We start from the raw sequence: 57,193 nt of genomic DNA on the forward strand, positions 1-57,193 counted from the left end.
CTCGCCGCCGGGGTGCGGGTGGTGGCGGTGGGTTCGGCGCTGTCCGACCCCCGGCAGATCGACCGGCTCGCCGAGCTGGCGACGACCCCCGCCTGAGCCGGTGCCGACCCCGCCCACCCACCCGCCGTGCTGCCGGCCCGGTGCGGGCGGATCAGGCCGGGGCGGGGCCGAGGCTGTCCCGGACGACCAGGGTGGCCGGCAGCACCTCGACCCGGGACCGGTCGGCGGCCGGGCCCAGCGCCAGGGTCATCGCCCGTGCGCCCAGCTCCACCAGGGGCAGCCGGACGGTGGTCAGCGCCGGGGTGACGTCGGCGGCGACCGGCATGTCGTCGAAGCCGACCACCGACACCTGCCCGGGGACCGGCACGCCCCGGGCGCGCAGCAGGGTCAGCGCGCCGACGGCCATCGAGTCGTTCAACGCCACCAGCGCGGTCAGTCCGGGAAAGGCGTCGAGCAGTTCACCGGCGGCGCGGGCACCCCCGTCGCGGTCGAAGTCGGCGTACCTGACGCGTTCGGCGGGCAGCGGGTGGCCGCCCTCGGCGAGCGCGGCGCGCAGCCCGTCGAGCCGGTCGGTGATGGTGGTCAGCACCTGCGGGCCGGCGACCACCCCGATCCGGGTGTGCCCCCGGCGCAGCAGTTCCGCGCCGAGCAGCCGGCCGCCGTCGGTGTTGGCCGGCATCACCGCGTCGCCGGGGTGTTCGTGCCGGCCGACCACCGCCACCCGGCCGCCGGTCGCCTCGTAGGCGGCCAGCTTCTCGGCGAGCCGGGCGGTGAAGGTGGCGTCGTGGTAGCCGGAGCCGGCCAGCACGATCGCGGCGACCTGCTGGGCGCGCAGCAGCTCCACGTATTCCAGTTCGCGTTCCGGGTCGCGGTAGCTGTTGCAGATGATGACCAGCCGGCCGTGGTCGGTGGCGACCCGTTGCAGCCCCCGGGTCAGCTCGGCGAAGTACGGGTCGGAGACGTCGTGCACCACCACGCCGACCACGCTGCGTTGCGGCCGGGCCAGCAGCTGGGCGTGCGCGTTGGGCACGTACCGCAGGTCGGCGACGGCCCGCAGCACCCGTTCGCGCAGCTCGTCGGCGACCGGCTTGCTGCTGCCGTTGATCACCCGGGAGGCGGTGGCGGGGGAGACCCCGGCGCGGCGGGCGACATCGGCCAGCGTCGCCATGGGCACCCCCGAAAGTGTCCGGGCCCGGTCGGGGCCGCACGGTAGCGGACAGGTTACCGCAACGGGCGACGGCGGCCTCTTGCCCGTGGTGGGGCTGCCACCTAGGCTGCTAGGAAAGCGCTTACCTATGCGATGTGCAAAGGGGAAGGACGACCATGACCCGAAGGTCGATCGGCATCATCGTCAACGGCGTCACCGGTCGGATGGGCTACCGCCAGCACCTGGTCCGCTCCCTGCTCGCCCTGCGTGAGCAGGGTGGCCTGGCGCTGGACGACGGCACCCGGATCTGGCCCGAGCCGATCCTGGTGGGCCGGGACGAGACCCGGCTGCGGGCGGTCGCGGAACGGCACGGCCTCACCGACTGGACCACCGACCTCACCGCCGCCCTCGCCCGCGACGACGCGGAGATCTACTTCGACGCCCAGGTGACCCAGCAGCGGGAGAAGGCCATCCGGCAGGCCATCGACGCCGGCAAGCACATCTACACCGAGAAGCCGCTCGCCGAGTCCAGCGCCGGTGCGTGGGAGCTGGTCCGCGCCGCCGACGCCGCCGGCATCCGCACCGGCGTCGTGCAGGACAAACTCTTCCTCCCCGGGCTGCGCAAGCTCAAGCGGCTGATCGACGGCGGGTTCTTCGGCCGCATCCTCTCCGTCCGGGGCGAGTTCGGCTACTGGGTCTTCGAGGGCGACTGGCAGCCCGCCCAGCGTCCGTCCTGGAACTACCGCGCCGAGGACGGCGGCGGCATCGTGATGGACATGTTCCCGCACTGGCAGTACGTGCTGGAGGAGCTGTTCGCCCCGGTCCGGGCGGTCACCTGCGTCGCCGCCACGCACGTCCCGCAGCGCGTCGACGAGGCCGGCCGGCCCTACCCGGCCACCGCCGACGACGCCGCGTACGGCATCTTCGAACTCGACGGCGGGATCATCGCCGCGCTCAACTCGTCCTGGACCACCCGGGTGCACCGCGACGAACTGGTCGAGTTCCACGTCGACGGCACCGAGGGCAGCGCCGTCGCCGGGCTGCGCCGCTGCCGGGTCCAGCACCGGGCGGTCACCCCCAAACCGGTGTGGAACCCGGACCTGCCCGCCACCGAGGACTTCCGGGCGCAGTGGACCGAGGTGCCCGACAACGAGGAGTTCGACAACGGCTTCAAGGTGCAGTGGGAGGCGTTCCTGCGGCACGTCGTCACCGGCTCCCCGTTCACCTGGGACTTCCTGGCCGGCGCACGCGGCGTGCAACTGGCCGAGCTGGGGCTGCGCTCGGCCCGGGAGGGCCGCCGGGTCGAGGTGCCGGAGCTGTCCCGGTGACCGCCGTCGTCCGGCTGCCCGACGGCGGCACCCACCGGCTGCGCGGGGGCGCGGGCCACGAGCGCCCCGCCGGCCCGTCGACCACCCGGACGGCGTACGCGGCGGCGCACGTCGTCGCCGACCCGTGCGCGGAGAACGTCCCGGGCGCCCCGGCCGCCGTCGACTGGGACACCACCCTCGCCTTCCGGCGGCACCTCTGGTCGTACGGGCTGGGGGTGGCCGAGGCGATGGACACCGCCCAGCGCGGCGCGGGCCTGGACTACCCGGCCACCCGGGAACTGGTCCGGCGCAGCGCCGCCGAGGCCCGCGCGGTCGGCGGCCGGATCGTCGCCGGGGTCGCCACCGACCAGCTCCCACCCGGCCCGGCCACGGTGCCCGAGGTGACCCGGGCGTATGCCGAACAGCTCGCCGACGTCACCGCCGCCGGCGCCCGCCCGGTGCTGATGTGCAGCCGGCACCTGGCCGCCGCCGCCACCGGCCCCGACGACTACCTGCGGGTGTACGACGAACTGCTCACCGCCGCCGACCAGCCGGTGGTGCTGCACTGGCTCGGTGACATGTTCGACCCGGCGCTGGCCGGCTACTGGGGCTCGACCGACCTCGACGAGGCCACCGAGACGGTGCTGCACCTGATCAAACAGCACCAGCACAGGATCGACGGGATCAAGGTGTCGCTGCTCGACGCCGACCGGGAGATCGCGTTGCGCCGCCGCCTGCCCGCCGGGGTACGCCTCTACACCGGCGACGACTTCCACTACCCGGAACTGATCCGGGGCGACGGACAGGGCCACTCCGACGCCCTGCTCGGCGTCTTCGCGGCCATCGCGCCGGCCGCCGCCGCCGCGCTGTCCGCCCTCGACGCCGGTGATCTGGACCGTTACGACGCGGTGTTCGCCCCGACCCTGCCGCTGGCCCGGCACCTGTTCGCCGCGCCCACCTGGTTCTACAAGACCGGCATCGTGTTCCTCGCCTGGCTGGCCGGGCACCAGGAGCACTTCACCATGCTGGCCGGGCAGCAGTCCGGCCGTTCCCCGGCCCACCTGGCCCGGCTGCTCGTCCTCGCCGACGCCGCCGGTCTGCTGCCCGACGCGGAGCTGGCCGCCGCGCGGGCCCGGGCGTACCTCACCGTGGCCGGGGTGGCCCAGTGACCGGGGTGGTGCCGGCACCGGGGCTGGAACGGTTCTCGTTCAACCAGGCCACCGCCCAGCACTGGCCGCTTCAGGCGGCCGTCGCCGGCTGCGCTGCGGCCGGGGTGCCCGGCATCGGCCTGTGGCGGGAACCCGTCCAGGAGTACGGCCTCGACCGGGCGGCCCGGCTGGTCCGCGCCGCCGGGCTGACCGTCACCTCACTGTGCCGGGGCGGGTTCTTCACCACCCCCGACTGGTGGGACGAGAACCGGCGGGCCCTCGAGGAGGCGGCCACCCTCGGCACCCGGGAACTGGTGCTGGTCTCCGGTGGACTCCCACCGGGCAGCCGCGACGTCGACGGGGCCCGCCGTCAGGTCGCCGACGCCGTCGCCGCGCTCGCCGACGAGGCCACGGCCGCCGGGGTACGCCTCGCCATCGAACCGCTGCACCCGATGTTCAGCGCCGACCGGTGCGTGATCGCCACCCTCGGCCAGGCGCTCGACATCGCCGAACGGTTCGACCCCGCCGTGGTCGGCGTGGTGGTGGACACCTACCACGTCTGGTGGGACGACACGGTGTATGCGCAGATCGCCCGCGCCGGCGACCGGATCGCCGCGTTCCAGGCGGCGGACTGGGTGACCCCGCTCCCGGAGGGGGCGCTGCTCGGCCGGGCGCTGCCGGGTGAGGGCTGTGTGGAGCTGCGCCGGCTGCGCGAGGCGGTCGACGCCGCCGGGTACACCGGGCCGGTCGAGGTCGAGGTGTTCCAGGCGGCGCTCTGGTCCCGCCCCGGCCCGGACATCCTCGCCGCCACCATCGACGCCTACCGGGGGCACGTGTCCTGAGCCTGGTGGGTACAGGCACGGCGGTACCGGGTGGACCGGTATGCCTGTCCGTCATGAACATGACGGACAGGCATACCGGTCGGTGGCACATCGTCTCCCACCCCGCCGCACCCCAGCGGTGCGACCAGCCACCCCGCCGCCCGCCACCGTGCCGCCCGCTGGTCCGGCGAACCGTGCCGGCGGCCGGGCGGCCGGCGGAGTCACCGGACGGTGGCGGTGGCGCGGACGGCCTTGACGATGGCGGGGACGGAGCCGACCAGCAGGACCAGGCCCCAGACGAGGGCCACGACGGCGAAGACCAGCGCGCCGACGTCGTCGAGGATGCTGACCAGGATCACCGGGACCAGCCGGTGCAGGAACTCCAGCACCACCGTGCAGACCAGGGTGGTCAGCGCCAGCAGGACGAGCCCCTTGTTCTGCAGGAACCGGGGCTGGGCGAGCAGCAGCAGCCCGGCCCAGACCAGCTTCAACGCCAGCACCAGGCCGAGCAGCAGGCTGGCCTCGCCGACCGGGAAGAAACCCCACAGCGCCAGGTAGGCCAGCGTGCCGAAGGGCACGGCGAGGAAGAGCGACACCATCACCGTCAGTTCGACGAAGACGGTCACCAGCAGCACCAGCGACGCCAGGATCAGCAGGACGGCGAAGACCAGGGTGGCCACCCCCTGCACCCGGCCCTGCACCCGCTCGGAGAGCAGCAGGCTCAGGCAGAACAGGCCGGTGCTCCAGAGCGCCACCACGTCGACCAGCGCCAGGTAACCGGTGCCCCGACCGGACGGCTCGCTGATCCGTCCCACCTCGCCGACGTCCACGCCCAGGTCCCGGGCCCCGGCCAGCAGCGCCCCGCCCGCGTCGCCACCGCCGGTCAGCAGCGACGAGCCCAGTTCCAGCGCCACCACCAGCGCCACCGCCAGCAGCGCCAACAGCAGGAACGGCTTGCGCAGCTCACCCATGCCGGGTCACCTCCCGGACCGGTGTCACCGCGACCCGGGGCACCGACCGACGCCCGGTCACGAGGTGGCGATGGTGACGGTGCACCCGACACCTCCCGGGCAGCCCAGGCCGACCTCGGTGGCCCGGTCGACGGCGATCGTCGCGACGGCGTCGCCCCCGTCGGCGGGTGTGACGTCGTCGCGTACGGTCAGGTCGGCGTCGCCGGGTGCGGGGGCGGTGACCGCGAAGGCCACCCGGCTGCGCAGCACCAGGGTGCGCAGCCCGCCGGGATCGTCCACCCGCAGCACGCAGCCGCCGACGAAGGAGAGCACGTCCCCGGTACGGTCGCAGTCCGCCCGCACCGTCGCCGGGTCCACGGCGGTGCCGTCGCCACCGAGCCGGCCCAGCCACCCCAGCGCGCCGGCGTCGGCCGGGTCACCGCGACCGGCGCGGCCCATCCCGAGCGCGCCGACGAACGCGGCGACCAGCAGCACGGCGACCGCCACCAGCAGCAGCTTCCGCCGGCCGCTCACGGCCGGCCCGTCGACGCGGGCAGCTCGGTGAACCGGACCAGGTCCACCCCGGCGAAGTACCGCTCGGTGCCCTGGGTCCGGCCGACCGTGACCAGGGTGAGGGTGTGCGCGCCCCGACCGAGCCGTACCGTGCCGACGTCCTCGACGTCACGCAGCGCCGGCTGCTTCGAGAAGCCGAGGAAGGTGCCGCCCACCTGCACCCCGTCGACCTGCCAGATGGTGTTGGCGTAGTCCGGCGCGGTGGTGCGGGACGCGGCGAACGACCAGGTGGCGTCCGCCGGCAGGGTGACGGTGAGGCTGACCCGGTCACCCACCGCCAGCCCCTGCAGGAACAGTTGCCGGCCACCGGAGAAGGCCAGCCCGCAGCAGTCCGGCTGTTCCACCACCTTCACCGCGGCACCCGCCGGTGACTCCGTCCTCGCCCCGGTGAGCAGGGACTCCGCCTCCACCGTGACCACCCGGGCGGCGGCCGGTGGCGGGGCGGCGTCGGGGCGGCTGAGCAGGTAACCGACCACCGCGCCGACCAGCACCACCAGCGCCACCGCCGCCGCGATCCACGGCCACGGGGCCCGCCGGGGCGGGGCGACCCCGGTGACCTCGTACGTCACCCGGCCGCTGGCGCGGGAACTCTCCTCCGGCGCGGTGTTCGCCGAGTAGGCGAAGCCGGTCATGTCGTACCGCCGGGGTGGGGTGCCGGCCGGCACCGCCAGCCGGACCAGGAACGACACGGAGTTCTGCCCCGGCACCACCCGCTGCGGCTCGGCCACCGTGAACCAGGCCCGTTGGCTGCCCTCGCCCGGCGCGACGTCGAAGACCACGGTGTCCGGCGCGCCGCCGGGGTTGGAGACGGTGAAGGTCAGCTCGCCCCGGTTGGCCGGGTCGAGGGTGAACTGTTCGGCGGCGGCGACGACGGCCCATTCGGTGGTCATGACGGCTCCTCAGGCGATGGTCCGGGCGGGGGAGGAGGGCCCGGGGCGGGCACGGTGGCGCGGCCGACCGCCGGCCCGTACGACACCGGCCCACCGTCGGCGGGACGGTCCCCGGCGGGTGGGGCGTCGGCGAGGACGACCTCGGCGGTCACCGCCGCCGGTTTCTCCGCAGCGACGATCCGGGCCACCACGGTCAGCAGCCCGGCCGCCGCCGCCGGCACCCGGACGACCAGGTGGAACGGCCGGTCGGCCGGCTCGTCGAGGACGAACCCGGTGACCCCGGTGGCCAGTTCCAGCGCGGTCCGCATCCCGTACGGGGTGCCCCGCCAGCGGGCCAGCAGCGCGCCGTGCGCGACCAGGTCGCGCAGCCGGCCCACGGGCAGCGGCGGCGGGGCGTCCGGCCGGGGCGGGCCGAGCACGTGGTCCATCGCCACCCAGCGGGTCAGGTAGCCGGCGAACCCGGCCGGCGTGCGGTACGGGTCGAACAGCACGTCCACGTCGGCGAGCAGCGCCTCGTCCGGGGCGTGCAGCGTCTCCATCACGTCCAGCAGCGCGGCCAGGACGCTGCCCGGCCCGGCGGCCCGCTGGTAGGCCGCCGGCAGCAGCCGTTCAATCGCGGCCCGGCGCATCGTGGCCCACCACCTCGATGTCGTGCTCGCCGGAGCAGAGCAGCCAGGTGTCGGGGACGGTCACCACGTCGGCGGTGGCCTGGTTGGCGCTGGCCGTCCAGTCGACGGCGTCGCCGCTGCGGTACACCCCGCGTTCGCCACCGGCCAGGATCAGCCGGCCGTTCCCGCCCGTCCCGGCGATCGCGTCCACCGGCACGAACCGGGTCCGGTCCCGCAGCGGCAGGCCGCAGTTGACCACCACCGGCTGCCACTGCGGCTGCGCGGCCAGGGTGTCGAGGCGGACCACCCCGCCGCTCTGCGTGGCGGCCACCGCCAGGGTGCCGACGAAGGCGAGGTCCCGGCAGGTCCCGCCGACCCAGCCGGCCTGCACCTGCTGCCACTTCACGTCGGACTCGAACAGCCGGGTACGGTGGCAGCCCTGCCCCGGTTTCTTCGGGTCCGGTTCACCCGCGCCCGCCCAGAGCAGCGTGGCCGGGCCGTCGTACTGCACGGCGAGGACCCGGTTGTCCACGTTGGCCAGGCCGACATGGGTGAAGCTGCCGGGGCGGCCACCGGCGGTGGACAGGTACACCCCGAAACCCGCCTGCGCCGCGACCGCCACCCCCGGCGCACCGCGCTCCGAGACGAACGACCGGACGGCGTAGAAGCCCCGGTCGGCGTCGGCCGGGTCGACCAGGATCTGCAACGGCACCGCCCCGGGCAGCAGGGACACCTCGTACAGGCCGGTGTCGGTGGCCAGCAGCAGCGCGCCCGCGCCGTCCCGGTCGATCCAGGCCAGGTCGGTGATCCGCGAGTCCAGGCCGGTCAGCGCCGCCCAGGTCTCGCCGAGGTCGGTGCTCAGGTGCACCCGGGAGCCGCCCGCCGCCCGGGTGGTCACCACGGCCACCGCGCCGGGGCGGGCCAGCACGCCGGGACGCACCGGGGCCGGGGCGGGGGCGACCCGCACCACCGTCTCGTCGTCGTCGAACCGGCCCGCCGGTTCCCAGCCCACCCCCGCGTTGGACGAGCGGAACAGCACCGGGCCCCGGCCCGCGTACCAGGTGCCGGGCTGGTACTGGTCGACGGCGACGGCGCGGACCTGCGCGTCGGGGGCCTCGTCCACCACGAACCGGACCGACTCGACGTAGCGCACCCCCGGCTCGGCGTGCTCCAGCATCCGGTACACGTTGGACGCGCGCAGCGGCTCGCCGAACGCCCAGCCGGTCGGGTTCAGCGCGGTGGGCAGCGGGCTGAGCGTCTGGTGCAGCCGGTCGTGGATGCGCCGCCGGACCGCCTCGACGTCCTCCTCCGGCCGGACCACCACCCGGGCCCGGATCGACACCGCCTTGTACCGGGCCCAGCCGGCCCGGCAGCTCGTGCCCAACGCCCGCCGTCGGTCCAGGTCCGCCTCCACCCGGCGGCGGGACTCCGCCACCTCGTGCGCGCGCAGCACCGCCACCGGCAGCCGGCCACCCGGGCGGGCCTCCGGCGGCACGTACGGCACCAGCACCACCTCGACCTCGCCGGGGCGGGCGAAACTGTAGACGGCGGCCCGGGTGAACGCCCGTGCCCGGGACACCCCGCCGGAGCCGGCGGCGAGGATCTCGAAGTCCCGGGCGGTGACGGCCCGTTGCTGGGCGAAGAACTCGTACGGGCCCCGCACCAGCGCCGAGTCGAGGCTTTCCAGCTCCCGTCCGCCACCTGCCGGTTCCGGGTTCTCCGCCCGGACCCCGGGCAGCGGGTCCCGCAGGGTGGTCAGGGTGCCGGCGGCGACGTTGCCGGCCCGGCCACCGCCGGCCCGGTACCACAGCCGCACCCGGGCCCCGGCCGGCGGCACCGCCGCGACGGTGACCGGCCCGCCGCCCGCCAGCGCGCCGGCCGGTCCCACGTCGGCCGGTCCCACGCCGGCCGGTCCCGGGCCGGGCGGGTCGGCGTCGGGCGGGCGCAGGTCCAGCGCCGGGGCGAAGGTGACCAGCCCCGAGCAGCGGTCCACCAGGTAGACCTTGGCCTGCGGGCCGACCCCGGCGAAGCTGTCCACCGGCCGCCACACCTCGTACGTGGCGCCCTCGTGTTCCCGGGCCACCGCGCCCAGCTCCACCGACCCGGCCGGCACCTCCACCCCGAGCAGCAGGTCCCGTGCCTCGGCGGTACGCGCCAACGGTGCCCGGGCGGCCCGCAGCGCCTGCCCCGGCTGGCCGGTGCCGACGCCCAGCAGCTCCGCCTCGACCGGTTCACAGTGGTGCATCCGGACGGTCACCTCGTCGGCGTCCGCCGGCAGCAGCGCCGGTTCGGTGGTGACGAAGACGACGGGTCTCGGGTCGACGCCCCGGGCCGCCGCGACCCGGGTGCCCGCCGGGATCCGCACCGCCGCCCGGTCACCGCCGGTCCGGACGAACCGCACGTCGGCCCAGGCCGCCGTCGGGGCGTGCCGGGTGACCCCGAGCAGGTTCAGGAACTGCACGTACGCCTTCTCCGGCAACTGGTTCAGCCGGAAGATCATCACCTCGGTGAGGTGCGCGAACGCCTCCAGCAGGACGATGCCCGGATCGTGCGCGGACAGGTCGGTCCAGCCGGGGCAGGACTGCCGGATGCGTTCCCGGGCCTCGGTGACCAGATCGAGGAAGGTGCGGTCGTCGAGGTGCGGCACGGGCAGCGTCATGACCGGTCCCCCTCGACCCGGCCACCGGTCGACCGACCGGCGGCCCGTTGCGCGGGCGGGTCGGCGTCGGCGGGGAGCAGGTCGACGGAGAGGACCAGCTGACCGGGGGAGAGGCTGGCCCGTACCCGGTAGTCCAACCGGATCACCAGCCGCCACGGGTCGTCCGGATCGGGGCCGGCGTCCACGTCGATCACCTCGATCCGGGGCTCCCACCGGCGGATCGCCTGCCGCACGTAGTGGATGGCCAGCCCGGCGGTGGTGTCGTCGTTCGGCGCGAACACCAGCCGGTGCAGCCGGGAGCCGTACCCGGGGCGCATCAGCCGCTCACCCGGCGTGGTGGACAGCAGCAGGTACAACGCCTGGCGTACCGTCTCGTCGCCGTCGGTCACGGCGAGCCCGCCGGTCGCGGTCGTCGCCAGGCCCCCGGCGCGGCCGGCGTCGAAGCCGGCCCCGACGAACCGCAACGCCCTCATCGGTCCGCCTCCACCAGGCGCTGCCGGGCGTCGTGCACGGTGTGCCGGACCAGGTTCGGCGGGGTGCCGTCGGTGAACCCGGCCAGGTGCGACAGGACGATCCGGTGCCCGTCGACCCGCAGCCAGTCGCTGTAGCCCACCCGCACCGCGAGGGTCTTCGCGCACGGTTTGACCGTCGGCCCGTAGTTGGGGCAGGCCACGATGTCCCGCCCCACCGGGTCGTCGTCGACCAGCACCGGCGTCCCGGCGACGGTCAGCCAGCCCTGCGACGCCCGGTTGGTGACCCGGCCGTCGTGGTCGCAGGCGATCAGCGAGTCGAGGGTGATCCAGCGCATCAGGCACCTCCGGAGTGGGCGCGGGCGAGCGTGCCGGCCTGCCGGCGGGCGGTCGCCTCGTCCTCGGTCGCGTCGGCGTGCAGGAAGTCGACGCTGCGGGCCCGCACCACCAGCGCCCGGCCCGGCGCGGACAGCACCAGGTCGGTCGCGGCGTGCAGAGTGGTCAAATCGGGGGTCAGCTCCAGGAAACTGCCGGCGTCGGTGGCCAGCCGCAGCGTCCGCGCCGCGTCGTCGACCACGATGGTCTGACCGCTGCCGGTCCGCACCGACCAGCGGCCCGCGCGCCCGTCGGCCACCCCCGTGTCGTACGGGGTGACGGTGCCGAACAGCGAACCCAGCACCACCCCGGCGACCGGGTCACCGCCCGGCAGGGCCAGCAGCACGGAGTCGTCCGGGTCGGGCAGCGCCACGATGCCCTTGTCCCGGCCCGCCCCCGGGCAGAGCACCGCCAGCCAGCCGGCGTCCAGGTCGCCGTACCCGGGCAGCCGCACCCGGACCCGGCCGAGCCGCTCCGGGTCGTCGACGGCGGTGACCACCCCGAGGGTGACCACCGCCCCGCCGGCCGCGACGCGCGGCGGGGAGGGCGGCGGGGCGGTGGCGAACCGGGTGAGGTGGCCGCTGGCGTCGACGGTGTGCACCACCTCGGTGAGGACGTACACCCCGGCCAGATCCTCCGTCACCCCGGCCACCGCGACCCGGCGGCCGGGACGCAACGCCGGGTCACCCTCGGCGACGCCCTCGGCGGTGACCAGCGCGGCCACCCGGTCGTCCAGGCCGGCCTGGGCGAGCGCGGCCAACTCGTCGTCGCCGCGTCCCGGCTGGTCCAGCACGGTCCGTACGCCGTCCGCGCCGACCGCCGCCGGGTCCGGACGCAACGGCACCCGCCGGCCGCTGCGCGCGGCGTCCACCCGGTGGCCGAGCGGCTCGGCCCGCTGCGGATGCCAGCCCAGCGCGGCGCTGCCCCCGGCGGCCCGGTCCAGGTTGGCGGCCAACCGCACCGAGTGCAGCGTCCGGCCCAGGGTCAGCGGCACCGGCTCGCCGTGACCGTCCAACGTGACCAGCCGTACCCGGTCACCCTCGACGGCCAGGTGCAGGCCGGCCCGGCCGGCCACCTCCCGCAGCAGCTCCAGGTCGCTGTGCCGGTGCTGGAGCAACCGGTCCAGCCGGGGCCCGTCGACCTCGGCGTCGACGCCGAGCCCCACCGCGCCGCACAGCTCCCGGGCCAGGTCGGCGGCGGTGACCGCCTCGAAGACCCGGAGCTGCTGCCGCTTGCGCAGCCGGTGCAGCAGGTCGTAGCCGAGCCAGCGGAACAGGGCGGTGCCGTCGGCGGCGTACTCCACCTCGACGCAGGTGACCTCACCGGTGAACAGCAGGTCGTCGCCGAGCCGGACGTCGAGCGTCGCGCCGGTCGGCACCGCCGGGCCGGGACCGGGACCCCGCGCCCCCGGGCCCGGATCGGCTTCGTGCACCACCTCGCACTGGGTCGGCTGGTCGAGGCGGGCCGCCACCCGGACCGACCGGATCCGCCGGTCCGCCGCCCCGCCCAGCGGCACGCCGTCGAGGAACACCGACGGGTGGGCACTCACCGCACACCCCCGCCGGCCTGCTCCGGGCCGGTCCCGCCCACGCCTTCCACCGGCGACGCCCCGGCGGGCTGCGGCGGCACGGTGGGCGGGGGCACCGCGAGGGCGGTGCCGGCCGGCACGGCGAACGGGTCGGTGATCCGGTTGTGCTCGGCGAGCAGCCGCCAGCGCAGCGGCGAGCCGAGCGCGTCGTGGGCGAGCAGGTCGAACCGGACCCCGGAGTAGCCGGGCGTGGCCGCACCGTCCCCGGCCGCCACCACCGCCTGCCCCGGGGGCGTCCCGGGCGCGGTGGCGGCGGCCAACTCCTCGGCGAAGCCCTGCTGCGCCTCGTCGGCCGACTCGGCCACCCGCAACAGCTTCATCCGCAGCCACGAGCGGCGGGGCGAGCCGGTGCGGGTGAACACGTCGAACCGTTCGGCGACGGCCACCACCACCCCGGGCACGTTCCACGTCTTGCCCCAGACCAGCCGGACCAGCGGCGGGCGCTGCCAGCCGTGCGCCACGGCGGAGTTCTCGGCCAGCATCCACAGCGGCCGGGTGAGGGTGCGCACGTCCCCGGGCCGGTTCGGCCCCTCCACCAGGTCGGTGTCGAAGAGCAGGTCCAGCACCAGTTCGGTACGCCCGCCACCGGTGAAGGCCAGCGGGTCGTCGGCCAGCCCGATCCCGGTGAGCCGACCCTCGGCGCTGCCCCGCGGTCGTACCCCGGCGACCCGGGTGACCTGCACGGTCTGCGGATTGAGCAGGCAGTCGACGCGGACGCCGGACTCGTCGACCAGGAAGGCGACCCGTTCCATCAGTACCCCCGCTGTTCGGCGTCGAGCCGGGCGTACCGGGCGTCGTCGCGGGCGGTGCCCGTCGGCCCTCGCCACGCCCCGTCGTCGGGCAGCGCCGGCCACGGGTCGGCCCCCACCGGTCCCGACCCGTGCGGCCCTGCCGCTCCCGCCCCGGTCGGGCCGGCGTCGGGCAGCGTCGGCCACGGGTCGCCGGCCGGGGGCGGGTCGTCGTGCGGCCAGCGGATCGCGGTGGTCCGCCGGGCGTCGGTGCCGGCCGCCGACGCTGCGTCGGACGCCCTCCCTCCGGTGCGGCGACCGGCGGCCGGGCGTCGACCGGCGCTGGTGCCGGCATCCGTCAGGCCGTCCGGTGGGACCGGACGGCCGGGGGCGTGGTGGTCCGGCCAGGCCGGTGGCGGTAACTCGGACGCCCGGTACCGCGCGCCGGCCGGCGGGTGCGTGCGCGGATCCCGGCCGGCGTCGGGAGGCGGCCAGTGCCCTGCCCCGCTGCGGAGATCAGGTGCCCCTGCCCCGGATGCGGCTCCCCGCTCCGGGTCACGTCCCGTCCCCGCCCTCGGGCCGGTCTCCACCGCCTGCTCCGGGTGGCCCCCCGTCGTCGGGTCCGCACCGGTTCCCGTGACCAGTTCCGCACCGCCTTCCGTCGCGGGCTCCGGGCCGGTTCCCGTCGTCGGTGGGCGGGGTGGGGTGGTCCGTCGCCGGCCCGGTCGCAGCAGCCACCCGAGCCCGGCACCTGCCGTCCACCCCGGACCGGGACGCGCCGCCACCGGAGCAGGCGGTGCTCCCGGGCCGGGCCGGTCCGCCGTCGCCGGGCCCGGGCCGTGGGGCGTCGACTGGTCGGCACCGTGCGCCGAAGGCGGGTGCGGGTGGTGCGCCGACGCCTGGTCGGGGCCGTGTGCCGAGGGCGGGTGTGCCGTCATCGGCTCTGGGGCGTGCGCCCGTGTCGGGTGTGCGGGGTGACCGGCCGACGCGGAGGTCGCGGTGACGTCGGACGGGCCGGCGGGTCGGGGGAGGTGGGTGCCGGTCACCGGGTCCGGCACCGGCGACGATCCCCACGGCCCGGTGGGCGGGGTGGGGGCGGGCGGCGGCATTTCGACGGGTGGGGGCGCGGGATGCCGGTCGGCGGTGCGGGCACCGGGGCCGGGCGGGTAGGCCGGGGACTCGGCGGACGCCGGGGTGGACTGTCCGCGTACCCCCGGGTGGGATGCGGGCGGCGGGCCGGCTGCCGGCGGCGGGCCCGGCGGGGTGTCGGCGGCCGGCCCGACCAGGTCGTGCAGCAGGCCGGGGGCGTGCGCGGCGACCGTCCGCAGCCAGTGCTCCGGCGGCTGCCCCGGCCCGCGCGACGCCGGGACCGGCCCGGCCCACCGCGCGGCGGGGTCGGTGACCGGCGTGGCCGGGTCGGCCGGCGGGACGGCCGGGACGGGGGCCACCGCGTCGGCGGCGGCCCGCAGCCGGGTGGCCAGCCAGTCACGCGGTCGTGGACGCCGCGGCACTGCCGTCCTCCAACTCCAGCCCCTCGTACGCCAGCGTCAGCGCCACGATCGCGATCTCCTGGGACAGGGTGTGCAGGTGCGCGCCGCGCCACCGCATCGGCCACGCGTTGATCAGGTTCCAGCGCAGCACCTCGGCGGTGCCGGCGGCGTCGAGCAGCACCACCGACACGTTGCGGCGGCTCACCGTCCCGGTCGCCGCGCCGTGCACCCAGTCCCACAGCTCGCGCGACGGGGTGAGCCCGAAGTGCAGGGTCACCGGCGCGTAGTCGACCTGCCCCGGGACCGACCGCACCCGGTCGTTGCCGGCCTCCCGGTAGGCCAGCCGGCCGATCGTCATCTCCAGCCCGCTGACCTCGGTGAAGTGCCCGTTGGTGATGCCGTTGATGAGCAGCTTGAAGTGGTACGCCCGGTACGGATCGACCGGTGCGCCCGGTTGCGGGGTGGCCGGGGTCGGCATGTCAGCCTCCGATCGTCTCGGTGTCGGTGCCGCCGGCCCACTGGCTCAGCTTGAACACCACGAACTCCGCCGGCTTGACCACCGCGATGCCGATGTGCGCGACCACCATCCCGGCGTCGCGGACGTCGACCGGGTTGGTCTCCTCGTCGCACTTGACGAAGAACGCCTCCTCGGGGGTGCGCCCCAGCAGCGCCCCGTCGCGCCACACCCGGGTCAGGAACGCGCCGATGTCGCGGCGGATGGAGCGCCACAGCGAGTAGTCGTTGGGTTCGAACACCATCCACCGGGTGCCGTTGGCGATGGCCTGCTCGATGGAGATCGACAACCTGCGGACGTTGAGATAGCGCCACTCGCTGGCCTCGGCGGCCAGGGTGCGGGCCCCCCACACCCGGATGCCCTCCCCGGCGAAGTACCTGATGACGTTGACCCCCTTGGGGTTGAGCACGTCGTGTTCCGAGCGGGTGACCAGGTACTCCAGGTCGACCGCGCCGCGTACCGGCTCGTTGGCGGGGGCCTTGTGCACCCCGCGCAGCGCGTCGGTGCGGGCCCAGATGCCGGCCATGTGACCGCTCGGCGGGGTGAGCACCAGCTCGCCGGTGAGCGGGTCACGCACCCGCAGCCAGGGGAAGTAGTAGGTGGCGTAGTCGGACTGCCGGGCCCGGTGGGCGGCGCCGGTGTCGGGGTCGGCCGGCTCGCCGGCCTTGCCGTCGGCCGGTTTGCCGTCGCCGGCCTTGCCGGGGCGCGCGGGGGTGGCCACCCGGGTCAGCGTCGAGATGTCCTCGATGCCGGGCGGCGGGTCGCAGATCGCCACCATGGTGCGCAGCCGCTCGGCCATGCTCAGCAGCGCCTCGTGCGACACCGGGTCGTGGAAGCCGGGCGCGGCGAGGATGGCCACCTCGTCGATCGCCTCCACCAGTTGCAGCCCGGTGCGCCGCTGCCCGGTGCCGGTGAGCTGCCCGTCGGCACCGACGTTGACCACCCAGCAGCGGCTGCCGCCGTTGTCGAGGAAGCCGAAGACCGCCCGGGCCAGCGGGGTGCTCTCCAGGTCGTCGCCGTCGGCGTACAGCCGGAGGAACTCCGACCAGCTGGTGACGGCCAGCGCCCGGTCGACGTGGGCGGTGCGGTTCGGCGCGACCCCGACGAACGCGGCGACGGCCATCCCGACCGGCCCGATCGGCCGGGCGGCGCCGGGCACCTCCTCGACGTAGATGCCGGGGGAGAAGTAGTGGGGCATCGGTCCTCCTGTACGGCCGGTCCGGCTCAGCGGGCCGGGGGTTCGCAGACGATGACGATGTCCGCGTCGGCCGGGTCGACCTCGGCGGTGAGGGTGCGGCCCCGGCCGACCAGGCGTAGCCGGACCGGCTGGTCGGGGTGTTCCGGGTCGTGCGGGACACCGGCGAGCCGGAACCGCCCGCCCGCGTCGGTGTGGGTGGCGTACGGGGTGCCGACCAGTTCCACCCGCAGCGCCGCCAGGGGTTGCCGCTGCGGGCCGACCACCCGGCCGACGAGGTCACGCAGGTCCAGCCGGCGCAGCCGCAGCGGATGCAGCACCGGCGGCGCGACCGGCGGCGTGGACGTCACCTGGGCCGGCACGTCGACCAGCAGCGCCGGCCGGGGGGCGACGCCCAGCGTCACCCACAACGCCGGGTCACCGGCCTCCAGCACCAGTTCCGGTTCGCCGGCCGTGGCGGCGGCGGTCAGCACCCGGTCCAGCCCGGCCAGCGCGGCCGGGCCGGCTGCGGCGACCAGGTAGCGGATCGTGAACCGGTACGGCGCGGGCGTCCCGGTGCCCCGGGTCTGCCGGGCCGGCCGCAGGGCCAGCGGCCACAGGGTCAGCCCGACGCCCCCGTCGGCGGGCGGGCCGACCGGGACGTCCTCGCCGGCCGCCCCGGCCAGCCAGGCGGCCAGCTCGGCGGTGGCCGCCTCGACCGGTCCCGGCCCGTCGCCGGTCATCGCGGCGGCGTCCCCTGGATGCGGTACGCGATGGCCTCGTTCCACACGTGCGGGTAGACGCCGATCTCGAAGTACCTGGTGAACCGGTTGATCGGTGCGTTGGCGTGGTCGTGCCAGAGCAGCCACACCGGGGCGACGGTGAACAGCACGTAGTTGAGCGCCACCAGCGGCAGGTAGAGCGGGCCGAGCAGCCGGGCCTGGAGGATGTGCACGTCCTCGTGGCGTTGGATGCCGGGGCCGGCACCGGCGCAGACCGTGCCGATGGTGGTGGCGTACCGCGGGGACACCCCCTCGACCAGGCTGACCCGGCAGCTGTGCTGCGAGGTGGGCCGGTCCAGCGAGTGGCCGACGACGAGGTGCAGGGCGAGGTAGAGCGCCCCGGCGGCGGTGTTCGGCAGGCTCCAGGTGTGGTCGATCACGAACAGGGCCACGCCCCGGGCGTCCGGGCCGTACACCCGGGCGGCGGCGACCGACCAGCCGAACGGGACCCCGATCAGCAGGCCGACGACCGCGCCGACCAGCAGGCCCACCGGGCCACCGGTGGTCACCCCGAGCGCCGCCCCGCACAGCACGTGGACGGCGGCGCTGACGATTCCGTAGACCATGGCACGCCTCCTCAGACCCAGGAGCGGACGAAGCGGGGCTCGCGCCCCTGGGCGAGCTGGCCGGGGGTGGCCCGGGTGGGCTGCCGGTTGCCGGACGGTAGCTGGTTGACGCCCAGCGCGGCGGAGAAGATGACCAGCCCGTTGAAGAACGCGATCAGCCACTTCTCGCCGCCCGCGTCGGTGGCGAACGCCGCGGTGGCGTACGACAGGAGCAGCGCCACGCCCAGGGCGATCCATTTGCGGGCCTTGTCGTTGTCCGGGCCGAGCAGGCCACCGATGACGTTGGCGGTGAGCAGGGTGGCGGCGCTGGCACCGGCCACGGTGCCGAGGGCGGCCCAGGTGAAGAGATCGTTCACGGCGATCCCCCTTCGGATGGTGCGGGACGGGCGGGGGCGGCCGGGGTGGCGGCGGTGCCGCCCCGGCGGCGCAGCAGGACGGCGGTGACCCCGCCGGCCAGCAGGAGCAGGACGAGGACCGCCACGGACACCGGCAGCCACGGGAAACCACCCGGGTCGTCCGGGCCGCTCGCGGCGGCGGGGCTGGCCGACGGGGTGGGGTGCGGCGGGGCCTCGGCGATCGCCCGCAGCTCGGCCGGTTTCGGCTGGTTGGCGATGACCTTCCAGGTGACCGAGCGCCCGGTGAGCGTGCCGTTGGAATCGATCACCCGGCCGGGAAAGGTCACCGAGATCTCGAACGACATGAGCTGCAGGAACGTCTGCTGGTTCTGGGGATTCTGTTCGGCCACCTTCCCGCCGTATTTCTTGGGGTCGAGTGGCAGGCTGAACCGGTAGAGATCACCGTCACGGACGAGCTTCACGCTCTCGCTCGTGAAGTTTTTCAGCGGGGTGTGCCGATAAGTGATCTGCGCGCCGTAGAAACGCTCGTCCTCGTAGACGGTCTCCTCGCCGGCGGGCAGAGCGGGGATGTTCTCCCGCAGTTCGGCGTAGGCGACCGCGAGGTTCTTGTTGCGGCTGCTGAGCACGGACTTCTCCGCGGTGAGCAGGAGTTGACCGTCGACGGTGTCGTCGGCGTTGACGGTCAGCCCCAGGTTGAGCTGCATGCATCCGGCCAGCAGGGTCAGCAGGGCCAGACACACCGTGAGTCGGGCCATCCTGCCGCGCCCGCGTCCGGTATTCATGGGCATATTGTGTGTGATCCACTTCACACCGGGCAGTCGGCGATCGGTCAGATGGCTGTCTCCGATCTTACCGATCCGCTTATCGGTCCGGCCGGCACGGATATGGTCCGCCGGTCGATATCCTGGAGGGTCGGCATCCATTACCGACCATTGTGGATGATCGCGGAAACCCTATTTCTGCGTTCGCTAGATCTGCGTTAAATCTCGGCGGCGACGGGTGCTGAACACGCCGGCCGCAGCCTGGGGACATGCATGCCGACGCCGAACAGGCAAGCCCGACCGAACCCCGCCGTCACGACCCACGACGGCCCCCTGCCCGCCCCCTCGCCGCCGCCGTCCGCACCCCCACCCCGGGTGCGACGCCGGGCATCCTCGCCACCGGTGCCTGCCTACCCGAGCAGGTGGTGACCAACGCGTCGCTGGCCGCGGCGCTCGGCGTCGCGGCCGACTGGATCGTCGACCGGACCGGGGTCCACGAACGGCGCGCCGCCGCCCCCGGCGAGGCCACCTCCGACCTGGCCACCCACGCCGCGCGGCAGGCCCTCGACCGGGCCGGCGTCGCCCCCGCCGACGTCGGCCTGATCATCCTGGGCACCTCGACCCCGGACCTGCCGCTGCCCGCCACCGCCTGCCGGGTGCAGGCCAACCTCGGCGCGTGGGGCGCGTACGCGATGGACCTGGACGCCGTCTGCACCGGCTTCCTCTACGCCCTGGACGTCGCCCACAAGATCATGCGGTGCGACCCGGCCATCCGGTACGCCGTGGTGATCGGCGCGGACACCTACTCGCGCATCCTCGACTACACCGACCGGCGCACCTCGGTGCTCTTCGGCGACGGCGCGGGGGCGGTGGTGCTGGGCCGCTCGGCCGACGCCGCCGGCATCGCCTACACCCGGCTGGGCAGCGACGGCCGACAGCACGACCTGGTCCGGATCCCCGCCGGCGGCAGCCGCGCCCCGGCCAGCACCGCCACCGTCGCCCACGGCGGGCACTACTTCACGATGGACGGCCGGGCGGTACGCGCGTTCGCCGAACGCAAGCTGCCGGAACTCGTCGCCGACGCCACCGCCGCCTGCGGGCTGACCGTCGCCGACCTCGACCTGCTCGTCCCGCACCAGGCCAACGTGCGGCTGCTGCGCGAGGTGACCAAGGAACTCGGCTTCGTCGCCGACCAGGTGGCGATCAGCGGCACCCACTACGGCAACACCGGCGCCGCGTCCGTGCCGGTCACCCTCGACGCGGCGATCGACGCCGGCCGGGTCCGCCCCGGGGCCCGGGTCCTGCTCGCCGCCTTCGGCGGGGGGATGACCTGGGGAAGCGCCCTGATCACCTGGCCCGGCGGCACGGCCGGCCAGCCGACCCACGAGGAGCCACCGGCATGAGCATCCTGTCCGACTACGCCAAGCGCACCCCCGGCTCGAAGGAACACTTCGCCCGGGCCGGCGCGATGATCCCGGCCGGGGCGACCCGCAGCCTCAACTCCTGGCCGCCGTACCCGGTCTACCTGGACCGGGGGGTCGGCGGCACGGTCTGGGACGTCGACGGCAACGCCTACCGCGACTTCCTGGCCAACTACACCGGCCTGCCGCTGGGCTACGCCGACCCGGACGTCACCGCCGCCATCCGGGAGCAGCTGCCGCACGGCACCTCGCACTCGTTCTCCCGCACCCTGGAGGCCGAGCTGGCGGGGCTGCTGGTGGCGCGGGTGCCGAGCCTGGAACGGGTCCGGTTCACCGGCTCCGGCACCGAGGCGGTGATGTTCGCGCTGCGCCTGGCGCGGGCCCACACCGGCCGCCCGCTGGTCGCCAAGGCCGAGGGCGGCTACCACGGGACCACCGACGACGTCATGATCAGCGTACGGCCACCGGCCGACCTCGCCGGTGACGTCCGGTCGCCCGCCTCCGTGCCGGAGATGCGCGGCATCCCCGCCTCCCGCACCCGGGAGACCCTGGTGGTGCCGTTCAACGACGTCGCCGCGTCGCAGGAGATCCTGCGCGCCCACGCCGACCGGGTGGCGGCGCTGGTGCTCGAACCGGTGCTCGGCGTCGGCGGGATGATCCCGGCCACCGCCGCGTACCTGACCGCGATGCGGGCCACCTGCGACGAGCTGGGCATCCTGCTGGTCTTCGACGAGGTGATCACGCTGCGGCTGGCGTACGGCGGCGCGCAGCAGGCGTACGGCGTCACCCCCGACCTGACCACCATGGGCAAGATCATCGGTGGTGGCCTGCCGATCGGCGCGTACGGCGGCCGGGCCGACATCATGGGGTTGCTCGAACCCCAGGGCGGCACCGACGTCTACGACTCCCGCTCCGGCGGCCCGGCGCTCTACCAGGGCGGCACGTTCACCGGCAACGCGCTGAGCGTCGCCGCCGGCATCGTCACCCTCGGCAAGCTCGACGCCGCCACCATCGACGCGCTCAACCGCACCGGCGACCTGCTGCGCCGCGAGTTGACCGGGGTGTTCGCCGGTGCGCCGGTCGACGCCGTCGTCACCGGCGTCGGGTCGCTGTTCAACATCCACATCGGCCCGCGCCGGGTCGAGGTGTTCCGCGACGTCCGCGACGTCGACGCCGCCCGCCAGCAGGCCTTCTTCCTGGGCCTGCTCAACCACGGCGTGATCGTCGCCCCCCGGGGCATGGGCTGCGTCACCACCTGCACCACCCCGGATGATGTCGCGGCCTTCACCGCCGCCGTCCGGCTCACCCTGCACGACATCACCGAGGCCGGCTGAGAGGGCACGACGATGCAGATCACCTGGACACCGGAGCAACACGCCCGCCGGGAGCGGTTCCGCCGCTTCGCCGCGACGACCGTCGCCCCCGGCACCGCCGAGCGCGACCGCGCCGGGGTCTTCGACACCAAGTCCTGGCATGCGCTGGCCGACGAGGGTTTCTGGACCGCCCACCTGCCCCGCGAGCACGGCGGCGACGGGGGCACCCTGTGGGACTTCCTGGCCGGGCTGGAAGGGCTCGCCCAGGGCGCGGACGACTCCGGTTTCGTGCTGTCCGCCGTCGCCCACGCCGGCCTGCTGCACGTATTGTGCGAACACGGCACCCCCGAACAGCGTCGACGGCTGCTCCCAGCGCTGGCCGGCGGCGCGGTGGGCGCCACCGCCGCCACCGAACCGGCCGGTGGCTCCCACGTCGCCGCCGTCGGCACCCGGGCCCGCGTGCACGGCGTCGACGACTGGCGGCTCACCGGGCACAAGGCGCACATCACCAACGCGCCCGTCGCCGACCACCTGCTGATCGTCGGCCGGCTCGACGGCATCGGCGCCCGGGACATCACCCTGTTCGTGCTGGACCGCGACCGGCCCGGCGTCGACACCGGCGTCGCCGAGGACCTGCTCGGCCAGCGGACCAGCCCCACCGGGCCGATCATCCTGGACGGGGTGCCGGTCGGCCCGGCGGACGTGGTCGGGCCACCCGGCGACGGGCTCGCCACCCTCTACTCGTTCCTGGCCTTCGACCGGCTCATGTACGGCGTCGTGGTCGCCGCCCAACTGGAGGCACTGCTCCCCGTGGTGCTGCGCCGCTGCGCCGAACGCCGGGCGTTCGGCGTCCCCATCGGCGAGCACGAGTTCATCCAGGACAAGGTCGTCGGCATCCGGACCACCATCGAGTCGGCCCGGCACCTCGCCTACGCCGCCGCCGACGCGCTGGTCCGGGGCGACGACGCCTACAGCGCGCTCGCCTCCTGCGCCAAGCTGGCCGCCTCCGAGGGCGCGGTCCGGTCCACCGTCGAACTGGTCCAGATCTTCGGGCACGCCGGCTACGACCGTGCCGGCGGCATCGAACGGCACCTGCGCGACGCCGTCGCCATCCGGATCGCCGGCGGCACCACGGAGATGCAGAAGAAGAACATCTACAAGGACGTGGTACGCCGCTACGCCACCCCGGTCGACGCGCCGGCGGTGCCGGCGTGACCGCCCCGACGGGCCCCGGCACCGTGGCCGTTCCGACGGATTCCGGCGGCGTGGCCGCTCCGTCGGTGGCCGGCGGTGTGGCTGTTCCGGCGGGTTCCGGCGGTGTGGCCGGATCCGGTGCCGCGTCCGATCCGGCCGGTGCTGCCGGTGGGGCGGGCGTCGCCGGTGCGGGGCTGGGGCGTCGGGTCGAGGGGGAGCGGACCCGGGTGGTCCGCGAGGACGACTGCGCGACCCGGTGGGGCAACGAGGGCCTGATGGTCCTGTCCACCCCGGCCATGCTGGGCCTGATGGAACAGACCTGCGTGGAGGTGCTCGCCCCGGTGTTGTCGTCCGGCGAGATGACCGTCGGCGTCGGCGTGACGCTGACCCACGCGGCGGCGGCCGGTCATGGTGAGCCGGTCACCTACCGGGTCGCCCTCACCGTGGCGGGCCGCGACGTCGACGTCGACTTCACCGTGGTCGGTCCGACCGGGACGGTGCTCGGTCACGGCTCCCACCGGCGTCGGATCGTCGACCGGGCCGCCTTCCTCCGCCGACTGGCACCCCCGACCGGCTAGCCCACCCGCCCCCCGGGCGCCCGACCGGGCCCCCGGGGACGCCCGTGCCCCCGCCCGCGCCGGCGTGCGGTGATCAAGAGGTTCGCGTCACCGGCCACGGCATTTCCTGACGCAAACCTCTTGATCACCCGGGCGGGTTGATCACGTGGGCGGGGCGGGGCAGGGGAGGGGGAGTGGGTCGGGCGGGTGAGGGCGGTGGAGCGGCGGGGATGGGGGTGGGTGGTGGGGTACCGAGCGTGTCGGTGGTGACTACTGTTCGTCCCCGGTGGACGGGTGGGAGGGGTGGTCGGGTGGCGACGTCGCGGGTGGACCTCTCGGGTCGGGCCGGCACGCCCTTGCGGGCGATCCTGCGGTCGCCCGGCTGGATGGGCTGGGCCGTCGCCACCTTCGGGGCCCGGCTGCCGGTGGCGATGGCCCCGCTGGCACTGGTCTTCGCCGGTCGGGCGCTCAGCGACGGCTACCTGCTCAGCGGCCTACTGGTCGGCGCGCACACCATTGGCGAGGCGGTCGCGGCACCGGCCGCCGGGGCGCTGATCGACAGGTGGAACCCGCGTCGCGTGCTGGCCGGGTGCCTGGCCGCCGAGGCGCTGCTGTTCCTGGCCGCCGCCGTGGTGGTCGGCACGGGTGGCGGCACGGCGCTGCTGGTCGTCCTCGTCGCGTTGGCTGGTGCGGTGCCGGCCGGCGCGCCGGGCGGTCTGCGGTCGATGCTCACCCACCTGGTCGACGCGGCCGTGCTGCCCCGGGCGCTGTCCCTGGACACGGTGCTCAACCAGGTCTGCTGGGGGCTCGGACCGGTGCTGGTCGGGGTGACGGTCGCCGCCGTCTCGCCCGCCGCCGGTGTGGGCCTGGTCGCGCTGCCGGCCGCGATCGCCGCGGGGGCGGCCCTGCGCCTGCCCGATCCGGCGGCGGCCCGGCCCGCCGCCGGGCGCAGCCGGGTGCTGCCGGTGCTGCGCCTGCTGGCCCGCACCCTGGCGTTGACCGCCGCGCTGCGGGTGCTGCTCGGGGTGCTGACGGTGGCGGCGGTGCCGCTGTTCACCGGCAGCGGGCGGGCGTCGCTCGCCGGGCTGGCCCTCGCCGCGTACGCGGTCGGGACCGGCCTCGGCAGCGTCCTGTACAGCCTGCGGAGCTGGCCGGGCGGCCACCAGCGGCAGGCCGACGTCGCCCTGCTGGTGCTCGGCCTGGTGGTCGCGTTCGCGGTGGTCGCGCGACCGCACGCCGTCGCGCTGCTGACGCTGTACGCCGTCGCCGGGTTCTTCGAGGGGCCGACCGTGCTGGCCCGGTCGCTGCACCTGGAACGGGTCCTGCCACCCGACCGCCGGGCCACCGGCTTCTCCCTCCAGTACGCGGCGATCGGTTGGGGGTTCGCCGTGGGCAGCATGGTGCTGGCACCCCTGCTGACCCGCTGGGGCGCGGCCACCGTGGTCACCGGGGCGGGGCTGGCGGTGGCGGCGCTCGCCCTCGTGGCGACCCTTCTGCCCGCGCGCCCCGACCGGGCCCGGTGACCCGTCACCGGTACGCCGCCCCCGACCATCCGGCCGCGGCGGACCGGCGGGTGTCGGACGGCTCGCTGAGCGCCGGGTCGCCGTCGAGCACCCGCCGGTGCAGCCGCTGCAACGCCGGCCCCGGCTCGATGCCCACGCCGTCGGCAAGCGTCTGACGGAGGTCGCGGTACACCGCGAGGGCGTCGGCCCGGCGGCCCACCTGGCACAGCGCCCGCATCTGCATGTCGCGCAGCCGTTCCCGCTCGGGGTGGAGGGTGACCAGTGCGGCCAGTTCCTCGACGGCTTCGTCGTACCAGCCGAGGCGCAGGTAGGCGTCGGCGCGCAGCTCGATGGCGAGCAGCCGCCGTTCACCGAGCCGTCGGCTCTCGGCCAGGATCGAGGGGGACGGGTCGACGTCGGCGAGCGGGTCCCCCCGCCAGGCGGCCAACGCCTCGGACAGGGACCGGACCGCGTCGTCGAGCCGGCCCGCCGCGAAGGCGGCCCGGCCGCGCACCACGTTGGCGTCGAAGAGGTGGCTGTCGACGTCGCCGCGTGCCAACCGCAGTTTGTATCCACCCGGGCCGGTGATGATGGACCGCCCCACCGACGGGGGCAGACTGCGCCGGAGGCGGAAGACGTACTGCCGGATCAGATTGCCGGCCGAGGCGGGTGGTTCGTCGGTCCACACCTCCCGGGCCAGGCGTTCCACCGGAATGAGCACATTTCCGTTGACCGTCAGGACCGCCATGAGATTGCGTTGCTTGGGAGCATTGATGCAGTAGTTCTGCCCGGGAAGTATCACAAATGTTCCGAGTATGCCGAACTTCACGAATCCCCCACGATGCGCGTGCCCCCGTACCGTCAGTGCCCACCACTGATTGAAGTTAATCGATCAATAATGACGGTGCCGCGCCATCTCCGTTCGGCCGCGCCGCTGCGGTAAGGGGCACATCGCGCTTGTGGCCGTGACGAAAGCGGTGTGAGATCAGCGGTGGGACGTCGGGCCCGGACGGGACACACCGGGCCGGGAAAACGACCACACCAGGAAAGCCGGGCCGGAAGGGCCACGCCAGGGGAAGAGGACCGCGCGCCGTGAACACCGCCACCGATAACCGAGCCGTCCCACCCCCGGTGGTACGGGCCGCCCGTACCGGAGTCGCGGTGGTCTTCGCCCTCAACGGCCTCGCCGTGGCGACCTGGTTCTCCCGGGTCCCGGCGGTCCGCGACGCGCTCGGCCTCAGCGCCGGCCGGCTCGGACTGCTGCTGCTGGCCATGTCCGGGGGCGCGGTGCTGGCGCTGACCACCGCCGGCCTGGTGACCCAGCGGCTCGGCCCGGCCCGCACCGTCGTCGCCTCGACCGTGCTGGTGGCGGTCGGGCTGGCCGGGGTGGGCATCGCCACCCCGATCGGCTCACTGCCCGGCGTCGCGGTCGGCCTGTTCGCCCTCGGCTACGGCTCCGGCACCTGCGACGTGGGCATGAACGTCGAGGGCGCGGCGGTGGAGAAACGGCTCGGTCGCACCATCCTGCCCCGCTTCCACGCCGCCTGGAGCCTCGGCTCGGTGGCCGGCGCCGGGCTCGGCGCGGGCGCGGCCCGGCTCGCGGTGCCGATCACCGTGCACCTGGCGGTGCTGGCGGCGGTGGTGCTCGGCGGCACCCTGCTCGGGGCGCGGAACTTCCTGCCCGCCCTGCCCGCCTCCACCGCCGACGGTGCCGCGTCGGCCCGCCGGGGTGGCCTGCTCGCGGCCTGGCGGGAGCCGCGCACCCTGCTCATCGGCGCGCTGGTGCTGGTGATGGCGTTCACCGAGGGCAGCGCCAACGACTGGCTGGCGGTCGCCTTCGTCGACGGCTACGGGGTCAGCGAGGCCGCCGGGGCCGCCGTCTTCGGGGTCTTCGTCGCCGGCATGACCATCGGCCGGACCGCCGGCACCGTGGCCATCGACCGCTGGGGCCGGGTGCCGGTGCTGATCGGCACGATCCTGCTGGCCGCCGCCGGCTCCCTGCTGGCGGTGCTGGCCGGCTCCGGGCCGCTCGCCGTCGTCGGGGTGGTCCTCTGGGGACTCGGCGCATCGCTCGGCTTCCCGGTCGGGATGAGCGCCGCCGCCGACGACGAGGAACGCGCCCCCGCCCGGGTCAGCGTCGTCGCGGTGCTCGGCTACACGTCGTTCCTGGCCAGCCCGCCGCTGCTGGGTCTGCTCGGCGACCACGTCGGCATCCTGCACGCCCTGCTGGTGGTGCCGGTGCTGCTGATTCCGACCCTGGCCCTGGTGCCGGCGACCCGTCCGCCGGCCGGTGCCGCGCCGCAGACACCCGCCGGCCCGATACAGAAAACCTAACAGTCGTCGGCCCCGGCCGGTATCGGGTGCGCGGCCGTTACGCCGGGCCACCGCCGCTGGCTAGGGTCGCCGGATGCCAACCGAGATCACCGCCGCAGCGGCGGGCCGCTGGACCCTGGGTGACCGCACCGTGCACCGGATGGGCTTCGGCTCGATGCGGATCACCGCCCACCCCGACCGGGAACGGGCGTTGCGCGTCCTGCGCCGGGCCGTCGAACTGGGGGTCGACCACATCGACACCGCCGCGTTCTACGTCTCGCCGGGCGGCACCCTGAAGGTCGGCACCGGCCCCGCCCGGTACGCCACCGAACTGATCCGCGCCGCGCTCGCCCCGTACCCGGAAGGGCTGGTCGTCGCCACCAAGGTCGGCTTCCGGGACGACCCGACGACCGGCCTGCACGAGGAGGCCAGCCCGGCGCAGCTGCGCGCCCAGGTGGAGGAGAACCTGCGCCGGCTCGGCCGCGACCACCTCGACCTGGTCAACCTGCGGATCGTCAAGCGGCCCGCGCCGGACTCCGTGGCCGAACGCTTCGGCGCGCTGGCCGAGCTGCGCGACGCCGGCCTGATCCGGCACCTGGGTCTGTCCAACGTCCGCCTCGACCACCTCGACGAGGCGCAGACCATCGCCCCGGTGGTCTGCGTGCAGAACAACTACGCGCTGGACAACCGCGGCGACCAGGACGCCATGGTCCGCGAGTGCGGTGCCCGGGGGATCGCCTACGTGCCGTTCTTCTCCCTGACCGGCGGCAACCGCGAAGGCGGGGCCCGCACCGACCACGGCGCGGCCGTACACGCCGTCGCCCGCGCCCACGACGCCACCCCGCAGCAGGTACGCCTCGCCTGGACGCTGCACCAGGGCCCGCACGTGCTGGCCATCCCCGGCACCGGTGACCCGGCCCACCTCGCCGAGAACGTCGCGGCCGCCGCGCTGCGACTCACCCCCGACGAGCTGGCCGCCCTCGACCGGCGGTGAACGGGCCGCTCAGCCGGCTGTCACCGGGTTCGCAGCGCCCTTCCAGGTGGGGGTGCTCCACTGGAGGGACGCCGAGGAGAGGACGGGCAGATGGGCTGGTTCAGCCGACGGACCCGGGCTGACGAGGGCATCCCGACCAAGCTCGACCGGGAGGCCACCCGGGACGACCTGACCGCGCTGGCGGACTTCGTGGCCGCCCACCGGGGGGTGGAGTTCTATCTCGAACCCGAGACGACCGCCACCGACACCACGGTGGTGGCGATCGCGCACGACGGGGAGTGGATCCGCCGCCGCACCGGCTCCCCACGTACGGCGGCCAAGCTGGCCCACCGGCACGCGGTGCCACTCTACGAGGCGGCGAAGACCGGATACCCGGAGCGGATGCGGGCCTGGAACCGGGCCCACCCCGAGCGTCGCCTCCGCTGACCCCGCAGCCGCGCGTGCAGCGTGGCCGGGGTGGTGCCCCCCGTGGGATGTCGGCCCGTGGGATGTGGGTCCGTGGGGGTGCGGCCACGGCGGCGGGTGCGACCGCCGGCCGCCCCGCACCTCTGACCCTGCGGGGCAGGGGTGCGGGGGTATGTCGTCGCGGGGGCCCTTTCGAGCTGATGACGGTGACGGATCGGCCCCGCCGGGTGGGACGACCCGTACCGCCAGGTCGGGGTGGCCGGGGTGGCGCGGCCCCGCAGCACCGGATGGGCCTGTGACCGGAGGGCCTGCGGCACTGGAGGAGGCGGCCCCGCGGCACCGGGCCGGGGTGCCGCCCTCAGGCTGCCCCGGCCCCGGGGTGCCGGGCGGGTGGCCGGGGCGCTACCCGGCGCGACAACCGTCCGGTCAGGTCGGCCGTGCCGGTCCCGAGTCGTTGACATCATCAGCTCGACAGCGTGCGAGAGAGGTGTCCCGACCGACCAGCTCCGTGCCGCCCGGATCAGCTCCGTGCCGCCCAGTTCCGCGCCGTCGCGGGGCCGGTGGCCGCCGTTGACCTCGGGGTGAGGAGTGTGGCAGCATTCGCGGCCTGACGGCAGTGAAGGAAGTCGGTGCGATTCCGACGCGGTCCCGCCACTGTCACCGGGGAGCGATCCCCCCTCGTGGGTCACGACCGTGCGTGCACGGTTGGAAGGCCGGGGGTGAGCGTCGATCCGGGAGCCAGGATACTTCGGCCGTCGGAGAACCCCAGGGCGTGGACACCCGAGGAGGAACCGATGACGCACAGCGTCACTGCCGACCCGATCACGGTCGGTGATTTCCGCATCACCGTCGAGCCTGCGCCGCCGCGCGCTCCCACCTCTCCCACCGTCGCCGGCCGTCGCCGGGGCGGTCGGCCTGCCGCGTACCGCTGACGGCCGGTCCGGATGCCCCGCCGCCGGCGGGGTGCGTCGGACCTCCGCCGCCGCTGACCGGCGTCCCTCCCGCCCCGCTCGGCCCGGCCCCGTGGTCGAGCCGGACGTCACTCTCCGGAGCCGAACGTGCGCATCCTGCTGCTGTCCACCGCCGACACCGATCTGCTCGCCGCCCGCGCCAGCGCCGCCGACTACCGTCTCGCCAACCCCACCCGGGTCGACGTGGCCGCCGTGCCGGCCCTGCTCGACGGTGTCGACCTGGCCGTCGTACGGCTGCTCGGCGGGCGGCAGGCGTGGCCGGACGGCCTCGCGGCGGTGCTCGGCTCCGGCGTCCCCACGATCGTGCTCGGCGGCGAGGCGGTGCCCGACGCGGAGCTGATGGCGGCCTCCACGGTGGCCTCCGGGGTGGCCACCGAAGCGCTGTCCTACCTGGTCGAAGGGGGCGCGGACAACCTCGCCCAGCTCGCCCGGTTCCTCTCCGACACCGTCCTGCTCACCGGTGAGGGCTTCGACCCGCCCACCCCCACCCCGCCCTACGGCATCCTCGACCACCACCGCCCGTCCACCCCGGTCGACGGGGCGGACCCGGTGGCCGGGCCGCAGGACGGCGGCGGGCGGCCCACGGTGGGGATCGTGTTCTACCGGGCGCACGCGCTGGCCGGCAACACCGGTTTCGTGCAGACCCTGGCCGACGCGGTCGACGCGGCCGGCGGCGAACCGCTGCCGATCTTCTGCGGATCGCTGCGCGGGCTCACCCCCGGCGACGGGCCGCTGGACCTCTTCGCCCGCTGCGACGCGCTCGTCGTCACCGTCCTCGCCGCCGGGGGGACGGTCGCCGCCGACGCCTCCGGCGGGGGCGACGAGGACGCCTGGGACGTCGGCGCGCTCGCCGCCCTCGACGTGCCGGTGATCCAGGCGCTCTGCCTGACCAGCACCCGGGAGCAGTGGGCGGCCAGCGACGCCGGACTGTCCCCGCTCGACGCGGCCATGCAGGTGGCCATCCCCGAGTTCGACGGTCGGATCGTCACCGTGCCGTTCTCGTTCAAGCGGATCGACTCCGACGGGCTGTCGGTCTACGCCGCCGACGCCGAGCGGGCCGCCCGGGTCGCCGGGATCGCCGTCCGGCAGGCCCGGCTGCGCCACCTGCCCAACGCCACGAAGCGGGTGGCGGTCGTGCTCAGCTCCTACCCGACGAAGCACTCCCGGGTCGGCAACGCCGTCGGCCTGGACACCCCCGCCTCGGCGGTCCGGCTGCTCGCCGCCCTCGCCGACGCCGGATACCACCTCGGCGACGCGCCGCCGCCCACCGACGGGGACGCGCTGATCCACGCGTTGATCGCCGCCGGGGGTCACGACGTCGAGTGGCTCACCCCGGAACAGTTGGCCGCCGCCGAGGCCCGGGTGCCGGGGGAGACCTACCGGCGCTGGTTCGACCAGGTGCCGGTCGACCTGCGGGACCGGATGCGGGAACACTGGGGTGAGCCACCCGGCCAGCTCTACACCGACGACGGGGACATCGTCCTGGCCGGGCTGCGGTTCGGCAACGTCACCCTGCTGATCCAGCCGCCGCGCGGCTTCGGCGAGAACCCGATCGCCATCTACCACGACCCCGACCTGCCACCCAGCCACCACTATCTGGCCGCGTACCGGTGGCTGGCCGCGCCGGTCGCCGACGGCGGCTTCGGCGCGGACGCGGTGGTGCACCTCGGCAAGCACGGCACCCTGGAATGGCTGCCCGGTAAGGGACTCGGCCTGGCCGCCGACTGCGCCCCCGACGCCGTCCTCGGTGACCTGCCGCTGGTCTACCCGTTCATCGTCAACGACCCCGGCGAGGGCACCCAGGCCAAGCGGCGGGCGCACGCCGTCGTGGTCGACCACCTGGTGCCCCCGATGGCCCGCGCCGAGACCTACGGCGAACTGGCGAAACTCGAACAGCTGCTGGACGAGTACGCCACCGTGCAGGCCCTCGACCCGGCGAAGGTGCCGGTGGTCCGGGGGCAGATCTGGGAGCTGGTGCACGCCGCCGAACTCCACCACGACCTGCACACCGAGGCGATGCCCGCCGCCGACGACTTCGACGACTTCGTGCTGCACCTCGACGGCTACCTGTGCGAGGTCAAGGACGTGCAGATCCGCGACGGGCTGCACATCCTGGCCGGGGTGCCCACCGGTGAGGCCCGGGTCAACCTCGTCCTGGCCGTGCTGCGCGCACCGCAGGTGTGGGGCGGTAGCCGGGCGCTGCCCGGCCTGCGGCAGGCCCTCGCCGCCGGCTACGGCCTGGACGAGCAGGCGCTGCTCGCCGAGCCCGGGGCGCGGGTGGCGGTGCCGACGGCGTTGACCGACGTGGTGGACGGGCCGGCGGTCACCGCCGCCGACGCGGTGGACCTGATCGAGGGGCTGGCCCGGCGGCTCGTCCTCGGCATGGAGACCCTCGGCTGGGATCCCGACCGGGCCGACCCGGTGGTCGCGGAGGTGACCGGCGGGTCCTGCCCCGACGCCGCCGAGGTGCTGCGGTTCGCCGCCCGCGAGGTGGTGCCCCGGCTGGACCGCACCACCGACGAGATCACCCACACCCTCGGCGCGCTCGCCGGCCGGTTCGTGCCGCCCGGACCCTCCGGGTCGCCCACCCGGGGGCTGGTCAACGTGCTGCCCACCGGCCGCAACTTCTACTCCGTCGACCCGAAGGCGATCCCCAGCCGCAACGCCTGGGACGTCGGGGTCGCGCTGGCCGACTCGCTGCTCGCCCGCTACCTCGCCGACACCGGGGAGTACCCGCGGTCGGTCGGGCTGACCGTGTGGGGCACCAGCGCCATGCGTACCCAGGGCGACGACATCGCCGAGGTGCTGGCCCTGCTCGGCTGCCGGCCGGTGTGGGACGACCGGTCGCGGCGGGTCACCGGCGTCGAGGTGGTGCCGGTGGCGGAACTGGGCCGGCCCCGGGTCGACGTCACGGTCCGCATCTCCGGCTTCTTCCGCGACGCGTTCCCGCACGTCGTCGCCCTCCTCGACGACGCGGTACGGCTGGTCGCCGCCCTCGACGAGCCGGCCGGGGACAACTACCTGCGCGCGCACGTGGCCGCCGACCTCGCCACGCACGGCGACGAGCGGCGGGCCACCGCCCGGATCTTCGGCTCCAAGCCCGGGGCGTACGGGGCGGGGCTGCTGCCGCTGATCGACGCCCGGAACTGGCGTACCGACGCCGACCTGGCCGAGGTGTACGCCGTCTGGGGCGGCTACGCCTACGGCCGGGGCCTGGACGGGCGGGAGGCGCGGGCCGACATGGAACGGTCCTTCGCCCGGATCGCGGTGGCGGCGAAGAACCAGGACACCCGCGAGCACGACATCGTCGACTCCGACGACTACTTCCAGTACCACGGCGGGATGGTGGCGATGGTGCGCCACCTCACCGGGGCCGCCCCTGCCGCGTACGTGGGCGATTCGGCGATGCCGCACGACGTGCGCACCCGCACCCTCGGCGAGGAGACCCGGCGGGTGTTCCGGGCCCGGGTGGTCAACCCGAAGTGGATCGCCGCGATGCGCCGGCACGGCTACAAGGGCGCGTTCGAGCTGGCCGCCACCGTGGACTACCTGTTCGGCTACGACGCCACCGCCGGGGTCGTCGACGACTGGATGTACGAGCGCCTCGCCGAGGCGTACCTGTTCGACGGGCAGACCCGGGAGTTCCTGGAGCGGTCCAACCCGTGGGCGCTGCGCGGCATCACCGAACGGCTCCTGGAGGCCGCCGAACGCGGCCTGTGGGCCGCCCCCGACCCCACCACCCTGGACCGCCTCCGGGAGACCTACCTGGCCACCGAGGGCGACCTGGAGGAACGACAGTGAGCGCGAGGAGTGAGCCGGGTTTGCGAGCCCCGCAGTCGCGATCGGAGGCCAGCTCAGTGAGCGGGTTTCCCTTCTCGGCAGTGCTCGGGATGGACGACATGCGGTTGGCGCTGCTGCTCAACGCGGTCAGCCCGGCGATCGGCGGGGTGCTCGTGCGGGGTGAGAAGGGCACCGCCAAGTCCACCGCCGTCCGCGCCCTCGCCGCCCTGCTCCCGCCGGTGGACCGGGTCGCCGGCTGCCGGTTCGGCTGCGACCCGGCCGCCCCCGACCCGACCTGCCCGGACGGCCCGCACCCGGCCGCCGCCGGGCACGAGGACCCGGCCGCCGCGCCGGTCGAGCGCCGACCCGCCCGGCTGGTGGAGCTGCCGGTCGGTGCCGCCGAGGACCGGGTGGTCGGCTCGCTGGACCTGGAGAAGGCCCTCGCCGAGGGGGTACGCGCCTTCGAGCCGGGCCTGCTCGCCGCCGCCCACCGGGGGGTGCTCTACGTCGACGAGGTGAACCTGCTCCACGACCACCTGGTCGACCTGCTCCTGGACGCCGCCGCGATGGGCCGCTGCCACGTCGAACGGGAGGGCGTCTCGGTCAGTCACGCCGCCCGGTTCCTGCTGGTGGGCACGATGAACCCGGAGGAGGGTGAGCTGCGTCCGCAGCTGCTCGACCGGTTCGGGCTGACCGTCGAGGTGGCGGCCAGCCGGGACCCGGTCGTCCGGGTGGAGGTGGTGCGCCGCCGGCTCGCCGCCGACGCGGACCCGGTCGGGTTCGCCGCCCGGTGGGCCGCCGCCGACGCGGAGGTGGCCGCCCGGGTGGCCGCCGCCCGGGACCGGCTCGACGCGGTGCTGCTGCCCGACGCCGCGTTGCGGCAGATCGCCGAGGTCTGCGCCGCGTTCGACGTGGACGGGATGCGCGCCGACATCGTCACCGCCCGGACCGCCGTGGCACACGCCGCCTGGCAGGGCCGGGACCGGGTGACCGCCGAGGACGTGCGGGTCGCCGCCCGCCTCGCCCTGCCGCACCGCCGTCGCCGTGACCCGTTCGACACCCCGGGCCTGGACGAGAAGCGCCTCGACGAGGCGTTGCAGCGGGCCCGCGACGAGCACCCCGACGACGACCCGCCGGACACCGGCCCGGCCGGTCCGGGTGACCCCGGCGGCCCGGACGGCGGTGGGCCGGGCGGCCCTTCGACGGGTGGCCCCGGCGGCGGGCCGGGCCCGCAGCCACCCGACGACGCCGGTGGGCCGCAGGATGCCACCGGTGGGCCCCAGGACGCCGGTGGTCCGCGGGGCCACGACGACCACCCGCGCGCCCGGACCGGTCCGGCCTCCCCACAGTCCGGGGACGACCGGTGGCCGGACCGCATCGACGACGGCGGACCGGCCGGCGACGACGGGCCGGACACCGGACACCGCGCCGACGGCCGGTCGGGACGCCCCGACGACGGCTCCGCCGAGCACACCGGTGCCCGTCCCGGGCGACCCGGCCAGGGCGGTACCGCGAACCCGGGTGACCCGGCGGGCACCGGCTCGGTGGCCGTACCGCAGCGGGGGTTGACGGCCCGGTTGTTCACCGCGCCGGGGGTCGGTGACGGGGTGCCCGGCCGGCGCTCGCGGGCCCGGACCGGGCGGGGGCGGACCACCGGGGCCCGGGTGCCGACCGGTCGGCCGGCGGCGGTGCACCTGCCGGCGACCCTGCGCGCCGCCGCCCCGCACCAGGCCCGGCGGGGCCGGTGCGGCGGCCGGTTGCTGCTGCGCCCCGACGACCTGCGGGAGGCGGTCCGGGAGGGCCGCGAGGGCAACCTGGTGCTGTTCGTCGTCGACGCCAGCGGCTCGATGGGCGCGCGGCAGCGGATGTCGGCGGTCAAGGGTGCGGTGCTGGCCCTGCTCACCGACGCCTACCAGCGGCGGGACACGGTGGCGGTGGTCGCCTTCCGGGGTGCCGGCGCGCAGGTGCTGCTGCCGGCGACCTCGTCGGTGCTGGCCGCGTCGGCACGGCTGGCCGAGCTGCCCACCGGCGGGCGTACCCCGCTGGCGGAGGGGCTGCTCGCCGCCGCCGACCTGCTGCGGGTGCAGCGGCTGCGGGACCCGCGACGGCGTCCGCTGGTGCTCGTCGTCACCGACGGCCGGGCCACCGCCGGGCACCGGCCGCTGGAGCGGTCGGCGCGCGCGGCGGCGGTGCTCGCCGCCACCGGCGCGCCCTGTGTCGTGGTGGACTGTGAGTCGGGCCCGGTCCGGCTGCACCTGGCCCACCGGCTGGCCGGCCAGCTCGGCGCGACCCACCACCGCCTGGACACGGTCACCGCCGACCCGCTGGCCGGGCTCGCCACCGTCGGAGCGAATCGGAGCGTGCGCTGATGCCGCAGGGAAAACCGGAACACGTCCCCGCCGACGGGTTGACCACCCGGCAGCGGCGGCACCGCCCGTTGACCATCGTGCACACCGGGCAGATGAAGGGGAAGTCGACGGCGGCGTTCGGGTTGGCGCTGCGGGCCTGGACGGCCGGGCTGCCGATCGGGGTGTTCCAGTTCGTCAAGAGCGCGAAGTGGCGGGTGGGTGAGGAGAACGCCTTCCGGGCCCTGGGCCAGGTGCACGCCGAAACCGGGCAGGGCGCGCCGGTGGCCTGGCACAAGATGGGCGAGGGCTGGTCGTGGATCCAGCGCGGCGGCGACGCCGACCACGCCGCCGACGCCCTGGAGGGCTGGCGGCAGATCCAGCGTGACCTGGCCGCGCAGCGCTACGGCCTGTACGTCCTCGACGAGTTCACCTACCCGATGAAGTGGGGCTGGGTGGACGTCGACGAGGTGGTCGACACCCTCACCCACCGGCCCGGCTTCCAGCACGTGGTGATCACCGGCCGGGACGCCGACCCGCGGCTGGTCGAGGCGGCCGACCTGGTCGCCGAACTGACCAAGGTCAAGCACCCGATGGACGCCGGCCAGAAGGGCCAGAAGGGCATCGAGTGGTGACCGGACCGACCCGCCGCACCGACCAGCGCCGCCCGCCGGGCAACGCGCCGGCCGGTCACCCGGGCGGCACCGTGCCGGGCGTGCCGCCGTCCGGCCCGTGGGCGCTGCCCCGGCTGGTGGTCGCCGCCCCGGCCAGCGGGCACGGCAAGACCACGGTCGCCACCGGGCTGCTCGCCGCGCTGCGCCGCCGGGGTCTCACGGTCAGCCCGCACAAGGTCGGCCCCGACTACATCGACCCCGGCTACCACGCGCTCGCCGCCGGCCGCCCCGGTCGCAACCTCGACCCGTGGCTGGTCGGGGAGGACCTGGTCGCCCCGCTGTTGCGGCACGGCGCCAGCCTGCCCACCCCCGCCGACGTCGCCGTGGTCGAGGGGGTGATGGGGCTGCACGACGGCGCGGTCGGCCGGGCCGGCTACGCCTCCACCGCGCACGTCGCCACGCTGATCGACGCGCCGGTGCTGCTGGTCCTGGACACCACCGCGCAGGGCCGCTCGGCCGCCGCGCTGGTGCTCGGCATGCGCGCCTTCGACCCGGCGGTACGCGTCGGCGGGGTGATCCTCAACCGGGTCGGTTCGCCCCGGCACGAGACCCTGCTGCGCGACGCGCTCGCCGAGGTGGGCGTACCGGTGCTGGGGGCGGTGACCCGGGCCGTCGAGGTGGCCGCGCCGGCCCGGCATCTGGGGCTGGTGCCGGTCGCCGAACGGGCACCGGAGTCGCTGGCCGTCGTCGACGCGCTCGCCGGGCTCGTCGAGGCCACCGTCGACCTCGACGCTGTACTCGACCTGGCCCGCAGCGCACCACCGTTGACCGTGGACGCCTGGGACCCGACGGCGGCCGTCGGTGGCCGGGCGGGCGGGGACCGTCCGGTCGTCGCGGTCGCCGCCGGTGCCGCCTTCACCTTCTCGTACGCCGAGACGGCCGAACTGCTCGCCGCAGTCGGGGCGACCGTGGCCCCGTTCGACCCGCTGCGTGACCCGGCCCTGCCCGCCGGCACCCGGGCCGTGGTCATCGGCGGCGGCTTCCCCGAGGTGCACGTCGAGGCGTTGAGCGCCAACACCGGGCTCCGCGCCGAGTTGGCCGGCTTCGCCGGGCCGGTGGTCGCCGAGTGCGCCGGGCTGCTCTACCTCGGCCGCTCCCTGGACGGGGTGCCGATGTGCGGGCGGCTCGACCACCACGCCCGGATGACCGGCCGGCTCACCCTCGGCTACCGCGAGGCGGTCGCCACCGCCGACTCCCCGGTCCACGCCGCCGGTGAGCAGGTACGCGGCCACGAGTTCCACCGCACCGTCACCGACCCCGGGCACGGCGACCGGCCCGCCTGGCGGTGGGACGGCACCGACCACGGTTTCGTCACCGGGCAGGTGCACGCCTCCTACCTGCACACCCACTGGGCGGGTCACCCCCGCGCCGCCCGCCGCCTGGTCGAGGCGGCGGCCCGGTGACCGGCACCGGGGCGCACCACCCACCCGCCGCCGCCACCGCCACGCTGACCGGGGTGGGGGTCGGGCCGGGGGACCCGGAACTGCTCACCCTCAGGGCGGTCCGGGTGCTGGTCGAGGCCGACCTGGTGGTCGTACCGGTGCTGGACCGGCTGGCGGCGGACCCGGCGACGCCCCCCGGCCGGGCCGAGACGACGGTCCGTGCGCACGTGCCGGCGGACCGGCTGCGCCGGCTGCCGTTCGCCCTCGAGGACCGGGGCGGGGTGACCGCGCGCCGGGAGGCCGCCTGGGACGCCGCCGCCCGCGCCGTCGTCGACGCGTTCGACGCCGGGGCCCGTTCGGTCGCCTTCGCCACCATCGGCGACCCCAACGTCTACTCCACCTTCACCTACCTGGCCGACGGCGTCCGCGCGCTGCGGCCGGCGGTACGGCTGCGCACCGTGCCGGGCGTCACCGCCATGCAGGAGCTGGCCGCCCGCAGCGGCGTCCCGCTGTGCCAGGGGCGGGAGCCGCTGACCCTGCTGCCGGCCACCGCCGGCGCGGCACCGGTCGCCGCCGCCCTCGCCGGGCCCGGCACCGTGGTGGTCTACAAGGGCTGGCGGCGGCACCGGGAACTCGTCGACGAGCTGCGCCGGCACGACCGGCTCGACGACGCGGTGCTCGGCTGCGGCCTCGGCCTGCCCGACGAACGGATCGGGCCGGTCGGCCCGGACGACGAGCTGCCCTACCTGTCGACGCTGCTGGTCCCGGCCCGCCGGGACCGGCGGGGAGGAAAACTGTGACGTCCACCGGAAAGGTGTGGTTCGTGGGGGCCGGTCCCGGCGCCGCCGACCTGCTCACCCTGCGTGCCGCCCGGGTGATCGCCGACGCCGACGTGGTGATCTGGGCGGCCAGCCTGGTGCACGCCGACGTGCTGGCCCACGCCCGCCCCGACGCCGAGATCGTCGACTCGTCGCAGCTGCCCATCGAGGGGGTGCTGCCGCTGTACCGGCGGGCCGCCGCCGACGGGCTCACCGTGGCCCGGATCCACTCCGGCGACCCGGCGCTGTGGGGTGCCGTGCAGGAGCAGCTCGACCTGTGCCGGGCCCTCGACCTGGCCGTGGAGATCGTCCCCGGGGTCTCCTCGTTCACCGCCGTCGCCGCCATCGTCGGCCGGGAGTTGACCATCCCCGAGGTGGCGCAGTCGGTGATCCTCACCCGGCTGGAGGGCGGCAAGACGCCGATGCCGGCGGGGGAGCGGGTCCGCGACTTCGCCCGGCACGGCACCACCATGGCGCTGTTCCTGTCCGCCGCCCGCGCCGGGCAGGCCCAGACGGAACTGCTCGCCGGCGGCTACCCGGCCGACACCCCGGTCGTGGTGGCCTACCAGGCGACCTGGCCGGACGAACTGGTGGTGCGGTGCGTCCTCGGCGAGCTGGCGGCCACCGTCCGGGAGCACCGGTTGTGGAAGCACACCCTGTTCCTGGTCGGGCCGGCGCTCGCCGCCACCGGCACCCGCTCGCACCTCTACCACCCCGGGCACTTCCACACCTTCCGCCGGGCCGAGCCGACCGCCCGCGCCGAGCTGCGCCGGTCCCGGGCCGCCGTGGAGGACGCCACCCCGTGACGTACCCCGAGCCGCCGCTGCGCGAGCCGGACCTGCCGCGTACCGCGAAGGTCCGGCCGGTGGCGTTGCGGACCGGCTGGACCACCGGCGCGTGCGCGACGGCGGCGGCGAAGGCGGCGGTGACCGCCCTGCTCACCGGCGTACCCCAGCGGGAGGTGGAGATCGGGCTGCCCGCCGGCCGGCGGGTGACCTTCGCGGTGGCCCGCTGCGACCTGACGCCGTCGCCCGAACCGCAGGCGGAGGCGGTCGTGGTCAAGGACGCCGGGGACGACCCGGACGTCACCCACGGCGCGCACCTCACCGCGACCGTCGGTTGGCGGCCCCGGCCCGGCCTGGAACTCGCCGGTGGGGACGGCGTCGGCACCGTCACCCGCCCCGGGCTCGGCCTCGCCGTCGGCGGGCCGGCCATCAACGACACCCCCCGCTGGATGATCGGCCAGGCCGTCGCCGAGGTGGTCGACCTGGCGGAGGTGGGCGTCCGGGTGGTGATCAGCGTGCCGGGCGGCGAGGTGATGGCCCGCAAGACCACCAACCGGCGGCTCGGCATCGTCGGCGGTATCTCCATCCTCGGCACCACCGGCGTCGTCCGGCCGTTCTCCACCGCCTCCTGGCGGGCCAGCGTGGTGCAGGCGGTGCACGTGATGGCCGCCCAGGGGCAGCGGACCGTGGTGCTGTGCACCGGCGGGCGCACCGAACGGGCCGCCCGCGCGCTGCTGCCGGAGCTGCCGGAGGTGTGTTTCGTCGAGGTCGGCGACTTCACCGGCGCGGCCGTCACCGCCGCCGTCGGCGACGCGATGACCGGGGTGGTCTTCGTCGGGATGGCCGGCAAGCTGGCCAAACTCGCCGCCGGCATCCTGATGACCCACTACACCCGCTCGAAGGTGGACCTGTCGCTGCTCGGCGCGGTCACCGCCGAGGCCGGCGGCGACGCCGACCTGGTGGCGGCGGTGCTGGCGGCCAACACCGGCCGGCACGCCTACGAGCTGTGGGAGGCCGCCGGGTTGCTGCGTCCCGCCGGTGACCTGCTCTGCGACCGGGTCCGCCAGGTGCTGCGCCGTTTCGCCGGGCCGGCGCTCACCGTCGACGTGGCGATGGTCGACTTCACCGGCGACCACCTGGTCGCCTCCTCCGGCCGGTGGCCGGCGTGACCGGGCCCGAACCGGTCGTGGTGCTGGGGATGGACGCGGCCGGCCGGCCGCTGCCGCCGCCGGCGCTCGCCGCCCTGGCCGGGGCCGGGTTGGTCGTCGGGGCGGCCCGGCACCTGGCCGCCGTGCCGGTGCCGGCCGGCGTCGACACCGTCACCCTCGGCCCGCTCGCCCCGGCGCTGGCGCGGCTCGCCGCCGCGCACGCCGCCGGGGTTCCGGCCGTGGTGCTGGCCAGCGGCGACCCCGGCCTGTTCGGCGTGGTACGCCGGCTGCGCGCCGCCGCGCTGCCGGTGCGGGTGCTGCCGGCGGTGTCCAGTGTGGCCGCCGCGTTCGCCCGCGCCGGGCTCGACTGGGACGGCGCGGTGGTGGTCACCGCCCACGGCCGGGAGTTGGGCCCCGCGCTCAACGCCTGCCGGGCGCTGCCCGCCGTCGCCGTGCTGACCGCACCGGACGCCGGGGCGGCCGAGATCGGGGCCGGGTTGACCGGGTGGTCCCGCCGTCTGCTGGTCGCCGAACACCTCGGCACCGCCGCCGAGCGGGTCACCTGGACCACCCCGCAGGAGGCCGCCACCCGGGCCTGGGCCGACCCGCACGTCCTGCTCAGCCTGGCCGCGACCGACGGTGACCCCGGGGCGCGGCCCGCCCGGCGTACCGGCACCGCCGAGCGGGGCGGGGTCACCGGCCGGTCGGGTGACACCGGCCCGGCGGACGATGGTGCTCCGGCCGGCGATGACGCTCCGGTCGGGGTTGGGCGGGTGCGGGCGGACAACCAGCCGGCCGCCGCGCCCGCCGCCGGCTGGGCGCTGCCCGAGTCCGCGTACCGGCACCGGGACTCGATGATCACCAAGGCCGAGGTGCGGGCCCTGGCCGTCGCCCGGTTGCGGCCCCGGCTCGGTCGTCTGGTCTGGGACGTCGGCGCGGGCAGCGGATCGGTGGGCATCGAGTGCGCGTTGCTCGGCGCGGCGGTGATCGCCGTGGAACGGGACCCGACGGCACCGGTGGCCGGCAACGCCGCCCGGCACGGCGTCGACGTCCGGGTGGTGACCGGTGCCGCGCCGGCCGTCCTGGCCGGGCTGCCCGATCCGGATGCCGTCTTCGTCGGCGGTGGCGGGACCGACGTGCTGAGCGCCGTCGCCGACCGCCGCCCCGACCGGGTGGTGGTCACCCTCGCCGCGCTGGACCGGGTCGCCCGGGCCGTGCACCTGCTGCGCGCCGCCGGCTACACGGTGACCGGCAGCCAGCTCGCCGCCGCCCGCCTCGCCGACCTGCCCGGCGGGTCCGTCCGACTCGCGGCCACCAACCCGGTGGTCGTCCTCACCGGGGAGCGTCCGTGACTACCACCGCACCACACCGGCACCGGGACACCCCCGGCACCGGCCCGCACCGGGTCGGGCTCGTCGCGGCCACCGCCGCCGGTGGCCGGCACGCCCGGACCCTGGCCGCCGCCTGGCCGCACGCCCGGCTGGTCGAGGCCGACGGGGTCGCCGACGCGCTGCGGACCGCGTGGACGACCTGCGACGCGGTGGTGGCGTTCCTGGCCACCGGTGCGGTGGTCCGGGTGCTGGCGCCGCTGCTCGGCGACAAGCGCACCGATCCGGCGGTGGTGGTGGTCGACGAGGCCGCCCGGCACGCCGTCGCCCTGCTCGGCGGCCACGCGGGGGGCGCGAACACGCTCGCCGCCGAGGTGGCCGCGGTGCTCGACGCCCGGCCGGTGGTCACCACCGCCACCGACGCGGTCGACCTGCCCGGCCTGGACACCCTCGGCTGGCCGGTCGAGGGGGCGGTGGCCGCGGTGTCCCGGGCGATCCTCGACGGCGAACCGGTCCGGCTGGTCGCCGACGCGGTGTGGCCGCTGCCCGCCCTACCGCCCAACGTCCACCGGGAACCGCCCACCGGGGAACACCGGACCGTCGGGCCCGACCCGGCGGGCGGGTACCGGGTGCTGGTCACCGACCGGGTGGTGCCGGTCGACGACCGTACCGTCGTGCTACGGCCCCCGTCCCTGGTCGCCGGGGTCGGCTCCAGCCGGGGGGTGCCCGCCGCCGAGGTCGACGCGCTGCTGCACCGGGCGCTCGCCGACGCCGGTTTGAGCCCGGCCAGCCTGCGCTGCCTGGCCAGCGTCGACGTGAAGGCCGACGAGGAGGGCATCCGGGCCACCGCCGACGCGCTCGGCGTACCGCTGCGGACCTGGCCGGCGGCGGAGCTGGCGACGGTCGACGTGCCGCACCCCAGCGAGGTGGTCCGGGCCGCCGTCGGCACGCCCAGCGTCGCCGAGGCGGCGGCGTTGCGCGACGGCGGCACCCTGCTGGTGCCCAAGACCGCCTCGGCGATGGCCACCGTCGCGGTCGCCCGGCACGCCCCGCGCGGCCGGCTGGCGATCGTCGGCCTCGGCCCCGGCGCGGCCGACCTGCGCACCCCGCGCGCCGTCGCCGAGCTGCGCCGGGCCGCCGTGGTCGTCGGCCTCGACCAGTACGTCGACCAGGTCCGTGACCTGCTGCGGCCGGGCACCCGGGTGCTCGCCAGCGGGCTCGGCGCGGAGGAGGAACGGGCCCGCAGCGCCGTCGCCGAGGCCACCGCCGGGCACGCCGTCGCGCTGGTCGGTTCCGGCGACGCCGGGGTGTACGCGATGGCCAGCCCCGCCCTGGAGTACGCCGACGAGCGGATCGACGTGGTCGGGGTGCCCGGGGTGACCGCCGCGCTGGCCGCCGCCGCGCTGCTCGGTGCGCCGATCGGCCACGACCACGTCTACCTGAGCCTGTCCGACCTGCACACCCCCTGGGCGGTGATCGAACGGCGGGTCGCCGCCGCCGCCGAGGCGGACCTGGTGGCCCTGCTCTACAACCCGCGTAGCCGGGCCCGGGACTGGCAGCTCGGCGCGGTGCTGGCGACGTTCGCCGCGCACCGGCCGCCGCAGACCCCGGTCGGGGTGGTCCGCAACGCCAGCCGCCCCGACGAGCAGGTCCACCTGGCCACCCTGGCCACCTTCGACCCGACCGTGGTCGACATGTACGGGCTGGTGGTGGTGGGCAGTTCGCAGACCCGGCTGGTCGGCGGGCGGATGGTCACCCCCCGGGGTTACCGGTGGCGCGGATGACCCCCGTCGTGCCGGTGCCCGGTCGGGCCGTGGTGCCGCCGCCGGTGGTGATCGACGCCTGCCAGGGCTGCGGGGCCTGCCTGCTGACCTGCCCCACCCACGCGATCCGCCCGGTGCCCGGCGGCCTGACCGTGCTCGCCGACCGCTGCACCGGCTGCCTGGAGTGCCTGGAGATCTGCCCGGTGGACGCCATCCGGACCGTCACCGACCGACGAGGAGCGCCATGACCAGCACCCACCCGGCCCGCTGCCGGCCCACCCCGGGAGGTGGCCGGTGAGCCGGGTCGTCCACCCCATCGAGCAGGAGTCGTACCGGATCCTGCGCGAGCGGGTCGACCTGGGCGGCCTGCCGCCGCTGACCCGGGCGGTCGTCGAACGGGTGGTGCACGCCAGCGCCGACCTCGACTACGTCACCGACCTGGTCTGCGACGAGGCGGCGCTGGCCGGCGGGCTGGCCGCGCTGCGCGCCGGGGCACCGGTCGTCACGGACGTGGCGATGGTGGCCGCCGGGATCACCGGCGCCGGGCGGGAGATCGTCTGCCCGGTCGCCGAACCGGCCGCCGCCGCGCTGGCCCGGCAGACCGGGTCGACCCGGTCGGCGGCGGCGGTGCGGATCGCCCTGGACCGGGTCGGCCCGGGGGCGGTCTGGGTGGTCGGCTGCGCGCCGACCGCGCTCGTCGAACTGATCGCGGTGCACGCCGCCCCGGCGCTGGTGGTCGGGTTGCCGGTGGGCTTCGTCGGGGCCGCCGAGTCCAAGGCGGCGTTGCGGGCCAGTGGCCTGCCGGCCGTGTCCAACATCGGCGAGAAGGGTGGCTCGGCGGTCGCCGCCGCCGCCCTCAACGCCCTGCTCTACCTGGAGGAAACATGACCGCACTGGTCATCGTCGGGCACGGCACGCGCAGCGCGGCCGGGGTCGACCAGTTCGCCGCGCTCGTCGACCGGGTGCGGGACCGGGCGGGGGCCGCCGTCGGTGACGTCGAGGGCGGGTTCATCGAGCTGTCCCGGCCGCCGCTGACCGACGCGGTGACCGCGCTGGTCGGGCGCGGGCACCGGGCGCTCGTCGCGTTGCCGCTGGTGCTCACGGCCGCCGGCCACGGCAAGGGGGACATCCCGGCCGCGATGGCCCGCGAGCAGGAACGCCACGCCGGCCTGACCTACCGGTACGGGCGACCGCTCGGCCCGCACCCGCTGCTGCACACCGTGCTGGAGCAGCGGATCGACGCGGCGCTGGCCGGGGCCGACCGGGCCGGCACCTGGGTGGCGTTGATCGGGCGGGGCGCGACCGACCCGGACGCCAACGCCGAGGTGGCGAAGGTGGCCCGGTTGCTGTGGGAGGGGCGTGGGTACGCGGGGGTCGAACCGGGGTTCATCTCGCTGGCCGAGCCCTCGGTGCCGGCGGTGCTCGACCGGTTGCGCCGGCTCGGTGCCCGGCGGATCGTGGTCGCCCCGTACTTCCTGTTCGCCGGGGTGCTGCCGGACCGGATCGTGGCGCAGTCGCAGGCGTACGCCGCCGACCATCCCGACCTGGACGTCCGGGTAGCGGACCTGATCGGCGACTGTGACGCCCTGGCCGACCTGGTGCTGGAGCGGTACGCCGAGGCGCTGCGCGGGGACATCCGGATGAACTGCGACACGTGCGCCTACCGGGTGCTGATGCCGGGCTTCGCCGACAAGGTGGGCCGCCCGCAGACCCCCCACGACCACCCCGACGACCCGGTCGACGGCCACGGCCACCACCACCATCACGGCCACCAGCACGGCCGCGACCACCAGCACGGCCGCGACCACCAGCACGGCCACGACCACCAGCACGAGCACGACCACGCGCACGGTCCGGGGCAGGCGGCGGCCCCGGTCCGCTGAGCGCCGGTCAGCCGGCCAGCGCGCGGGCCAGGGCGAAGCCGAGCGTCGCCGCGCCCAGCCCGGCGACCACGCTGACCAGCACGTTGGCCAGCGCGGACCGGCGGTCGCCGGCCCGCGCCAGCCGTACCGTCTCGTAGCCGAAGGTGGACCAGGTGGTCAGCGCGCCGCAGAAACCGGTGCCGACCAGCGCGGTCACCGCCGGAGCGGCGGGCACCCCGGTCACCACGCCGAGCAGCAGCGACCCGGCGACGTTGACGGTCAGCGTCCCCCACGGGAACCGGGAGCCGTGGCGGGCCTGCACGGCCCGGTCGGTGAGGTAGCGCAGCGGCGCGCCCAGCGCCGCGCCGAGCGCGATCAGCAGCACGCTCACCGGGCCTCCCGCCGGCCGGGCCGCTCCGCCGTCGGTGCCGGGTCGCCCCGGCGGATCCCCGGCCGGCGGCGGTCGGCGCGGTCCAGCAGCCGACCGGCCAGGGCGTCACCGGCGGCGACGGCCGCGAGCCCACCGACCAGGGTGGCGACCAGGTAGGCCAGCGCCGTCCCGGCGGCCCCGGCGGCCAGCGCCCCGTGGACGTCCATCGCGTACGCGGAGAAGGTGGTGAACCCGCCGAGCACGCCCACCCCGAGCAGCGGCCGGACCAGCGGGCCGGCCCGTCGTCGGCCGAGCACCGCCATCAGCGCCCCGATCAGCAGACATCCGGTGACGTTGACCGTGTAGGTGGACCAGGGAAAGCCGGTCGGGGAGTGTGGCAGGGCGGCCTGCACCCCGGCGCGGGCGAGCGCCCCGAGCGCCCCACCGGCGGCGATCACGCCCAGCACGGCGGCCGGGTGCGCGGCCAGTTCGCCCCGGTCGGCCGGGACCCGCAGGTCGACGTCGGGATCGACGCGCCGCGACGACGGTGACGTCATCGGTACCTCCCCACCAGTATCGCCGAGCACTGGCAGGGACCGTTGGCGCGTCCGCGCGGTTCTCCCGGTCGGGCCGGGACGGCGGGCCCCACCGCCGACTCGTCCGTGAGCATAGTCCGGCCGGCCCGGGTGCCGTGGCCGGTGCCCACCGGCGCGTACGGTCGGCGGGGCGGCCGGCCCGGGTGCCGGTCGTCGCGCCACGACCGTCAGGAGGAGCAGTGCCGGACCGTAGCCCGTACCCCCGTGGAGCGGACCCCGCCGGGCGGGCCGACGGCGCTGCGGTGCCGCCGGCCCGGACCGCGGCCCACGACATGTTCGACGCCGACGTGGCATCCCGGGGACTCGGCATCGAGCTGGTCCACGCCGCCTTCGGCACGGCGGTGGCCCGGATGCGGGTGACCGCCGGGATGGTCAACGGTCACCGGATCGGCCACGGCGGGTTCGTCTTCCTGCTCGCCGACACCGCCTTCGCGCTGGCCTGCAACACGCACGGCCCGGCCACCGTCGCGGCCGGCGGCGAGATCAGCTTCCTGCGCCCGGTCCGCGAGGGGGACCTGCTGACCGCGTCCGCCACCGAACGCGTCAGGTACGGCCGCAGCGGCATCTACGACGTCACCGTCACCCGCGACGGCGAGGTGGTGGCCGAGTTCCGGGGACGCAGCCGCACCCTCGCCCGCCCCGCCGACGACCGGCCGGGCGAGGTTTGACCGGCGCGCGGCGGGAGAAACGGAGGGGTACGGACGCGTCCGCTGTGCACCCTCCACCCGCGACGGTCGCCGAAAACGCTGAATTCCGGGCTTTCACCCCGGTTTGGTCGGATTATATTGACATCGCCCTCCCTGTCGGAGAAGACTCGCCCTTCTGATCTGCCAGGCGACGAAGGGTGACCGAGTCCATGACCAGATCGACGATCGTCGCGGCGGCGCTCGCCGTCGCCCTGACCGCGCTGGCCGGCTGCGACGCCGGTGAGAGCGTCGACGTCGACGGCGGGTCCGCCGCCGGGGGATCGGCAGGCGGCACGCTCACCGCCGCCATCGGCGGCGAACCCGACCAGCTCGACCCGCACAAGACGTCGGCCTACTACAGCTTCCAGGTGCTGGAGAACGTCTACGACACCCTGGTCGAGCCGGACGCCGACCTGAAGATGGGGCCCGCGCTGGCCACGAAGTGGGCCACCAGCAGCGACCAGCTCACCTGGACGTTCACCCTCCGCGAAGGGGCCCGGTTCTCCGACGGGTCGCCGCTGACCGCACCGGACGTCGTCTACTCCTACCAGCGGATCATCAACGAGAAGCTGAACGCGGCGTACAAGTTCGCCACCGTCAAGACGGTGACCGCGCCCGACCCGGCCACGGTGGTGGTCACGCTGACCGCGCCCACCCCCAACCTGCTGGCCAACCTCGGCGGCTTCAAGGGCGTCGCGATCGTCCAGAAGGCCAACGTCGAGTCGGGCGCGATCAAGACCCGGCCGGTGGGCAGCGGCCCGTTCACGGTGGCCTCCTACACCTCCGGCGACACCATCAGGCTGACCCGCAACGACGCCTACTGGGGGCCGAAGCCGAAGCTCGACGGGGTCACCTTCACCTTCGTCAAGGACCCGACGGTGGCCCTGCAGAACCTGCGCGGCGGCGAGGTGCAGTGGACCGACAACCTGCCGCCCCAGCAGGTGCCGACCCTCAAGGAGGACGGCGCGCTGACCGTCGCCACCACCCCCTCGACCGACTACTGGTACCTCGCCCTCAACGAGGCACGCAAGCCGTACGACGACGTGAACGTGCGCCGCGCCGTCGCGTTCGCCCTGGACCGGGAGGCGATCACCAAGGCCGCCAAGTTCGGCCAGGCCACCGCCAACCAGACCGCCATCCCCAAGGGCAGCTCCTGGTACTACGACTACGCGCCGTACCGGCACGACCCGGAGCAGGCCCGGCAACTGCTCGGCGGGGCCGGCGTCAGCGGCCGCACCATGGACCTGATGGTCACCAGCGAGTACCCGGAGACGGTCACCGCCGCCCAGGTGATCGCCGCCCAGTTGAAGGACGTCGGGATCACCGTGAAGATCCGTACCCTGGACTTCGCCCAGTGGCTCGACGAGCAGGGCAAGGGGAACTTCGACGCCTTCCTGCTCGGCTGGCTGGGCAACATCGACCCGGACGAGTTCTACTACGCCCAGCACCGCACCGGCGGCACGTTCAACTTCCACAAGTACAGCAACCCCGCCGTCGACACCCTGCTCGACCAGGCGCGCACCCAGACCGACGAGGCCGTCCGCAAGCAGACGTACGAGCGGGCCGCGAAGCAGATCGTCGACGACGCCAGCTACGTCTACCTCTACAACCCGGACGTGGTGCAGGGCTGGTCGGCGAAGGTCACCGGCTACCAGGTCCGCTCCGACCGGGCGATCCGGTTCCGCGACGTCGCCCTGAACCGCTGAGGGGGCGAGGTGGGACGCTTCGTCCTGCGGCGGCTGCTCCAGTCGGTCGTCGTCCTGCTCGGGGTGACCCTGGTGGTCTTCCTGCTGCTGCAACTGGTCCCCGGCGACCCGGTGCGGGTCTCCCTCGGCACCCGCTTCGACCAGCAGACCTACGACGCGCTGCGGGAACGCTCCGGGCTGGACCGCCCGCTGGTGGTGCAGTACCTCAGCTACGTCGGCAACGCGCTCACCGGTGACCTCGGGGTGAGCTTCCGCAGCGGCCAGCCGGTCACCACGATCGTGCTGCAACGGCTGCCCGCGACCCTGTCGCTGGCGGTGACCGCCGTGCTGCTCGCCCTGCTCGTCGCCTTCCCGCTCGGGGTGCTCTCCGCGGTGCGCAGCGGATCCTTCGTCGACCACGCCGCCCGGGTGTTCAGCCAGTTCGGCGTGTCCGTCCCCGACTTCTGGACGGGCATCATGGGCATCCTGCTCTTCGCCGGGGTGCTCGGCTGGCTGCCCCCGTCGGGGTACGTGCCGCTCACCGACGACCCGGTGGGCTGGGCGTCGCACGTCGCGTTGCCCGCCGCCGCCGTCGGCCTGGTCACCGCCTCCATCCTCACCCGGTTCATCCGTTCCTCGGTGCTGGAGGTGCTCGCCGAGGACTACGTCCGCACCGCCGAGGCCAAGGGGCTGCGCCCCCGGGTGGTGGTCGTGCGGCACGTGCTGCGCAACGCGCTGATCCCGGTGGTCACCGTGGTCGGCGTGCAGTTGGCCAGCCTGGTCGGTGGGGTGATCGTGATCGAGGTGCTGTTCGCCTGGCCGGGCGTCGGTCGGCTCACCTACGACGCCGTCCAGGCCCGCGACTATCCGGTGCTGCAGGGCGCGGTGCTCTTCGTGGCCACCCTGTTCCTGCTGATGAACCTGCTGGTGGACGTCCTCTACGCCCGCCTCGACCCGAGGATCACGCTGCGATGAGCGCCGGGGACCGGGCGACGCACCCCGCCGCCCCGCCGGTCGACGACCGTCCGTCGGCGACGGCCGCCGAGCCGGGCACCCTGCGCCGTGCGCTGACCGCGCTGCGGCACGACCCGCCGGCCGTCGCCGGCACGCTGGTCCTGCTGGTCCTGCTGGTCGTCGGGCTGGCCGGGCAGTGGCTCGCGCCGGCCGGGACCAACGACGTGGACGTCGAGGAGATGCTGCGCCCACCCAGCGGCGCGCACCCGTTCGGCACCGACGAACTCGGCCGCGACGTGCTCAGCCGGGTGCTGGTGGCGGCCCGGGTGTCGTTGCAGGTGGGCCTGGTCAGCGTGGGCATCGCCCTGGCCGTCGGGGTCACCGTCGGCCTGCTCGCCGGCTGGTACGGCGGCTGGACGGACAACGTCCTCATGCGCGGCATGGACGTGCTGTTCGCGTTCCCGGTGCTGCTGCTCGCCGTGGCGATCGTCGCGGTCCTCGGCCCGGGGCTGGTCACCGCGATGACCGCCATCGGGGTGGTCTACACCCCGATCTTCGCCCGGGTGACCCGGGCCGGGGTGCTCGCCGTACGGGAGCAGGTCTTCGTCCGGGCCGCCGTCTCCATCGGCACCTCCGACCTGCGCATCCTGCGCCGGCACGTGCTGCCCAACATCGCCGCCCCGCTGATCGTGCAGACCTCGCTGTCGTTGGCCTTCGCGATCCTGTCCGAGGCGGCGCTGTCCTTCCTCGGGCTGGGCGTCCAGCCCCCCGCGCCGGCCTGGGGCCGGATGCTCTACGACGGGCGCGGTTTCGTCACCGACGCCTGGTGGCTGGGGTTCTTCCCCGGCGCGGCGATCTTCCTGACCGTGCTCGCGTTCAACCTGGTCGGTGACGCCCTGCGCGACGTGCTCGACCCCCGTCAGCTCACCGTGAGCGAAGCCCGCAGGAGCATCCGATGAGCGGACCCGCCGTACCGTCGCCACGGGTCGCCGGGGACGCGCCGGTGCTGGAGATCAGCGACCTGACGGTCACCCTGGGCACCCGCAACGGCCCGGCCCGCGCGGTCGCGGGCGTCGACTGGTCGGTGGCCCCCGGCGAAACCCTCGCCCTGGTCGGGGAGTCCGGCAGCGGCAAGAGCATGACCGTGCTCGCCGCCACCGGACTGGCCCCGCGCTCCGCCACCGTCACCGGCCGGGTCCGGCTGCTCGGCCGGGAGCTGACCGGCATGTCCGGGCCGGACCGTCGCCGGTGGCGGGGCCGGCACGTCGGCTTCGTCTTCCAGGACCCGATGACCACCCTCAACCCGGTGCTGACCGTCGGCCGGCAGGTCGCCGAGGCGTGCGAGGAACACCTCGGGATGAGCCGGCGGCAGGCCCGCTCCCGCGCCGTCGAGCTGCTCGACCTGGTCGGCATCCCGGCACCCGGGCGGCGGGTGGACGCCCACCCGCACGAGTTCTCCGGCGGGATGCGGCAACGGGTCGTCATCGCGATGGCCCTGGCCTGCGAACCGGCCCTGCTCATCGCCGACGAGCCGACCACCGCGCTGGACGTCACCACCCAGGCGCAGATCGTCGATCTCGTGGCCGACCTGCGCCGCCGGCTCGGCACCGCGGTCGTCTGGATCACCCACGACCTTCCGGTGGTGGCCGGGATCGCCGACACCGTCGCGGTGATGTACGGGGGACGGATCGTCGAGCAGGGCCCGGTCGACGCGGTCTTCGTCACGCCGGGGCACCCGTACACCCGGGCCCTGCTGGCGGCCCGGCCCCGGCCCGGCGCGCCGGGGGAGGACCTGGCGGCGATCCCCGGCGCGCCGCCCAGCCCGCTCGACCTGCCACCCGGGTGCGCGTTCTGGCCCCGCTGCCCCGTGCGCGGGGACGCCCGCTGCGCCCACGAGCTGCCGCGGCTGGTCCCGATCGCCCCCGCCCACCGGGTCCGCACCTTCTATCCCGCCCCCGCCCCCGCCCCCGCTGCCGAGGCCCGGGACGGCGCGGCCGGGCGTCCCGCCGCCGGGGCCCGGTCCACCGCCGACGACCCGGACCAGCCCACCCCGGAGGACCGATGAGTACGGGAACGATCGCCGAACTCGACGACCTCACGGTCTGGTTCCCCAGCCCCGGTGGCCCACCGGTGCGGGCGGTGGACGGGGTGTCGCTCACCGTACGGTCGGGCGAGACCCTGGGTCTGGTGGGGGAGTCCGGCAGCGGCAAGTCCACCACCGGCCTGGCGCTGCTGCGGCTGGTGGCCCCGACCGGCGGCCGGATCGTCGTCGGCGGGCAGGACGTCACCGGCTGGTCGCGTCGCCGGCTGCGCGGGCTGCGCCGCCGGGTGGCCATGGTGTTCCAGGACCCGCAGGCGTCGCTGGACCCGCGCCGCACCGTCGGCGCGAGCATCGCCGAACCGCTCGTCGTGCACCGGCTGGCCCGCTCGGCCGACGCCCGCCGGCACCGGGTCGCCGAGCTGCTCGACCTGGTGGGCCTGCGGCCGGAGACGGCCGGCCGGCACCCGCACGAGCTGTCCGGCGGCCAACGCCAGCGGGTCGGCATCGCCCGCGCGTTGGCCGGGGAACCCGACCTGATCGTCCTCGACGAACCGATCGCGTCGCTCGACCTGAGCGTGCAGGCGCAGATCATGAACCTGCTGCGACGGCTGCAACGCGACCTCGGACTCACCTACCTGTTCATCGCGCACGACCTGGCCGCGGTGGAACACCTCAGCGACCGGATCGCGGTGATGTACCTGGGTCGGATCGTGGAGACCGGCACCCCGGCGCAGCTCTGGCGGGAACCGGCGCACCCCTACACGGCGGCGCTGCTGTCGGCGGCCCCGGTGGCCGACCCCCGGGTGGAACGACACCGGCAGCGGATCATCCTCACCGGTGACCTGCCCAGCCCGACCGATCCGCCGAGCGGCTGCCGGTTCCGTACCCGCTGCCCGCAGGCCCGTCCCGCCTGCGCCGAGACCGACCCGCCGCCGGTCGAGGTGGGTCCCGACCACCGGGCCGCGTGCCTGTTCGCCGGGGAGGCGGTACGCGCCATGCGCGCCGACCCGCCCACCCCGGTCACCGACGGCGACGGGTCAGGCGGCGCGCGCCGGTAACGGCACGGCGGGACGCGGCAACCCCTCCCCACGTCGTCGCCGGCCGGTCACCGGCCCCTGAGCAGCGGCGACACCGGAAGGTGGGGACGGCAGCGGCACGACGACAGTCAGTCGCCGGCCGGCCCGGCCCGTCCGTTGCGGCAGCGCCGCCGGACGTCCGGTCACGGCCGCCGCCCACCCGGGCCGCCCGCCGTCGGTGTCGCCGGACCCCCGGCCCGGCTCGCGGCGTCGGGCGACCCCGGGTGGGGCTGTCGGCTGCCGAGATCCCCGGTCGAATACTCCGTCACCCGTGGGCAGGCTGCGCAGGAGTTGCCCGGCCACCCCGGCGGCGGCAGCCGCCCGACCCGCCCCGGGCCACTGACCGGCGGACCCCACGCGCTGCGTCCCCGCCCCCTGACCGGCGGACCCGGCGTGGTGGGCCCCGCCGACCTGACCGGCGGACCCGGCGCGGTGGACCGGTTCCGCCGCACGGGCGACCCCCGTGCGCCGGCCCGGTGCGGCCCGGCGCACGGGTGCCACCCGCTCAGGGTCCCCGGCCCGGTGGGGCACCCCGGCCGGGCGACGAGCCCCGACCCGCCCGGTCACGCCGGTCGGCCGGCTGGCCCCGGCCCGCGCGGCGGCCACCCCGGCCACCTCGGTCTGCGCGGCCACCCCGGCCTGTCCAGTCGCCCCGGTCGGTGCGCTCATCCCGGTCAGACCGGCGGATGCGGCCCGGCGGGCGAAGTCGGCGCGGACCGGGCGGGGCAGCCGGTCGGACGCGCAGCGGCGCACGGCCGGGTCGGCCACCACCAGACCACCCCGGGTCGACGGCTCCAGGAGCCCGGCGTCGGTGAGCCGGCGCAGCGCCCCGGCGACCCGCTCCGGGGCCCAGTCGAGCAGCACCGCCACGGCCGGGGCGGTGACCGGGACGTCGAGGGTCGCGGCGGCCATCAGCACCGCCCGGTGGGCACCGTCGCACCGGTCCAGCCGGGCGGCGGCGCGGCGGCGCAGCCCTTCGGGCAGTGCCGGCTCCGCCCCGGCGTCGACGGCGGGATCACCGGCCGTGCCGTGGCGGGGCATCGCCTCGACGTAGGCGGCGGCGTGGCCGGGCCGGCCGGCGACCAGCGGCAGCAGCCGGGCGGCGGCCCCGACCGGCCGGCCGGAGCCGGCGAGCAGCCGGCGCAGCAACCGGCCGGTGTGGAGGGTGCCCAGCGGGGCCAGTTCGATCAGGTGCCGGCCGGCGGGCGCGGGCAGCGGGTCCGTCCGGTCCGGCCGGTGGGTGGCCAGCACCGCCAGCGGCAGGCCCCGGTCGGTCGCGGCGGCGAACAGCGCGTGCAGGAACCGTCCCAGCTCCGGGGCCGCCCGGTCCAGGTCGTCCACGCCGACCACCACCGGCCGGCGGGCGGCCAGGGCGAGCAGGACCCGGCGTACCGCCGCGGCCCCGGCGACCGCCGACCGGTCCGGGGCGTCCAGCAGCGCGGCGAGCGCCGCCACGGTCGGGCCGACCTGACCCGCCGGGACCAGCCCGTCGACCAGGGCGGCCAGCCGGGGACGGACCACGTCCGGCGGGCCGCCGGCGGGCAGCCCCGCCAGGTCCCGCAGCAGCTGCGCGACCGGCCCGAACACCTGCTCTGGGTACGGCGGGCAGTGCGCCACCGCCCAGCGCACCGCCCGGCCGTCGACCTCGGTCAGCCGGTGGCGCAGCTCGGCCAGCACCCGGCTGCGGCCGATCCCGTCCGGGCCGGTGAGGGCCACCCACCGTGGACGATGTTCCCGGACCGCCCCGGTGAGCTGGTCCAGGGCGGTGGCGACCTCCCGGCGTCGACCGATCAGCGGGCCGTCGTGGCGGGCCGGCCGGCGGTGGGTGGGGCGGGTGACCCGCCAGACGTCGACCGGCAGCGCCTTGCCGGTGAGGCTGGCCGGGGCGAGGGCGTGCTGGTCGACCAGGCCGGCGGTGGCCCGGTGGGTGGCCGCGCAGACGACCACGCCGCCCGCCGGGGCGTACTCCTGGATGCGGGCGGCGGTGGTGAGGACCGCGCCGGAGGCCATGCCGTGCCCGCCGTCGCGGGCGGCGGCCAGGTCGACCACGGCCTCGCCGGTGGCGACACCCACCCGGACCCGCAGCGTCACCCCGCCGGGCAGCGTCCGCCGGTCCAGCGCGGCCTGGATCTCCAGGGCCGCCCGCACCGCCCGGTAGCCGTCCAACCCGTCGGAGGTACGCGCCCCGAACAGCGCCATCACCGCGTCGCCGACGTACTTCTCCACCGTGCCCTGCCAGCGGCGCAGCACCCCGGCGACGGTGTCGAAGTAGGCGAACTGCACCGCCCGGACATCCTCCGGGTCGAGCCGTTCGGTCACCGCGGTCGACCCGACGATGTCGGCGAACAGCACGGTCAGCGTGCGTCGTTCCTGCGGCACCGGCCAGGGCGTCGTGGTGGCGTCTTCCCGACCGGTACCGACCGTGGACAGTGGCATCCCACCCACCCCTCTCCTGCGCGGTGCTGCTGTTGTTGACGACGATCGGAGACTGTCACCACCGGGCTGACGGGGGATCTGCCGAACGACGTATGTCGGTCGGTCGCCACCTTTAGTCGCAATATCGACGCGAGAGGTACCAATGCCGGATCCAGCCCGTAGAACGGTGCGGGGACCTGTGACTAGGCTGCGGACATGGCCAGCGATGTGGACACCGCACCGCTCGTCGGCCGCGCCGACCAGCTGGCGGTGCTGCGCGCCGCGCTCCACGACGAGATCGGCCCCGGGCAGACCGCCGCCGTCTTCGTCACCGGTGAGAGCGGGGTGGGCAAGACCCGGCTGCTCACCGAGGCCGCGGCGCGGCTGCGCGACGCGGGGGCGGTGGTGCTCACCGGCTCCTGCCTGGACATCGGCGACGCATCACCGCTGCATCCGGTGCTCCAGGCGTTACGCCGCTTCGACGCCGACCTCACCGCCGGCCAGGCCCGCACCTCCTCGGCGGTGCGCGGTCTGCTGCGGACGTTCGCCGAGGACAGCGGCGGCGCGGACAGCGCCGGGGCGCTGCTGGAACGGGTCTCCCGGGGGCTGAGCCTGATCGCCGAGGGGCGTCCGCTGGTGCTCGTCCTCGACGACCTGCAGTGGGTGGACCGGACCACCCGGCAACTCCTGCTCTATCTGCTCGCCGGCCTGGGCGACCTGCAACTGTCGGTGCTGGCGGCGGTCCGGGCCGAGTCGCTGCAGGGGGCCCACCCGCTGCGCCGGGTGCTCACCGAGCTACGTCGGCTGCGGTCCGTGCGGGTGCTCGACCTGGGTCCCCTCGACCGTACCGGCACCGACCTGCTGGCCGCCGAGATCGTCGGCGCGCCGCTCGCCCCGGAGGCCGCCGACCAGGTCTGGCAGCGCAGCGGCGGGAACCCGTTCGTGGTCGAGGAACTGGCCCGTGACCTGCGCGACGGCCGCGACGGGCTGTCCGACACGCTGCGCGAGATCTTCCTGTCCCGGGTGGACGCGCTGCCCCGGCACGCGCACGCCGCGGTGCACGCGGTGGCGGCGGGCGTCGAACCGGTCGAGCACTGGCTGCTGGCCGAGGTGCTCGGCCTGCCCGAGGCGGAACTCATCGACGCGTTGCGGGAGGCGGTCGCCCACCGGCTGCTCGTCGGCGCGGACGACGGTTACCGGCTGCGGCACCGCCTGGTCGCCGAGGTGCTCGCCCACGAGCTGCTGCCGGCGGAACGCGCCGGCCTGCACCGCCGCTACGCCGAGGCGCTCACCCGGGTCCCGGCGGAGCTGCACCAGGCCCGGCTGGCCCACCACTGGCGGCTGGCCGGGGAGCCCGGTCGGGCCCTGCCGGCGGCGATGGCCGCCGCCCGGGAGGCCGAACGGCTGCACGGTTTCGCCGAGGCGCACCGGCACTGGACGGCGGCGTTGCAGTTGGCCGCGACGCCGGTCACCGGGCCGGTGGACGCCCCACCCGAGGTGGACCGGGCGGTGCTGCTGGGGCGGGCCGCCGAGGCCGCCCACAAGAGCGGCGAGCACGCCCGCGCGTTGTCCCTGCTGGCCGAGTTGACCGGGGGCGAGCCACTCGACCCGTCCTGCGCGGTGCGTATCCAACGGGCCCGTTACCTGGCCGCCGCCGGTCGGTCCGCCCCCGCCGAGGCGGAGTACCGCAGCGTGCTGGAGGCCGCCGAGTGCACCGCCCGGGAACGGGCCAACGCCGCCGCCCGGCTGGCCGAGCTGCTGCTGCACCTGGGGCGGTACGCCGACGCCGGGCAACGCGCGCGGGAGGCCCTGGAGCTGGCCGCGTCGGTCGACGGCAGCACCACGGAGGTGGTGCTGGCCAGCTCCGCGCTCGGCTTCAGCGAGGCGTTCCTGGAGGACCCGGACGCC

At 75.8% G+C, this 57,193-nt stretch carries 51 protein-coding genes, 1 pseudogene and 1 riboswitch (2 of these 53 cut by a window edge); of the genes and pseudogenes, 31 read left to right on the forward strand and 21 right to left on the reverse strand.

Features of this window, described 5'->3' with window-relative positions; all coding sequences use genetic code 11:
* Positions 1-96, forward strand: partial view of a bifunctional 4-hydroxy-2-oxoglutarate aldolase/2-dehydro-3-deoxy-phosphogluconate aldolase gene (locus ACN265_RS12250; protein ID WP_357930049.1) — the end only. It extends 513 nt beyond the left edge of the window; the window shows 96 of its 609 coding nt (coding positions 514-609); its start codon lies beyond the left edge, outside the window; the stop codon is at positions 94-96.
* Between the two features lie 55 nt (positions 97-151).
* Here the strand turns inward: ACN265_RS12250 and ACN265_RS12255 are convergent, their stop codons facing one another.
* Positions 152-1,168 (reverse strand): LacI family DNA-binding transcriptional regulator, encoded by a 1,017-nt coding sequence (locus ACN265_RS12255; RefSeq protein WP_204923554.1) that lies wholly within the window; start codon positions 1,166-1,168, stop codon positions 152-154.
* A 155-nt stretch (positions 1,169-1,323) separates the two neighbouring features.
* Between ACN265_RS12255 and ACN265_RS12260 the strand changes: the two genes are divergently transcribed.
* Genes ACN265_RS12260 through ACN265_RS12270 form a run of 3 tightly spaced genes read left to right on the forward strand, consistent with a single transcriptional unit; the run spans position 1,324 to position 4,444 of the window.
* Positions 1,324-2,475, forward strand: a complete 1,152-nt coding sequence (locus ACN265_RS12260; RefSeq protein WP_204922970.1) for a Gfo/Idh/MocA family protein — start codon at positions 1,324-1,326, stop codon at positions 2,473-2,475.
* Complete coding sequence (locus tag ACN265_RS12265) at positions 2,472-3,623, forward strand: dihydrodipicolinate synthase family protein (protein WP_421407527.1); 1,152 nt, start codon at positions 2,472-2,474, stop codon at positions 3,621-3,623. Before ACN265_RS12260 ends, ACN265_RS12265 begins: the two co-directional genes overlap by 4 nt.
* The gene (locus tag ACN265_RS12270; RefSeq protein WP_421407530.1) at positions 3,620-4,444 is read left to right on the forward strand and encodes a sugar phosphate isomerase/epimerase family protein; all 825 of its coding nucleotides are present in this window, start codon (positions 3,620-3,622) and stop codon (positions 4,442-4,444) included. The genes ACN265_RS12265 and ACN265_RS12270 overlap by 4 nt, the downstream gene beginning before the upstream one ends.
* Positions 4,445-4,644: 200 nt before the next feature.
* Here ACN265_RS12270 and ACN265_RS12275 read toward each other — a convergent pair whose 3' ends face one another.
* From ACN265_RS12275 to ACN265_RS12350, 16 genes are read right to left on the reverse strand one after another with little or no spacing between them, the layout of a single operon-like run.
* Entirely contained in the window at positions 4,645-5,394 is a 750-nt protein-coding gene (locus ACN265_RS12275; RefSeq protein ID WP_420118308.1) for a hypothetical protein, read from the reverse strand.
* 57 nt (positions 5,395-5,451) lie between these two features.
* On the reverse strand, positions 5,452-5,907 hold the full coding sequence (locus ACN265_RS12280; RefSeq protein ID WP_420118307.1) for a hypothetical protein: 456 nt from the start codon (positions 5,905-5,907) through the stop codon (positions 5,452-5,454).
* Positions 5,904-6,836 (reverse strand): hypothetical protein, encoded by a 933-nt coding sequence (locus ACN265_RS12285; protein ID WP_420118306.1) that lies wholly within the window; start codon positions 6,834-6,836, stop codon positions 5,904-5,906. Before ACN265_RS12285 ends, ACN265_RS12280 begins: the two co-directional genes overlap by 4 nt.
* A complete protein-coding gene (locus ACN265_RS12290) occupies positions 6,833-7,465 on the reverse strand; it encodes a phage tail protein (protein ID WP_421407535.1) in 633 nt (210 codons plus the stop codon). The genes ACN265_RS12285 and ACN265_RS12290 overlap by 4 nt, the downstream gene beginning before the upstream one ends.
* Positions 7,446-10,103, reverse strand: coding sequence for a putative baseplate assembly protein (locus ACN265_RS12295; protein ID WP_421407538.1), 2,658 nt, complete (start codon positions 10,101-10,103; stop codon positions 7,446-7,448). The genes ACN265_RS12290 and ACN265_RS12295 overlap by 20 nt, the downstream gene beginning before the upstream one ends.
* Entirely contained in the window at positions 10,100-10,576 is a 477-nt protein-coding gene (locus ACN265_RS12300) for a GPW/gp25 family protein (RefSeq protein WP_420118303.1), read from the reverse strand. Before ACN265_RS12300 ends, ACN265_RS12295 begins: the two co-directional genes overlap by 4 nt.
* Entirely contained in the window at positions 10,573-10,911 is a 339-nt protein-coding gene (locus ACN265_RS12305) for a hypothetical protein (protein WP_363653616.1), read from the reverse strand. Before ACN265_RS12305 ends, ACN265_RS12300 begins: the two co-directional genes overlap by 4 nt.
* On the reverse strand, positions 10,911-12,497 hold the full coding sequence (locus ACN265_RS12310; RefSeq protein WP_421407541.1) for a phage baseplate assembly protein V: 1,587 nt from the start codon (positions 12,495-12,497) through the stop codon (positions 10,911-10,913). Before ACN265_RS12310 ends, ACN265_RS12305 begins: the two co-directional genes overlap by 1 nt.
* On the reverse strand, positions 12,494-13,288 hold the full coding sequence (locus ACN265_RS12315) for a hypothetical protein (RefSeq protein ID WP_420118300.1): 795 nt from the start codon (positions 13,286-13,288) through the stop codon (positions 12,494-12,496). The genes ACN265_RS12310 and ACN265_RS12315 overlap by 4 nt, the downstream gene beginning before the upstream one ends.
* The gene (locus tag ACN265_RS12320; RefSeq protein ID WP_421407543.1) at positions 13,288-14,775 is read right to left on the reverse strand and encodes a hypothetical protein; all 1,488 of its coding nucleotides are present in this window, start codon (positions 14,773-14,775) and stop codon (positions 13,288-13,290) included. The genes ACN265_RS12315 and ACN265_RS12320 overlap by 1 nt, the downstream gene beginning before the upstream one ends.
* On the reverse strand, positions 14,750-15,232 hold the full coding sequence (locus tag ACN265_RS12325) for a phage tail protein (protein WP_363794901.1): 483 nt from the start codon (positions 15,230-15,232) through the stop codon (positions 14,750-14,752). The genes ACN265_RS12320 and ACN265_RS12325 overlap by 26 nt, the downstream gene beginning before the upstream one ends.
* Position 15,233: 1 nt before the next feature.
* Positions 15,234-16,466: a phage tail sheath family protein gene (locus ACN265_RS12330; RefSeq protein WP_420119071.1), complete on the reverse strand. Its 1,233-nt coding sequence runs from the start codon at positions 16,464-16,466 to the stop codon at positions 15,234-15,236.
* A 26-nt stretch (positions 16,467-16,492) separates the two neighbouring features.
* Positions 16,493-17,185 carry a carboxypeptidase regulatory-like domain-containing protein gene (locus tag ACN265_RS12335; RefSeq protein WP_357930090.1) on the reverse strand — a complete coding sequence of 231 codons (693 nt, stop codon included), beginning with the start codon at positions 17,183-17,185 and terminating at the stop codon, positions 16,493-16,495.
* Positions 17,182-17,790: a glycine zipper family protein gene (locus ACN265_RS12340; RefSeq protein WP_204922956.1), complete on the reverse strand. Its 609-nt coding sequence runs from the start codon at positions 17,788-17,790 to the stop codon at positions 17,182-17,184. The genes ACN265_RS12335 and ACN265_RS12340 overlap by 4 nt, the downstream gene beginning before the upstream one ends.
* A gap of 11 nt (positions 17,791-17,801) precedes the next feature.
* The gene (locus tag ACN265_RS12345) at positions 17,802-18,146 is read right to left on the reverse strand and encodes a hypothetical protein (RefSeq protein ID WP_088646730.1); all 345 of its coding nucleotides are present in this window, start codon (positions 18,144-18,146) and stop codon (positions 17,802-17,804) included.
* A complete protein-coding gene (locus ACN265_RS12350; protein WP_421407547.1) occupies positions 18,143-18,928 on the reverse strand; it encodes an LppM family (lipo)protein in 786 nt (261 codons plus the stop codon). Before ACN265_RS12350 ends, ACN265_RS12345 begins: the two co-directional genes overlap by 4 nt.
* A gap of 248 nt (positions 18,929-19,176) precedes the next feature.
* Here ACN265_RS12350 and ACN265_RS12355 point away from each other — a divergent pair, with 248 nt between their 5' ends.
* The 5 genes from ACN265_RS12355 to ACN265_RS12375 all read left to right on the forward strand — a co-directional run bounded on the left by ACN265_RS12355 (position 19,177) and on the right by ACN265_RS12375 (position 24,915).
* On the forward strand, positions 19,177-20,310 hold the full coding sequence (locus tag ACN265_RS12355; protein WP_421407549.1) for a 3-oxoacyl-ACP synthase III family protein: 1,134 nt from the start codon (positions 19,177-19,179) through the stop codon (positions 20,308-20,310).
* On the forward strand, positions 20,307-21,662 hold the full coding sequence (locus tag ACN265_RS12360; RefSeq protein WP_420119075.1) for an aspartate aminotransferase family protein: 1,356 nt from the start codon (positions 20,307-20,309) through the stop codon (positions 21,660-21,662). Before ACN265_RS12355 ends, ACN265_RS12360 begins: the two co-directional genes overlap by 4 nt.
* Before the next feature lie 12 nt (positions 21,663-21,674).
* A complete protein-coding gene (locus tag ACN265_RS12365; RefSeq protein ID WP_420119076.1) occupies positions 21,675-22,856 on the forward strand; it encodes an acyl-CoA dehydrogenase family protein in 1,182 nt (393 codons plus the stop codon).
* Entirely contained in the window at positions 22,853-23,413 is a 561-nt protein-coding gene (locus tag ACN265_RS12370; RefSeq protein ID WP_420119077.1) for a thioesterase family protein, read from the forward strand. Before ACN265_RS12365 ends, ACN265_RS12370 begins: the two co-directional genes overlap by 4 nt.
* A gap of 290 nt (positions 23,414-23,703) precedes the next feature.
* Complete coding sequence (locus ACN265_RS12375; RefSeq protein ID WP_421407552.1) at positions 23,704-24,915, forward strand: MFS transporter; 1,212 nt, start codon at positions 23,704-23,706, stop codon at positions 24,913-24,915.
* A 4-nt stretch (positions 24,916-24,919) separates the two neighbouring features.
* Here ACN265_RS12375 and ACN265_RS12380 read toward each other — a convergent pair whose 3' ends face one another.
* A complete protein-coding gene (locus tag ACN265_RS12380) occupies positions 24,920-25,723 on the reverse strand; it encodes an AfsR/SARP family transcriptional regulator (protein WP_357930106.1) in 804 nt (267 codons plus the stop codon).
* 263 nt (positions 25,724-25,986) lie between these two features.
* Between ACN265_RS12380 and ACN265_RS12385 the strand changes: the two genes are divergently transcribed.
* The 15 genes from ACN265_RS12385 to ACN265_RS12455 all read left to right on the forward strand — a co-directional run bounded on the left by ACN265_RS12385 (position 25,987) and on the right by ACN265_RS12455 (position 45,483).
* The gene (locus tag ACN265_RS12385; protein WP_421407555.1) at positions 25,987-27,228 is read left to right on the forward strand and encodes an MFS transporter; all 1,242 of its coding nucleotides are present in this window, start codon (positions 25,987-25,989) and stop codon (positions 27,226-27,228) included.
* 73 nt (positions 27,229-27,301) lie between these two features.
* Positions 27,302-28,201 (forward strand): aldo/keto reductase, encoded by a 900-nt coding sequence (locus tag ACN265_RS12390; protein ID WP_420118681.1) that lies wholly within the window; start codon positions 27,302-27,304, stop codon positions 28,199-28,201.
* A gap of 90 nt (positions 28,202-28,291) precedes the next feature.
* A complete protein-coding gene (locus tag ACN265_RS12395; RefSeq protein ID WP_088646738.1) occupies positions 28,292-28,627 on the forward strand; it encodes a hypothetical protein in 336 nt (111 codons plus the stop codon).
* A 598-nt stretch (positions 28,628-29,225) separates the two neighbouring features.
* Positions 29,226-29,355: riboswitch (cobalamin riboswitch) on the forward strand.
* A gap of 309 nt (positions 29,356-29,664) precedes the next feature.
* Complete coding sequence (gene cobN, locus ACN265_RS12400; protein WP_421407559.1) at positions 29,665-33,378, forward strand: cobaltochelatase subunit CobN; 3,714 nt, start codon at positions 29,665-29,667, stop codon at positions 33,376-33,378.
* Entirely contained in the window at positions 33,375-35,726 is a 2,352-nt protein-coding gene (locus ACN265_RS12405) for a VWA domain-containing protein (RefSeq protein WP_421407561.1), read from the forward strand. Before cobN ends, ACN265_RS12405 begins: the two co-directional genes overlap by 4 nt.
* Complete coding sequence (gene cobO, locus ACN265_RS12410) at positions 35,726-36,337, forward strand: cob(I)yrinic acid a,c-diamide adenosyltransferase (protein ID WP_420116718.1); 612 nt, start codon at positions 35,726-35,728, stop codon at positions 36,335-36,337. The genes ACN265_RS12405 and cobO overlap by 1 nt, the downstream gene beginning before the upstream one ends.
* An 80-nt stretch (positions 36,338-36,417) precedes the next feature.
* A complete protein-coding gene (locus tag ACN265_RS12415; RefSeq protein WP_421411461.1) occupies positions 36,418-37,779 on the forward strand; it encodes a cobyrinate a,c-diamide synthase in 1,362 nt (453 codons plus the stop codon).
* A complete protein-coding gene (cobI, locus tag ACN265_RS12420; RefSeq protein WP_421407563.1) occupies positions 37,776-38,558 on the forward strand; it encodes a precorrin-2 C(20)-methyltransferase in 783 nt (260 codons plus the stop codon). Before ACN265_RS12415 ends, cobI begins: the two co-directional genes overlap by 4 nt.
* Positions 38,555-39,382 carry a precorrin-4 C(11)-methyltransferase gene (cobM, locus tag ACN265_RS12425; protein WP_421407566.1) on the forward strand — a complete coding sequence of 276 codons (828 nt, stop codon included), beginning with the start codon at positions 38,555-38,557 and terminating at the stop codon, positions 39,380-39,382. Before cobI ends, cobM begins: the two co-directional genes overlap by 4 nt.
* The gene (locus tag ACN265_RS12430; protein WP_421407568.1) at positions 39,379-40,530 is read left to right on the forward strand and encodes a cobalt-precorrin-5B (C(1))-methyltransferase; all 1,152 of its coding nucleotides are present in this window, start codon (positions 39,379-39,381) and stop codon (positions 40,528-40,530) included. Before cobM ends, ACN265_RS12430 begins: the two co-directional genes overlap by 4 nt.
* A gap of 29 nt (positions 40,531-40,559) precedes the next feature.
* Positions 40,560-41,861 (forward strand): precorrin-6y C5,15-methyltransferase (decarboxylating) subunit CbiE, encoded by a 1,302-nt coding sequence (gene cbiE / locus ACN265_RS12435; RefSeq protein ID WP_421411463.1) that lies wholly within the window; start codon positions 40,560-40,562, stop codon positions 41,859-41,861.
* The gene (gene cobJ / locus ACN265_RS12440) at positions 41,858-43,621 is read left to right on the forward strand and encodes a precorrin-3B C(17)-methyltransferase (RefSeq protein WP_421407571.1); all 1,764 of its coding nucleotides are present in this window, start codon (positions 41,858-41,860) and stop codon (positions 43,619-43,621) included. The genes cbiE and cobJ overlap by 4 nt, the downstream gene beginning before the upstream one ends.
* Complete coding sequence (locus ACN265_RS12445; RefSeq protein WP_421407573.1) at positions 43,618-43,848, forward strand: DUF362 domain-containing protein; 231 nt, start codon at positions 43,618-43,620, stop codon at positions 43,846-43,848. Before cobJ ends, ACN265_RS12445 begins: the two co-directional genes overlap by 4 nt.
* Positions 43,849-43,894: 46 nt before the next feature.
* Complete coding sequence (locus tag ACN265_RS12450; protein ID WP_421407575.1) at positions 43,895-44,488, forward strand: precorrin-8X methylmutase; 594 nt, start codon at positions 43,895-43,897, stop codon at positions 44,486-44,488.
* The gene (locus ACN265_RS12455) at positions 44,485-45,483 is read left to right on the forward strand and encodes a sirohydrochlorin chelatase (RefSeq protein ID WP_421407577.1); all 999 of its coding nucleotides are present in this window, start codon (positions 44,485-44,487) and stop codon (positions 45,481-45,483) included. Before ACN265_RS12450 ends, ACN265_RS12455 begins: the two co-directional genes overlap by 4 nt.
* Before the next feature lie 7 nt (positions 45,484-45,490).
* On the opposite strand, the gene crcB is transcribed toward ACN265_RS12455, so the two are convergent.
* The gene (gene crcB / locus ACN265_RS12460; RefSeq protein ID WP_420118690.1) at positions 45,491-45,853 is read right to left on the reverse strand and encodes a fluoride efflux transporter CrcB; all 363 of its coding nucleotides are present in this window, start codon (positions 45,851-45,853) and stop codon (positions 45,491-45,493) included.
* Positions 45,850-46,389, reverse strand: coding sequence for a FluC/FEX family fluoride channel (locus ACN265_RS12465; protein ID WP_421407579.1), 540 nt, complete (start codon positions 46,387-46,389; stop codon positions 45,850-45,852). The genes crcB and ACN265_RS12465 overlap by 4 nt, the downstream gene beginning before the upstream one ends.
* Before the next feature lie 311 nt (positions 46,390-46,700).
* On the opposite strand from ACN265_RS12465, the gene paaI reads away from it, so the two are divergent.
* The 6 genes and pseudogenes from paaI (at position 46,701) to ACN265_RS12495 (ending at position 52,852) form a co-directional block, all read left to right on the forward strand.
* Positions 46,701-47,096, forward strand: a complete 396-nt coding sequence (paaI, locus tag ACN265_RS12470; RefSeq protein ID WP_363653763.1) for a hydroxyphenylacetyl-CoA thioesterase PaaI — start codon at positions 46,701-46,703, stop codon at positions 47,094-47,096.
* A 188-nt stretch (positions 47,097-47,284) separates the two neighbouring features.
* Positions 47,285-48,820: an ABC transporter substrate-binding protein gene (locus ACN265_RS12475; RefSeq protein ID WP_421407581.1), complete on the forward strand. Its 1,536-nt coding sequence runs from the start codon at positions 47,285-47,287 to the stop codon at positions 48,818-48,820.
* Between the two features lie 9 nt (positions 48,821-48,829).
* Complete coding sequence (locus tag ACN265_RS12480) at positions 48,830-49,774, forward strand: ABC transporter permease (protein ID WP_357930139.1); 945 nt, start codon at positions 48,830-48,832, stop codon at positions 49,772-49,774.
* Positions 49,771-50,712 (forward strand): ABC transporter permease, encoded by a 942-nt coding sequence (locus ACN265_RS12485; RefSeq protein WP_421407583.1) that lies wholly within the window; start codon positions 49,771-49,773, stop codon positions 50,710-50,712. The genes ACN265_RS12480 and ACN265_RS12485 overlap by 4 nt, the downstream gene beginning before the upstream one ends.
* Positions 50,709-51,704: pseudogene (locus tag ACN265_RS12490) on the forward strand (ABC transporter ATP-binding protein); the annotation flags it as partial. The gene ACN265_RS12485 and the pseudogene ACN265_RS12490, both read left to right, overlap by 4 nt.
* 110 nt (positions 51,705-51,814) lie before the next feature.
* Entirely contained in the window at positions 51,815-52,852 is a 1,038-nt protein-coding gene (locus ACN265_RS12495; protein WP_357930145.1) for an ABC transporter ATP-binding protein, read from the forward strand.
* On the opposite strand, the gene ACN265_RS12500 is transcribed toward ACN265_RS12495, so the two are convergent.
* The gene (locus ACN265_RS12500; RefSeq protein ID WP_421407585.1) at positions 52,832-55,306 is read right to left on the reverse strand and encodes an AAA family ATPase; all 2,475 of its coding nucleotides are present in this window, start codon (positions 55,304-55,306) and stop codon (positions 52,832-52,834) included. The two genes, ACN265_RS12495 and ACN265_RS12500, sit on opposite strands and share 21 nt — an antisense overlap.
* 195 nt (positions 55,307-55,501) lie before the next feature.
* On the opposite strand from ACN265_RS12500, the gene ACN265_RS12505 reads away from it, so the two are divergent.
* Positions 55,502-57,193: the 5' portion of a helix-turn-helix transcriptional regulator gene (locus ACN265_RS12505; RefSeq protein WP_420115910.1), read on the forward strand. The gene runs 1,302 nt beyond the window's last position; 1,692 of the gene's 2,994 nt are visible here — the first part of the coding sequence; the start codon lies at positions 55,502-55,504; the stop codon falls past the right edge of the window.

Origin of the sequence: Micromonospora sp. WMMD730 (assembly GCF_049178955.1) — a bacterium.
GTDB classification, from domain to species: Bacteria; Actinomycetota; Actinomycetes; order Mycobacteriales; family Micromonosporaceae; genus Micromonospora; species Micromonospora wenchangensis.

Coding starts and splice junctions, on each gene's coding strand:
- ACN265_RS12255 (WP_204923554.1), bottom strand. CDS start 1,168: ATGGCGACGCTGGCCGATGTCGCCCGCCGCGCCGGGGTCTCCCCCGCC.
- ACN265_RS12260 (WP_204922970.1), top strand. CDS start 1,324: ATGACCCGAAGGTCGATCGGCATCATCGTCAACGGCGTCACCGGTCGG.
- ACN265_RS12275 (WP_420118308.1), bottom strand. CDS start 5,394: ATGGGTGAGCTGCGCAAGCCGTTCCTGCTGTTGGCGCTGCTGGCGGTG.
- ACN265_RS12285 (WP_420118306.1), bottom strand. CDS start 6,836: ATGACCACCGAATGGGCCGTCGTCGCCGCCGCCGAACAGTTCACCCTC.
- ACN265_RS12290 (WP_421407535.1), bottom strand. CDS start 7,465: ATGCGCCGGGCCGCGATTGAACGGCTGCTGCCGGCGGCCTACCAGCGG.
- ACN265_RS12295 (WP_421407538.1), bottom strand. CDS start 10,103: ATGACGCTGCCCGTGCCGCACCTCGACGACCGCACCTTCCTCGATCTG.
- ACN265_RS12300 (WP_420118303.1), bottom strand. CDS start 10,576: ATGAGGGCGTTGCGGTTCGTCGGGGCCGGCTTCGACGCCGGCCGCGCC.
- ACN265_RS12305 (WP_363653616.1), bottom strand. CDS start 10,911: ATGCGCTGGATCACCCTCGACTCGCTGATCGCCTGCGACCACGACGGC.
- ACN265_RS12315 (WP_420118300.1), bottom strand. CDS start 13,288: ATGGAACGGGTCGCCTTCCTGGTCGACGAGTCCGGCGTCCGCGTCGAC.
- ACN265_RS12325 (WP_363794901.1), bottom strand. CDS start 15,232: ATGCCGACCCCGGCCACCCCGCAACCGGGCGCACCGGTCGATCCGTAC.
- ACN265_RS12330 (WP_420119071.1), bottom strand. CDS start 16,466: ATGCCCCACTACTTCTCCCCCGGCATCTACGTCGAGGAGGTGCCCGGC.
- ACN265_RS12335 (WP_357930090.1), bottom strand. CDS start 17,185: ATGACCGGCGACGGGCCGGGACCGGTCGAGGCGGCCACCGCCGAGCTG.
- ACN265_RS12340 (WP_204922956.1), bottom strand. CDS start 17,790: ATGGTCTACGGAATCGTCAGCGCCGCCGTCCACGTGCTGTGCGGGGCG.
- ACN265_RS12350 (WP_421407547.1), bottom strand. CDS start 18,928: ATGAATACCGGACGCGGGCGCGGCAGGATGGCCCGACTCACGGTGTGT.
- ACN265_RS12355 (WP_421407549.1), top strand. CDS start 19,177: ATGCATGCCGACGCCGAACAGGCAAGCCCGACCGAACCCCGCCGTCAC.
- ACN265_RS12360 (WP_420119075.1), top strand. CDS start 20,307: ATGAGCATCCTGTCCGACTACGCCAAGCGCACCCCCGGCTCGAAGGAA.
- ACN265_RS12365 (WP_420119076.1), top strand. CDS start 21,675: ATGCAGATCACCTGGACACCGGAGCAACACGCCCGCCGGGAGCGGTTC.
- ACN265_RS12390 (WP_420118681.1), top strand. CDS start 27,302: ATGCCAACCGAGATCACCGCCGCAGCGGCGGGCCGCTGGACCCTGGGT.
- ACN265_RS12395 (WP_088646738.1), top strand. CDS start 28,292: ATGGGCTGGTTCAGCCGACGGACCCGGGCTGACGAGGGCATCCCGACC.
- cobO (WP_420116718.1), top strand. CDS start 35,726: ATGCCGCAGGGAAAACCGGAACACGTCCCCGCCGACGGGTTGACCACC.
- cbiE (WP_421411463.1), top strand. CDS start 40,560: ATGGACGCGGCCGGCCGGCCGCTGCCGCCGCCGGCGCTCGCCGCCCTG.
- ACN265_RS12445 (WP_421407573.1), top strand. CDS start 43,618: ATGACCCCCGTCGTGCCGGTGCCCGGTCGGGCCGTGGTGCCGCCGCCG.
- ACN265_RS12455 (WP_421407577.1), top strand. CDS start 44,485: ATGACCGCACTGGTCATCGTCGGGCACGGCACGCGCAGCGCGGCCGGG.
- ACN265_RS12465 (WP_421407579.1), bottom strand. CDS start 46,389: ATGACGTCACCGTCGTCGCGGCGCGTCGATCCCGACGTCGACCTGCGG.
- paaI (WP_363653763.1), top strand. CDS start 46,701: ATGTTCGACGCCGACGTGGCATCCCGGGGACTCGGCATCGAGCTGGTC.
- ACN265_RS12475 (WP_421407581.1), top strand. CDS start 47,285: ATGACCAGATCGACGATCGTCGCGGCGGCGCTCGCCGTCGCCCTGACC.
- ACN265_RS12485 (WP_421407583.1), top strand. CDS start 49,771: ATGAGCGCCGGGGACCGGGCGACGCACCCCGCCGCCCCGCCGGTCGAC.
- ACN265_RS12495 (WP_357930145.1), top strand. CDS start 51,815: ATGAGTACGGGAACGATCGCCGAACTCGACGACCTCACGGTCTGGTTC.
- ACN265_RS12500 (WP_421407585.1), bottom strand. CDS start 55,306: ATGCCACTGTCCACGGTCGGTACCGGTCGGGAAGACGCCACCACGACG.